Source organism: Streptomyces sp. NPDC019224, assembly GCF_040632605.1.
Taxonomy (GTDB): domain Bacteria; phylum Actinomycetota; class Actinomycetes; order Streptomycetales; family Streptomycetaceae; genus Streptomyces.
The window spans coordinates 1-56953 of the sequence record NZ_JBEYCF010000007.1 but is presented as its reverse complement, the minus strand read 5'-3'; the positions used below and the strand labels follow the sequence as shown (position 1 = coordinate 56953).

Annotated in this window: 54 protein-coding genes and 1 pseudogene (1 of these 55 cut by a window edge); 33 read left to right on the top strand and 22 right to left on the bottom strand. The window is 71.4% G+C overall.

Translation table 11 applies throughout. The features are described from left to right. Positions 1-2192, top strand: partial view of an alpha-xylosidase gene (yicI, locus tag ABZ564_RS06725; RefSeq protein ID WP_360850553.1) — the 3' portion only. Its footprint begins 88 nt before the window's first position; 2192 of the gene's 2280 nt are visible here — the last part of the coding sequence; the start codon falls outside the window, past its left edge; its stop codon occupies positions 2190-2192. A 70-nt stretch (positions 2193-2262) separates the two neighbouring features. Here the strand turns inward: yicI and ABZ564_RS06720 are convergent, their stop codons facing one another. Beyond that, entirely contained in the window at positions 2263-2796 is a 534-nt protein-coding gene (locus ABZ564_RS06720; RefSeq protein ID WP_360850550.1) for a DUF4232 domain-containing protein, read from the bottom strand. A 240-nt stretch (positions 2797-3036) separates the two neighbouring features. On the opposite strand from ABZ564_RS06720, the gene ABZ564_RS06715 reads away from it, so the two are divergent. Together ABZ564_RS06715 and ABZ564_RS06710 are read left to right on the top strand one after the other, a co-directional pair. Then, the gene (locus tag ABZ564_RS06715; protein WP_360850547.1) at positions 3037-3615 is read left to right on the top strand and encodes a TetR/AcrR family transcriptional regulator; all 579 of its coding nucleotides are present in this window, start codon (positions 3037-3039) and stop codon (positions 3613-3615) included. 35 nt (positions 3616-3650) lie between these two features. Next, positions 3651-3932: pseudogene (locus tag ABZ564_RS06710) on the top strand (lipase); the annotation flags it as partial. A gap of 92 nt (positions 3933-4024) precedes the next feature. On the opposite strand, the gene ABZ564_RS06705 reads toward ABZ564_RS06710, so the two are convergent. From ABZ564_RS06705 to xylB, 3 genes are all read right to left on the bottom strand, one after another. Next, entirely contained in the window at positions 4025-4864 is an 840-nt protein-coding gene (locus tag ABZ564_RS06705; RefSeq protein WP_360850545.1) for a hypothetical protein, read from the bottom strand. Then, the gene (locus ABZ564_RS06700) at positions 4864-6135 is read right to left on the bottom strand and encodes a VWA domain-containing protein (RefSeq protein ID WP_360850543.1); all 1272 of its coding nucleotides are present in this window, start codon (positions 6133-6135) and stop codon (positions 4864-4866) included. Before ABZ564_RS06700 ends, ABZ564_RS06705 begins: the two co-directional genes overlap by 1 nt. A 93-nt stretch (positions 6136-6228) precedes the next feature. After that, on the bottom strand, positions 6229-7719 hold the full coding sequence (xylB, locus tag ABZ564_RS06695; RefSeq protein WP_360850541.1) for a xylulokinase: 1491 nt from the start codon (positions 7717-7719) through the stop codon (positions 6229-6231). 263 nt (positions 7720-7982) lie between these two features. Between xylB and xylA the strand changes: the two genes are divergently transcribed. Continuing rightward, positions 7983-9152, top strand: a complete 1170-nt coding sequence (xylA, locus tag ABZ564_RS06690) for a xylose isomerase (protein ID WP_360850539.1) — start codon at positions 7983-7985, stop codon at positions 9150-9152. Between the two features lie 70 nt (positions 9153-9222). Here the strand turns inward: xylA and ABZ564_RS06685 are convergent, their stop codons facing one another. The 4 genes from ABZ564_RS06685 to ABZ564_RS06670 form a co-directional block, all read right to left on the bottom strand. Then, positions 9223-10464, bottom strand: coding sequence for an ROK family protein (locus ABZ564_RS06685; protein ID WP_360850536.1), 1242 nt, complete (start codon positions 10462-10464; stop codon positions 9223-9225). 89 nt (positions 10465-10553) lie between these two features. Next, the gene (locus ABZ564_RS06680; protein ID WP_360850533.1) at positions 10554-11204 is read right to left on the bottom strand and encodes a DUF305 domain-containing protein; all 651 of its coding nucleotides are present in this window, start codon (positions 11202-11204) and stop codon (positions 10554-10556) included. Then, positions 11201-11851, bottom strand: a complete 651-nt coding sequence (locus ABZ564_RS06675) for a DUF3105 domain-containing protein (RefSeq protein WP_360850530.1) — start codon at positions 11849-11851, stop codon at positions 11201-11203. Before ABZ564_RS06675 ends, ABZ564_RS06680 begins: the two co-directional genes overlap by 4 nt. Before the next feature lie 94 nt (positions 11852-11945). After that, positions 11946-12365 (bottom strand): hypothetical protein, encoded by a 420-nt coding sequence (locus ABZ564_RS06670; protein WP_360850527.1) that lies wholly within the window; start codon positions 12363-12365, stop codon positions 11946-11948. Between the two features lie 116 nt (positions 12366-12481). On the opposite strand from ABZ564_RS06670, the gene ABZ564_RS06665 reads away from it, so the two are divergent. Then, on the top strand, positions 12482-13342 hold the full coding sequence (locus tag ABZ564_RS06665; protein WP_360850524.1) for a phospholipid scramblase-related protein: 861 nt from the start codon (positions 12482-12484) through the stop codon (positions 13340-13342). A 67-nt stretch (positions 13343-13409) separates the two neighbouring features. Here the strand turns inward: ABZ564_RS06665 and ABZ564_RS06660 are convergent, their stop codons facing one another. Beyond that, positions 13410-14747 carry a solute carrier family 23 protein gene (locus ABZ564_RS06660; protein WP_360850521.1) on the bottom strand — a complete coding sequence of 446 codons (1338 nt, stop codon included), beginning with the start codon at positions 14745-14747 and terminating at the stop codon, positions 13410-13412. 8 nt (positions 14748-14755) lie between these two features. Continuing rightward, a complete protein-coding gene (locus ABZ564_RS06655; protein ID WP_360850518.1) occupies positions 14756-15880 on the bottom strand; it encodes an aryl-sulfate sulfotransferase in 1125 nt (374 codons plus the stop codon). 117 nt (positions 15881-15997) lie between these two features. On the opposite strand from ABZ564_RS06655, the gene ABZ564_RS06650 reads away from it, so the two are divergent. From ABZ564_RS06650 to ABZ564_RS06610, 9 genes are all read left to right on the top strand, one after another. After that, on the top strand, positions 15998-16573 hold the full coding sequence (locus ABZ564_RS06650; protein ID WP_360850515.1) for a helix-turn-helix domain-containing protein: 576 nt from the start codon (positions 15998-16000) through the stop codon (positions 16571-16573). Positions 16574-16717: 144 nt separating this feature from the next. Continuing rightward, positions 16718-18394 carry an FUSC family protein gene (locus ABZ564_RS06645; RefSeq protein WP_360850512.1) on the top strand — a complete coding sequence of 559 codons (1677 nt, stop codon included), beginning with the start codon at positions 16718-16720 and terminating at the stop codon, positions 18392-18394. Beyond that, positions 18391-18897 carry a MarR family transcriptional regulator gene (locus tag ABZ564_RS06640; RefSeq protein WP_360850509.1) on the top strand — a complete coding sequence of 169 codons (507 nt, stop codon included), beginning with the start codon at positions 18391-18393 and terminating at the stop codon, positions 18895-18897. Before ABZ564_RS06645 ends, ABZ564_RS06640 begins: the two co-directional genes overlap by 4 nt. Positions 18898-19240: 343 nt before the next feature. Next, positions 19241-20857 (top strand): ATP-binding protein, encoded by a 1617-nt coding sequence (locus ABZ564_RS06635; protein WP_360850506.1) that lies wholly within the window; start codon positions 19241-19243, stop codon positions 20855-20857. Next, on the top strand, positions 20854-21261 hold the full coding sequence (locus ABZ564_RS06630; protein ID WP_360850503.1) for a roadblock/LC7 domain-containing protein: 408 nt from the start codon (positions 20854-20856) through the stop codon (positions 21259-21261). Before ABZ564_RS06635 ends, ABZ564_RS06630 begins: the two co-directional genes overlap by 4 nt. After that, positions 21258-21629, top strand: a complete 372-nt coding sequence (locus ABZ564_RS06625) for a DUF742 domain-containing protein (RefSeq protein ID WP_018100233.1) — start codon at positions 21258-21260, stop codon at positions 21627-21629. Before ABZ564_RS06630 ends, ABZ564_RS06625 begins: the two co-directional genes overlap by 4 nt. After that, positions 21610-22224, top strand: a complete 615-nt coding sequence (locus ABZ564_RS06620; protein ID WP_360850498.1) for an ATP/GTP-binding protein — start codon at positions 21610-21612, stop codon at positions 22222-22224. Before ABZ564_RS06625 ends, ABZ564_RS06620 begins: the two co-directional genes overlap by 20 nt. 89 nt (positions 22225-22313) lie before the next feature. Beyond that, the gene (locus tag ABZ564_RS06615) at positions 22314-23888 is read left to right on the top strand and encodes a cytochrome P450 (protein ID WP_360850495.1); all 1575 of its coding nucleotides are present in this window, start codon (positions 22314-22316) and stop codon (positions 23886-23888) included. An 86-nt stretch (positions 23889-23974) separates the two neighbouring features. Continuing rightward, the gene (locus ABZ564_RS06610; RefSeq protein ID WP_360850492.1) at positions 23975-25315 is read left to right on the top strand and encodes a 6-phospho-beta-glucosidase; all 1341 of its coding nucleotides are present in this window, start codon (positions 23975-23977) and stop codon (positions 25313-25315) included. A 3-nt stretch (positions 25316-25318) separates the two neighbouring features. Here the strand turns inward: ABZ564_RS06610 and ABZ564_RS06605 are convergent, their stop codons facing one another. The 4 genes from ABZ564_RS06605 to ABZ564_RS06590 form a co-directional block, all read right to left on the bottom strand. Continuing rightward, positions 25319-25711, bottom strand: a complete 393-nt coding sequence (locus tag ABZ564_RS06605) for a hypothetical protein (RefSeq protein ID WP_360850489.1) — start codon at positions 25709-25711, stop codon at positions 25319-25321. A 102-nt stretch (positions 25712-25813) separates the two neighbouring features. Then, complete coding sequence (locus ABZ564_RS06600; protein WP_360850486.1) at positions 25814-29185, bottom strand: DUF4132 domain-containing protein; 3372 nt, start codon at positions 29183-29185, stop codon at positions 25814-25816. Positions 29186-29320: 135 nt separating this feature from the next. Further along, entirely contained in the window at positions 29321-29761 is a 441-nt protein-coding gene (locus ABZ564_RS06595) for a hypothetical protein (RefSeq protein ID WP_360850483.1), read from the bottom strand. Continuing rightward, positions 29755-30213 (bottom strand): ATP-binding protein, encoded by a 459-nt coding sequence (locus ABZ564_RS06590; RefSeq protein WP_360850480.1) that lies wholly within the window; start codon positions 30211-30213, stop codon positions 29755-29757. Before ABZ564_RS06590 ends, ABZ564_RS06595 begins: the two co-directional genes overlap by 7 nt. Positions 30214-30418: 205 nt before the next feature. Between ABZ564_RS06590 and ABZ564_RS06585 the strand changes: the two genes are divergently transcribed. Genes ABZ564_RS06585 through ABZ564_RS06575 form a run of 3 tightly spaced genes read left to right on the top strand, consistent with a single transcriptional unit; the run spans position 30419 to position 32016 of the window. Further along, positions 30419-31279, top strand: coding sequence for a helix-turn-helix transcriptional regulator (locus tag ABZ564_RS06585; RefSeq protein ID WP_360850477.1), 861 nt, complete (start codon positions 30419-30421; stop codon positions 31277-31279). Continuing rightward, entirely contained in the window at positions 31279-31515 is a 237-nt protein-coding gene (locus ABZ564_RS06580) for a DUF397 domain-containing protein (protein ID WP_018552530.1), read from the top strand. The genes ABZ564_RS06585 and ABZ564_RS06580 overlap by 1 nt, the downstream gene beginning before the upstream one ends. Positions 31516-31560: 45 nt before the next feature. Next, positions 31561-32016 (top strand): YchJ family metal-binding protein, encoded by a 456-nt coding sequence (locus ABZ564_RS06575; RefSeq protein WP_360850472.1) that lies wholly within the window; start codon positions 31561-31563, stop codon positions 32014-32016. Positions 32017-32036: 20 nt separating this feature from the next. Here the strand turns inward: ABZ564_RS06575 and ABZ564_RS06570 are convergent, their stop codons facing one another. From ABZ564_RS06570 to ABZ564_RS06540, 7 genes are all read right to left on the bottom strand, one after another. Then, complete coding sequence (locus ABZ564_RS06570; protein WP_360850469.1) at positions 32037-34109, bottom strand: MDR family MFS transporter; 2073 nt, start codon at positions 34107-34109, stop codon at positions 32037-32039. A gap of 55 nt (positions 34110-34164) precedes the next feature. After that, a complete protein-coding gene (locus ABZ564_RS06565; protein WP_360850466.1) occupies positions 34165-34992 on the bottom strand; it encodes a hypothetical protein in 828 nt (275 codons plus the stop codon). Between the two features lie 245 nt (positions 34993-35237). Then, positions 35238-35759: a hypothetical protein gene (locus tag ABZ564_RS06560; RefSeq protein WP_360850463.1), complete on the bottom strand. Its 522-nt coding sequence runs from the start codon at positions 35757-35759 to the stop codon at positions 35238-35240. 154 nt (positions 35760-35913) lie between these two features. Next, entirely contained in the window at positions 35914-37128 is a 1215-nt protein-coding gene (locus ABZ564_RS06555) for an acyl-CoA dehydrogenase family protein (protein WP_360850460.1), read from the bottom strand. A gap of 4 nt (positions 37129-37132) precedes the next feature. Further along, positions 37133-37606: an SCP2 sterol-binding domain-containing protein gene (locus ABZ564_RS06550; protein ID WP_360850457.1), complete on the bottom strand. Its 474-nt coding sequence runs from the start codon at positions 37604-37606 to the stop codon at positions 37133-37135. A 93-nt stretch (positions 37607-37699) separates the two neighbouring features. Further along, positions 37700-37963 (bottom strand): hypothetical protein, encoded by a 264-nt coding sequence (locus ABZ564_RS06545; protein ID WP_360850454.1) that lies wholly within the window; start codon positions 37961-37963, stop codon positions 37700-37702. Positions 37964-38177: 214 nt separating this feature from the next. Beyond that, the gene (locus tag ABZ564_RS06540; protein WP_360850451.1) at positions 38178-39392 is read right to left on the bottom strand and encodes a helix-turn-helix domain-containing protein; all 1215 of its coding nucleotides are present in this window, start codon (positions 39390-39392) and stop codon (positions 38178-38180) included. A gap of 754 nt (positions 39393-40146) precedes the next feature. Here ABZ564_RS06540 and ABZ564_RS06535 point away from each other — a divergent pair. From ABZ564_RS06535 to ABZ564_RS06525, 3 genes are all read left to right on the top strand, one after another. After that, a complete protein-coding gene (locus tag ABZ564_RS06535) occupies positions 40147-40764 on the top strand; it encodes a hypothetical protein (RefSeq protein WP_360850448.1) in 618 nt (205 codons plus the stop codon). Between the two features lie 137 nt (positions 40765-40901). Next, complete coding sequence (locus ABZ564_RS06530; RefSeq protein WP_360850445.1) at positions 40902-41318, top strand: hypothetical protein; 417 nt, start codon at positions 40902-40904, stop codon at positions 41316-41318. Between the two features lie 110 nt (positions 41319-41428). Continuing rightward, positions 41429-42940, top strand: coding sequence for a DUF6801 domain-containing protein (locus tag ABZ564_RS06525; RefSeq protein WP_360850442.1), 1512 nt, complete (start codon positions 41429-41431; stop codon positions 42938-42940). 72 nt (positions 42941-43012) lie between these two features. Here ABZ564_RS06525 and ABZ564_RS06520 read toward each other — a convergent pair whose 3' ends face one another. Then, the gene (locus ABZ564_RS06520; RefSeq protein WP_360850440.1) at positions 43013-43948 is read right to left on the bottom strand and encodes a hypothetical protein; all 936 of its coding nucleotides are present in this window, start codon (positions 43946-43948) and stop codon (positions 43013-43015) included. Positions 43949-44718: 770 nt separating this feature from the next. On the opposite strand from ABZ564_RS06520, the gene ABZ564_RS06515 reads away from it, so the two are divergent. From ABZ564_RS06515 to ABZ564_RS06455, 13 genes are all read left to right on the top strand, one after another. Further along, positions 44719-45714: an ATP-binding cassette domain-containing protein gene (locus tag ABZ564_RS06515; RefSeq protein WP_360850437.1), complete on the top strand. Its 996-nt coding sequence runs from the start codon at positions 44719-44721 to the stop codon at positions 45712-45714. After that, the gene (locus tag ABZ564_RS06510) at positions 45711-46571 is read left to right on the top strand and encodes an ABC transporter permease (protein ID WP_360850434.1); all 861 of its coding nucleotides are present in this window, start codon (positions 45711-45713) and stop codon (positions 46569-46571) included. The genes ABZ564_RS06515 and ABZ564_RS06510 overlap by 4 nt, the downstream gene beginning before the upstream one ends. A 3-nt stretch (positions 46572-46574) precedes the next feature. Beyond that, the gene (locus tag ABZ564_RS06505; protein WP_360850431.1) at positions 46575-47378 is read left to right on the top strand and encodes an ABC transporter permease; all 804 of its coding nucleotides are present in this window, start codon (positions 46575-46577) and stop codon (positions 47376-47378) included. Then, positions 47378-48682 (top strand): MCE family protein, encoded by a 1305-nt coding sequence (locus ABZ564_RS06500; protein ID WP_360850428.1) that lies wholly within the window; start codon positions 47378-47380, stop codon positions 48680-48682. Before ABZ564_RS06505 ends, ABZ564_RS06500 begins: the two co-directional genes overlap by 1 nt. Next, positions 48679-49710 (top strand): MCE family protein, encoded by a 1032-nt coding sequence (locus ABZ564_RS06495; RefSeq protein ID WP_360850425.1) that lies wholly within the window; start codon positions 48679-48681, stop codon positions 49708-49710. Before ABZ564_RS06500 ends, ABZ564_RS06495 begins: the two co-directional genes overlap by 4 nt. Beyond that, complete coding sequence (locus tag ABZ564_RS06490) at positions 49707-50723, top strand: MCE family protein (protein WP_360850421.1); 1017 nt, start codon at positions 49707-49709, stop codon at positions 50721-50723. Before ABZ564_RS06495 ends, ABZ564_RS06490 begins: the two co-directional genes overlap by 4 nt. A gap of 1 nt (position 50724) precedes the next feature. Further along, on the top strand, positions 50725-51861 hold the full coding sequence (locus ABZ564_RS06485) for an MCE family protein (protein ID WP_360850418.1): 1137 nt from the start codon (positions 50725-50727) through the stop codon (positions 51859-51861). Then, on the top strand, positions 51858-53033 hold the full coding sequence (locus ABZ564_RS06480) for an MCE family protein (protein ID WP_360850415.1): 1176 nt from the start codon (positions 51858-51860) through the stop codon (positions 53031-53033). The genes ABZ564_RS06485 and ABZ564_RS06480 overlap by 4 nt, the downstream gene beginning before the upstream one ends. Continuing rightward, on the top strand, positions 53030-54292 hold the full coding sequence (locus tag ABZ564_RS06475) for an MlaD family protein (protein WP_360850411.1): 1263 nt from the start codon (positions 53030-53032) through the stop codon (positions 54290-54292). The genes ABZ564_RS06480 and ABZ564_RS06475 overlap by 4 nt, the downstream gene beginning before the upstream one ends. Further along, positions 54289-54810: a hypothetical protein gene (locus tag ABZ564_RS06470; protein ID WP_360850408.1), complete on the top strand. Its 522-nt coding sequence runs from the start codon at positions 54289-54291 to the stop codon at positions 54808-54810. The genes ABZ564_RS06475 and ABZ564_RS06470 overlap by 4 nt, the downstream gene beginning before the upstream one ends. Beyond that, positions 54807-55415, top strand: coding sequence for a hypothetical protein (locus ABZ564_RS06465; RefSeq protein WP_360850405.1), 609 nt, complete (start codon positions 54807-54809; stop codon positions 55413-55415). The genes ABZ564_RS06470 and ABZ564_RS06465 overlap by 4 nt, the downstream gene beginning before the upstream one ends. A gap of 110 nt (positions 55416-55525) precedes the next feature. Continuing rightward, the gene (locus tag ABZ564_RS06460; RefSeq protein WP_360850861.1) at positions 55526-56023 is read left to right on the top strand and encodes a nuclear transport factor 2 family protein; all 498 of its coding nucleotides are present in this window, start codon (positions 55526-55528) and stop codon (positions 56021-56023) included. Between the two features lie 31 nt (positions 56024-56054). After that, the gene (locus tag ABZ564_RS06455; protein ID WP_360850402.1) at positions 56055-56819 is read left to right on the top strand and encodes a hypothetical protein; all 765 of its coding nucleotides are present in this window, start codon (positions 56055-56057) and stop codon (positions 56817-56819) included. The last annotated feature ends 134 nt before the right edge of the window (positions 56820-56953 follow it).

The following is a 56953-nucleotide window of genomic DNA, read 5'->3' as shown; positions in this document are numbered from 1 at the left end:
ACCAGTTCACCGCGTACGCCGCCGTGAAACGGGTGGCCGCGCGCGGCGACACCCTCAACACCCCGCTCATCACCGTCGACTGCTTCTCCCCCGCCGAGGGGATCATCGGTGTCCGCACCACGCACCACGCCGGAAAGGCCCACCGGGGCCCGGACTTCGCCTTCCCCGGGCTCGACCCGGCTGCCTCCGGGGCCCGTACCCGCCAGGACGGCGCCGTCACCGAACTCACCAGCGGACCGCTCACACTGCGGATGGACGGCGAAGGCCCCTGGGGCATCACCTTCCTCGACGCCGACGGGCGCCGCCTGACCGCGGTCGACGCCAAGGGCACCGCCTTCGCCACCACGCCCGACGGCGACCACCACATGGTCGCCCAACTCGCCCTCGACATAGGCGAGAACGTCTACGGGCTCGGCGAGCGTTTCACCCCGTACGTCAAGAACGGCCAGAGCGTGGACATCTGGCAGGCGGACGGCGGCACCAGCAGCGAACTGGCCTACAAGAACATCCCGTTCTACCTCTCCTCGCGCGGCTACGGCGTCTTCGTCAACCACCCCGGCAAGGTCTCCTTCGAGGTCGGCTCGGAGTCGGTGGGGCAGGTGCAGTTCAGCGTCGAGGACCAGTCGCTGGAGTACTTCGTCGTCGCCGGACCGACGCCGAAGGAGGTGCTGGCCCGCTACACCGCGCTCACCGGCCGCCCCGCGCTCCCGCCGGCCTGGTCGTTCGGCCTCTGGCTGACGACGTCCTTCTGCACCTCGTACGACGAGGCGACCGTCACCTCGTTCGTCGACGGCATGGCAGAACGCGAGATCCCGCTCTCCGTCTTCCACTTCGACTGCTTCTGGATGCGCGAGTACCAGTGGTCGGACTTCCTCTGGGACCCGGACGTCTTCCCCGACCCGGAGGGCATGCTCGCCCGGCTCAAGGAACGCGGGCTGCGGATCAGCATGTGGATCAACCCGTACATCGCCCAGAAGTCGGCGCTGTTCGCGGAGGGCGCCGAACTGGGCCATCTGGTCCGCCGCCCCAACGGTGACGTCTGGCAGTGGGACCTGTGGCAGCCCGGCATGGCCCTGGTCGACTTCACCAGCCCCGCCGCGCGCGAGTGGTACACCGCGAAGCTGCGCGTCCTGCTCGACCAGGGCGTCGACTGCTTCAAGACCGACTTCGGGGAGCGCATCCCCACCGACGTGGTCTGGCACGACGGCTCGGACCCGGAGCGGATGCACAACTACTACGCGCAGATCTACAACAAGACGGTCTTCGAGCTCCTGGAGAAGGAGCGCGGCCACGGCGAGGCCGTCCTCTTCGCCCGGTCCGCCACGGCCGGCGGGCAGCAGTTCCCCGTCCACTGGGGCGGCGACTGCTTCGCCTCGTTCACGGCGATGGCCGAGTCCCTGCGCGGCGGCCTGTCCCTGAGCCTGTCCGGCTTCGGCTTCTGGAGCCACGACATCGGGGGCTTCGAGGGCACCCCGGACCCGGCCGTCTTCAAGCGCTGGCTCGCCTTCGGCCTGCTCTCCTCGCACAGCCGGCTGCACGGCAACGTGTCGTACCGGGTGCCGTGGGAGTTCGGCGAGGAGGCGGTGGACGTCGCCCGCAAGTTCACCCTGCTCAAGCACCGGCTGATGCCGTACCTCTACGGTGCCGCCGCCACCGCCCACCGCACGGGCGTCCCGATGATGCGGCCCATGCTGCTCGAATTCCCCGGCGACCCGACCACCCGCATGCTGGACCGGCAGTACATGCTCGGCCCCGACCTGCTGGTCGCCCCGGTCTTCACCGAGGACGGGCAGGTCGAGTACTACGTCCCCGAGGGCACCTGGACCCACCTGCTCACCGGCGAGACGGTCACCGGACCCGTCTGGCGCCACGAGACCCACGGCTTCGACAGCCTGCCGGTCCTCGTCCGCCCCGGCGCGGTCCTGCCCTGGGGCGGTGACGACCAGCGCCCCGACGGCGACTGGCTGGACGGACTCACGCTGCGCGTCTTCGGGGGCGGCGCGGAGGGGTCCGGCACGACGGTGACGGTGCCGGACCACGCGGGCGCCACCGCCGCCACCTTCCGGGTGACGTGCGAGGGCGACACCCTCACGGTCACCTCCGAACGCACCGAGCGCCCGTACCGCGTGGTCGACGAGGCCACGGGGGCGACGGGGGAGGGCACGGGCACGGTGACGGTGCGGGGCGCCTGACCGGTTGAGCGGGGGCGGGACGGCAGGAGGGGGGCCGTCCCGCCTCCGCGCGTGTCCGCGGCGGCGAGGTCTACCGTGTGCCCGCCGCCAGGGCCCGGGCGGCGGCGCCCGGCGAGGTGTGCCAGAGCGTCGTCACCGGCTCCCACACCCGGATGCCGTCCGCCATGCCGACGGCCGGCGCCCCGAACGTCACCCCGTAGTGCGCCGGGTCCGCCGCCACGGAGAGGCTGCGCACGACATGGCCCTCGGTCGTCCCCGGCGCCGCCGTGCGCACCGCCGCGTACCCGCGCTCGCCCGGCGACAGCACGTACGGCCCGCTCGTCGCCGGCGGTACGGGCTGTGCCGAGCCGTCCAGGCCCCGGAACGTCACCGTCGGGACGCGGTCCACGGCGCAGGCGCGGCCGCCCTCGTTGACCACGGAGATCCGGGCGGTGTTCTGCCGCCCGCCGGGTCCGGCCGAGATGCGGAGGTTCTTCTCCTGGCAGGGGGCGGTCGCGCGGGCCTGCGCGGCCGGGGGAGCGGTTGTGGCCCAGACGGGGGGTGCGGACAGGGCCGCGGCGGCGGCAGCGGTGACGGCGGCGGTGAGAGCGGTGCGCAGACGCATGAGGTTTCTCTCCTGGGTCGACGGGCCCCGACCGGGACGGCGGGCCTGAGTCGTCGCGGGCCGTGAGGCCGACGGGATCAGTCTGGAACAGTCTGACCGGTGTACCGGACTCAGGGCGATAAATCAGACATATCGATCCGGCAACGTGCCGTCGGGCGGACGCATTCCTTGAGGAACTCCGGATTTGCCTAAGGCTCTTAGGCAAGCGCATGATGGCCGTCACCGGACGAGGAGGCGACCATGGTGCGCGCGGGCCTGACCGCGGAACGCCTGACCAGGGCGGGCGCCGAGCTGGCCGACGAGGTCGGCTTCGAGCAGGTGACCGTCTCGGCGCTGGCCCGGCGGTTCGACGTCAAGGTCGCGAGCCTCTACTCGCACCTGAAGAACTCCCAGGACCTGCGGACCAGGATCGCCCTGCTCGCCCTGGAGGAAATGGCCGACCGGGGCGCCGCCGCGCTCGCGGGGCGGGCCGGCAAGGACGCGCTGAGCGCCTTCGCCGACGTCTACCGGGACTACGCCCGCGAGCACCCCGGCCGTTACGCGGCGGCCCAGATGAAGCTGGACCCGGAAGCGGCGGCGGCCAGTGCCGGCGGCAGGCACGCGCGGATGACCCGGGCCATCCTGCGCGGCTACGACCTGACCGAGCCGGACCAGACGCACGCGGTGCGGCTGCTGGGCAGCGTCTTCCACGGGTTCGTCAGCCTGGAGGCCCAGGGCGGGTTCAGCCACAGCGCGCCCGACTCGCAGGAGTCCTGGACCCGGTCCCTGGACGCGCTCGACACCCTTCTGCGCAACTGGCCCGCGCCCGGGCACCCGTAAATCGCCCAGCCGCACCCGCGATCCCAGGGGGAGCCATGAGCGCCGACACCCCCGCACCCCTCTCCTTCATCACCCCCGTCACCACCGGCCTGCTGCGCGGCGCGCTCGACGTGGAGCGCACCGACGCCGGGCTGCTCGCGCACCGGTTGCCCGCCGCGGCCCGCGCCCAGGCGCCGGACGGACAGCTCGCCCTGGCCGAGGCCCAGCCCTCCGGCGTACGCCTGGCCTTCCGGACCCGGGCCACCGTCGTCGAGCTGGAGGCGCGCCGCACCCGCACCGCCTACCAGGGCGGCCCGCCCAGGCCCGACGGGGCGTTCGTTTTCCAGGGGAGGCGGGGAGCGCCCCCCGGCCCGTGACGCCGCCGGACCGGCCCCTCACCCGCGGGGCCGGTCCGGCGGCCGACCTGTCGTCAGGCGCCCGGCGGCACGTGGGACGGGCGGCCCCGGCCCCGGGTGACGGAGTAGCCGAAGACGCCCGCCAGCGCGGCGAGCACGCCGCCGCCCGCCGTCCACAGCCAGCGGCTGGTCCACCAGCCCGAGGACCAGCCGTCCTCCGGCTCACCGGCGAGCGCGACCGGCTCGGCGGAGGCGTCCGTGGCGTCCGCGTCGGCCGATGCCAGGTCGGCCGAGGAGGTCCCGGGGACCAGCGGCTCGGAAAGGCCGCCGTCGACGTCGGCGGAACCGCCCCGGTCCTTGGAGTCGACCTCGACCTCGGTGTGCACCGGCAGACCGAGGTCGGCCTGCGCCAGGTCCGTGACCGTGAGGCGGACGTAGTAGCTGCCGGGCAGCGGGTCGTTGGCCCAGGGCTCGGCCATGGCCCGGACGGTACGCAGCACACAGGTCAGCTCGACCGTCGCGGCGTCGGTCGCGGCCGTGCCCGTCTGCTTGCCGTACATGCAGGCCTGGCGGCGGCGCAGCCCGTCGTACACGTCGACCTGCCAGGTCTGCGCCCCGTGCCGGGTGGCGCTCTCGGGCAGGGTGACCTTCGCGGTCACCGTGGCGCGCTGCCCGGCGTCGGCCGGGAAGACCCAGTACAGGTAGTCGCCGGTGGAGGCCCCGGCGGTGGCGGTCTCGCCCTGCTGGATCGCCGTGGCGGTACGGAAGGCGGTGCCCGCCTCCGTGGGGCCGGAGCCGTCACCGGAGGGGCTCGGGCTCGCCGACGCGTCGTCGGCCGCGGCGGCCGAGGCCCCGGCCAGCAGGGTCAGGCCGGTCAGCAGCGCACCCGCGAGCACGCGTCTCGTACGGGACATCAGGGGGTCCTCCAGACAGCGACGCGCCAGCGCGAGATCCAGCCGAAGAGCAGACCCACGATCAGACCGGTCAGGGTGAGCAGGCCCAGCAGCCACCAGCCGTGGCCGAGACCGAACGCCGCGACGTCCGCCGCCTCGTCGGGCGCGTCCACCACGTCGATGGTCAGTTCGAGCGGCATGCCGGGGGTGGTCTTCACCGAGGCCGGGGCCGAGAACGAGTTGCTGACCTGGAGGCAGACGGTCTCCGCGGCCGGCTTGCTGTCGTTGTCGTCCTGCCCGGGCTTCGGGTAGCGCAGCCCGGACGAGATCGCGTCGGTGCGTCCGGTCCCGGACTCGGAGCCCCGGACGATCTCGCGGCCGTGCGTGGTCACCGCGCGCAGCAGCATCCCGTAGTCGTTGTTGACGGCGCGGTCGGCGAACACGCTGACGGAGGCGCGCAGTTCCTGGCCGGGGAACACGTCGACCCTGTACCAGCGGTGCTCGGCGAACTTCTCGCGGTCGGTGTAGAGGCCCGGCTCGAGCACCGGTGCGTCCGCGCAGCTGCCGGCGCCCTTCGTGGCGACCGGGGTGACGACGGGCTCCGCCGCCCGGTCCACCAACTGCTTCACGCGGCCCGAGAGTTCTTCGGTGTGCTGGACGGCGGTGTAGGTGCCGCCGGTGGCCTCGGCGATGCAGGTCAGCTGCTGGCGGATCTTGGCGTTCGGCACCAGGCCCAGCGTGTCGATGACCAGGTGGATGCCGCGCGCCGCGATGTCACGGGCGACCTCGCACGGGTCGAGCGGGCCGCAGGTGTCCTCGCCGTCGCTGATGAGCACGATCCGGCGGGTGGAGTCGCCGCCCTCCAGGTCGTCGGCGGCGCCGAGCAGGGCGGGGCCGATCGGGGTCCAGCCGGTGGGGGCGAGCGTGGCGACGGCGGTCTTCGCCTCGGTGCGGTCCAGCGGGCCGACCGGGTACAGCTGCCTGGTGTCCTTGCAGCCCACCTTGCGGTCGTCGCCCGGGTAGTCGGCGCCGAGGGTGCGGATGCCGAGCTGCACCTGCTCCGGCACCGCGTCCAGGACCTCGTTGAACGCCTGCTTCGCCGCGCTCATCCGGGACCGGCCGTCGATGTCACGGGTCCGCATGGAACCGCTGACGTCGAGGACCAGCTCGACCTTGGGGGAGGCTTTCGTGGGGGGTTCATCGGCCGATGCGGGAAGCACCGAGCCGAGCCCGGCGGTCAGGGTGGCGAGCAGGACGCCCACCCCGACCGTCAGCCTTCTTCTTATGATCATCGCCGGATAGTAGTGAACATCAGTTCGCTATCCAAAACGGCTGGTCGCCGTCGTACGCGGGACGCCCTGCGCACGACGGCTCCTGGCGTCCGGTCAGCCGGTGCGGTCCCCGCCGAGCAGCGGCCCCGCCGCCCGGTCCAGGACGGAAGCGATCCGGTTCCACGCCGTCAGATCCCGTTCCACGGCCTCCAGGAGCAGGTCCGCGCCGGTGTCCCAGCCGGCCGCCACGGCGACCGGGTCCGCCCCCGTGGCCGCCGAAGTGGCGAGCGCCGCCGCGCCCAGCGCCACCAACTCCCCGGCGCCCGGCACGATCACCGGCCGCCCGGAGAGCCGTCGTACGGTCTCCACCCACACGCGGCCCTGGGCCCCGCCGCCGATCAGCCGCAGCGGCCGGCCCGCCACCTCGGGGTCGGCCGGATCGAGCCCGCAGGCCCGCAACAGCTCGTCCAGCGCCCGCAGCACGGTGAACACCGCCCCCTCGTAGGCGGCGCCGAGCAGTTGCCGCGAGGTGGTGTCGTGCCGCAGTCCGGTGAGGAGACCGGCGGCGATGGGCAGGTCCGGGGTGCGCTCGCCGTCCAGGTAGGGCAGCAGGACCGCCTCGCCGCCGGGCGCCGCGTCATCGCGGTCCAGGCCGAGCAGGGCGGCCACCTTGTCCACGGCGAGCGTGCAGTTGAGGGTGCAGGCCAGCGGCAGGTACGTGCCGTCCGCCGCCGCGAACCCGGAGAGCGCGGCCGAGGCCGGCCTGGTCCGCGAGGCCGCGAAGACCGTGCCCGAGGTGCCCAGGCTCAGCACCGGGTGGTCCAGGAGCCCCGCGCCGCCCAGGCCGAGCCCGACGGCGGCGCTCATGTTGTCCCCGGTGCCCGCCGCGACGGCGATCCCGGCGGGCAGCCCGAGCGCCTCGGCGGCCGCCTCCGTCAGCGAACCGACCCGGGCCGCGCCGCTCGCCGCCACCTCGGGCAGCAGCGCCGGGTCGAGACCGATGAGCGCGAGCAGTTCGGGGTCGTAGGCGCCGGTCGCGGTGGAGTACCAGCAGGTGCCCGACGCGTCGCCCGGGTCGGTGACGGCCCGGCCGGCCAGCCGCTCGGTCAGGAAGTCGTGCGGGAGGCGCACCGCGGCCGCCGCCTCGGCGGTCTCCGGCTCGTTCTCCCGCAGCCACTGCCACTTGGACGCGGTCATCGCGGCCACCGGGACCGAACCGGTGCGCGCGGTCCAGGCGTCCGGGCCGCCGAGCGCGGCGGTCAGGGCCGCGGCCTGCGGGGCGGACCGGGTGTCGTTCCACAGCAGGGCGGGGCGCAGCGGACGGCCCCCGGCGTCCAGGACGACCAGCCCGTGCTGCTGGCCGGCGACCGCGATCCCCGCGACGTCCGCCGCCGCGACCCCGGACTCCTTCAGCCCGGCGGCGACCGCGTCGCGCAGGGCCTGCCACCAGATCTCGGGGTCGCTCTCGCGCGCGCCGCCCTCGCCGGTGACCACGTGCGGGGCGCGGCCGACCGCGAGCAGCCGGCCGGTGGCGGTGTCGACGAACGCCGCCTTGGTGGACTGGGTGGAACTGTCCACACCGATGACGACGGTATGCGGCGGCATGGCTGACCTCATTCGCTGCTCGTGGGCCCCGGCTGCGGGAAGTCGCACCGCCGGGTATTTGATCGTACGCAAAACAAATTACGCGATCGGACGCGTCCGGAACAGGGGTCGTTCCTCCTCCCCGGCGGCACCGTGCTGAGGACTTCGTAACGGGGGCTTTACGTCACGCGGGCGACCCGTGCATGATTAGTCATGACAGTGAACAAATTGAGGTTCGGCCGCCCGACCGGCTGCGGAACCACGGCCCCGAAGGCGGCACCACCATGACGGAACGCTTCGCACCGACCCCCGAGGACAAGTTCACCTTCGGTCTGTGGACCGTGGGCTGGCAGGGCCGCGACCCCTTCGGTGACGCCACGCGCACCGCGATCGACCCGGTCGACTCCGTCCAGCGGCTCGCCGAGCTGGGCGCGTACGGCGTGACCTTCCACGACGACGACCTGATCCCCTTCGGTTCGACGGACACCGAGCGCGAGGGCATCGTCAAGCGCTTCCGCCAGGCGCTCGACGCGGCCGGACTCGTCGTCCCCATGGCCACGACGAACCTCTTCACGCACCCCGTCTTCAAGGACGGCGCCTTCACCGCCAACGACCGCGACGTCCGCCGCTACGCCCTGCGCAAGACCCTGCGCAACATCGACCTGGCCGTCGAGCTCGGCGCCACCACCTACGTCGCCTGGGGCGGCCGGGAGGGCTCCGAGTCCGGCGCCGCCAAGGACATCCGCGTCGCGCTCGACCGCATGAAGGAGGCCTTCGACCTCCTGGGCGACTACGTCACCGAGCAGGGCTACGACCTGAAGTTCGCCATCGAGCCCAAGCCGAACGAGCCGCGCGGCGACATCCTCCTCCCCACCATCGGCCACGCCCTCGCCTTCATCGAGCGCCTGGAGCGCCCCGAGATGGTGGGCGTCAACCCGGAGGTCGGGCACGAGCAGATGGCCGGGCTGAACTTCCCGCACGGCATCGCCCAGGCCCTGTGGGCGGGCAAGCTCTTCCACATCGACCTCAACGGCCAGTCCGGCATCAAGTACGACCAGGACCTCCGCTTCGGCGCCGGCGACCTGCGCCAGGCGTTCTGGCTCGTCGACCTCCTGGAGAACTCCGACTACGCCGGCCCGCGCCACTTCGACTTCAAGCCGCCGCGCACCGAGGACTACGACGGCGTCTGGGCCTCCGCCGCCGGCTGCATGCGCAACTACCTGATCCTCAAGGAGCGCGCCGCCGCCTTCCGCGCCGACCCGGCCGTCCAGGAGGCCCTGCGCGCCTCCCGCCTGGACGAGCTCGCCCAGCGCACCGCCGAGGACGGCGTGGCCGGCCTGCTTGCCGACCGCTCCGCCTTCGAGGACTTCGACGTGGACGCGGCGGCCGTACGCGGCATGGCGTTCGAGGCCCTGGACCAGCTGGCGATGGACCACCTGCTCGGCGTCCGCTGACACCACCGGACAGGTAGACAAGGGGGCGGACGCGGTGCGTCCGCCCCCTTCTCCGTGTGCCGCGTACGCCTCAGGCCATCGCCGGGCGCGCGTACGCCGCCGGGTCGGCCAGCACGTCCGTCATCACCAGCGCCGCCGCGCCCCGCGCCGCGTCACCCGCGACCGACGACGCACGCAGCCGGCCCCCGCCGGGCGACCAGAGCCCGGACACGACCCGGCCCGTCAGCTCCTCGTCGGCGGGCGGCGACAGCCACGGCATCAGGTTCCGGTAGATCCCGCCGAGCACCACCGCGTCCGGGTCCAGCAGGTTGACCGAACCCGACAGCACCCGCCCCAGCATCCGGCCGGCCTCCGCGACCGCGCCGACCGCCCGCTCGTCGCCGGCCCGCACCCGCTTCTCCAGCTCCGCGACCCCGAGCCCGCCGCCCCCGTCGACCCCGGCCGCCCGCAGCAGCGCCGCCTGTCCGGCGTACTGCTCCAGACAGCCGCGCGAACCGCAGCGGCACTGCGGGCCCCGCGCGTCCACCACCACGTGCCCGATCTCGCCGGCGAAGCCGTGCGCCCCGCGCAGCAGCTCGCCGTCGATGACCACCGCGCCGCCCACGCCGATCTCGCCGGTCAGATAGAGGAAGCTGCGGATGCGCTCCAGGCCGCCGAACCACAGCTCGGCCAGCGCGGCCAGATTCGCCTCGTTCTCCGAGCGGACCGGCAGCGCCCGGTGGTCCGGGTGCTCGGCGGCCAGCGCGGCGGCGAACAACTCCTCGGCCGGGACCCGGTTCCAGCCCAGGTTCGGCGCCTGGCGCACCGCGCCGCCCGAGACCAGGCCCGGCAGCGCCAAAGCCACGCCGACCGGGTACAGCTCCTGCTCCTGCGCCGAGTCCAGGGTGCGGGCGGCGATCCGGGCCGCGCGCGCGAGCACCTCGTCGGGCGGGGTGCCCCGGTTGTCCAGGTGCTCGGTGAGCCGGACCCGGCCGGTGCCCGCCAGGTCGACCACGCACACCGAGACGTAGTCGATGTTGACCTCGACCCCGAGCCCGGCCGGTCCCGTGCGGGCCGTCTTCAGCGCGGTCCCGGGGCGGCCGGCCTGACCGCTGAACGTCTTGCCGGACTCGGTGAGGAAGCCGCTCTCCAGCAGCTGCTCGACGAGCGAGGACACGGCGGCCCGGGTCAGCCCCACGCGCGCGGCGACGCCGGCCCGGGTCGCCTCCCCCTCCCCTTCGTCGCGGACGGCCCGCAGCACGAGGCTCAGATTGCTGCGCCGGACGGTGTCCTTGTCGGCCTTGGGCCCCAGCGGTGTGAGGTTGCTCTTCATATCGGTCCTGAGCCTATGCGATTCCGCACGTCAGTACGGTCCCGATCCGGGCAAACCGGGCCCCGCCCCGCGGCGGGGCCCGGTCCGTCTCAGGACGCGGACGCTCCGCGCTCCTTGAGCATGTCCGCCATGAGCGCGATCTCCGAATTCTGGGCGAGTGCCATGCCCGACGCCAGGTTCCTGATCTCCTCGGTCCCCGCCGCCGCAGCCGCCGCCCGCGCCATCTCGGCGCCGGCCCTGTGGTGCGCGGTCATCAGCCTCAGGAAGAGGATCTCGGCTTTCTTGTCCTTGGCCGCCCGCAGGGCGTCCAGCTCGGCGTCGGTCGCCATGCCGGGCATCAGCGCGCCGTCACCGCGCGGGGTGAAGGAGTGCCCCATCCACGCCATGGGCGGTCCGGGGGAGCTCTTCGCCCGGCCCCACATCTCCAGCCACCCCAGCAGCATGCCGCGCTGGTTGGCCTGGGTGTTGATGATGTCGAACGCGAGCCGGCGCACCGCCTCGTCCGAGGTGCGGTCCCGGACGATGAACGACATCTCGACCGCCTGCTGGTGGTGGACCGCCATGTCCCGCGCGAACCCCACGTCGGCCGAGGTCTTGGCCGGGGCGGACGCGGACGCCGACGCGGCGGGCGCCGACGTCGACGGGCGTACGAACGTCAGCGCGATCAGGGCGAGCGCCAGCAGCAGCACCGCCCCGCCGGCCAGCACCAGGGGCCGTGACGTGCGCGGGACGGACGTCACTTGGCGATCCCGCCGGTGCAGGCGGCGCCCGGCTCCGGGGTCTGCGGGCCCTGCACGTACTTCGTGAAGAACTGCGCGACGCGGGCGTCGGTGGCGCTCTTCACGGTGAGCTGCTTCCCCCAGGCGCTGAGCATCAGCGGCGCCGCCTGGTCCTCGACCGGGCTCATCAGCGAGTACGGGGTGGACGAGACCCGCTCGTTCAGCTTCTTTATGTCCGCGGGCTTCGCCTCGCTGGTGTACGTGACCCACACCGCGCCGTGCTCCAGCGAGTGGACGGCGTTCTCCTTCGGTACGGCCTCGGTGTAGACGTCGCCGTCGCAGTTCATCCACACCGCGTTGTGGTCGCCGCCGACCGGCGGGTTCATCGGGTAGGCGACGGTCTTCTCCACGTGGTTCTGCGTGAGCTTGTCCCAGCTCTTCTCGCCGTTCACGGGCGACGTCTTCGCGGTGGCCTCGGCCTTGTCCTGCTCATCGGCGGCGTTCATCAGATAACCGCCCCCGGCGACGAGACCGGCGACCACCAGGACGCCGAGGGTGAGGGTGATGACGCGGGAGCGGCGCTCGCGGGCCCGCTCCTGACGGCGGGCCTCCTCCAGCTTGGCGCGGCGGGCGGCGGCAGGGGTGTGCTGCTTGTTGGCGGAAGCCATGACGGGTCCTTCGGTTCATCGGATCGGCAGGACGGACTGCGGCGCAAGGGGGAGCCGTCGTCCCGGGGACGGGCACGGCGCATCCCCGGCCGTCCTAGGTCCGCTGAACCTGAAGGCGAAGGGGGTCGGCCTCGTCGGCCGCGTCGTTGGAGGGGCCCCGGATCGAGGCACCGCCGGTGAGGGGCCGGGCCGGCAGGAGTGCCACGGCGGCCGAGGGGACGGCGGCCGGGGCCGGCTGGCCGGGCAGTACGACGGGCGCCGAGTGTTCCGACGTGCCGTGACAGGAGTCGCCCACCCCCCGGTCGCGGGGGGCGTCGGCCACCACGACCCGGACCACGGTGAGGTCGGTCAGCGTCGCGAGGGCCGGGGCGGGGGCGAACTCGGGCGAGGAGTGGGGCCGTACGGACTGCGGTGAGCAGCACGCGACCAGGGCGACCAGGACGAACACCCAGGCGAGCACGACCGGCACACCGGTGCCGCGCACCCGTTCCGCGCCCTCGCTCAGCCTGTTCATCCCGCACATCGTACGTGGTGCGTTGAAGATTCAAGCAGTGCGGGAGGAGAGCCGGTGGACCTGTGGATTCATGGACGAGCGGTTCCGTTCCGGCCATGGCGAGATAGTGTGCCCGGGTGACAACGCACTCGAACGTATCTGCGGGCTGGTATCCGGATCCGCACGGCGTCCCCCAGTTGCTGCGCTACTGGGACGGCTCCCAGTGGACCGAGCACACCAACCCCGCCGGTGGCGGCCAGGAGCAGGCTGCCGCACAGTCGCAGCCGCAGGCCCCCGCGCAGCCGCAGCCGCAGACTCCCGGGCAGGCCCCGGTGCCGCAGCAGCAGGCGGTTCCCCAGCAGGGCGCGCAGCACCCGCAGGGCGGTGTCCCCGGCGGTGGTTCGCTCTTCAACCAGCAGGTCCTGGTCGTGAACCAGAAGGCCAAGCTGATCGAGCTGACGAACGAGTACAGCGTCTTCGACCAGCACGGCAACACCCTCGGGTCGGTCGTCCAGGTCGGCCAGGGCGCCCTGCGCAAGGTGCTGCGGTTCCTGACCAGCATCGACCAGTACCTGACCCACCGGCTGGAGATCCGCGACGCCTACGGCCAGCCGCAGCTGCTGCTGACCCGCCCGGCGAAGTTCATCAAGTCCAAGGTCATCGTGCAGCGCCCCGACGGGCAGCCGGTCGGCGAGATCGTTCAGCAGAACGCCATCGGCAAGATCAACTTCGCCATCATGGTGAACGGGCAGCAGATCGGCGCGATCAAGGCCGAGAACTGGCGCGCCTGGAACTTCGCGATCGTCGACCACAACGGCGCCGAGGTCGCCCGGATCACCAAGACCTGGGAAGGGCTCGCGAAGACCCTGTTCACGACGGCGGACAACTACGTCCTCCAGATCCACTACCAGCTGCCCGAGCCGCTGCTGAGCCTGGTGGTGGCGACGGCCCTGACCGTGGACACCGCCCTGAAGCAGGACGCCCGCGGCCTGGGCTGAGCCCGCACCCCCTGCACGACGAGGACGCCCGCACCCCGGGAAAGGGTGCGGGCGTCCTCGCGTGTGCTCACCGGGGTGTGCGGTCCGGTGGTCCGTCGTCGGCGGGGCCCAGCCGGGAGAACACCGCGGCGAGGATCACCGCGGCCAGGGCCCCGGCGGCCACCCCGCTGCCGAACACCGTCCGGGCCCACACCGGCAGGCCCGCGTACATGTCGGGGGCGAAGACCGGCAGCAGACCGACGCAGAGCGCCAGCGCCACCACGATGCCGTTCGTGCCGTGGCTGAGGTTCTCGCGGCTGAGCATGCCGAACCCCATCGTCGCGATCACCGCGTAGATGATCAGCCCCGCGGCGCCGACCACCGGCTCCGGGATGGCGGCGAGCAGCCGGGTGAGCGGCGTGATCAGCCCGCACACGATCAGCAGCACGCCGGCGCCCGCCGTGACGAACCGGCTGCGTACCCGGGTGAGCTGGACGATCCCGATGTTCTCGGCGCTGGTCACCATCAGCGACGTACCGAAGACACCGGCGCCCAGCGAGGTCACGGCGTCGGCGCGGGAGATCCGCGGCACATCGCGCGCCGCGTCCGGGGTCCGGCCCACCGCCTCACTGTTGAGCACGGTCTGCCCGGTCGCCTCGGCCAGCGAGGCGAGCGCGAACACCAGCAGCGGCACGGCCGCCAGCAGATCGAAGTGCGGGGTGCCGTACGGGAACGGGTCGGGCAGCGCGAACGCGCTGCCGTGCGCCACGTGGAACGCCGTACCGCTGAGCGCGGCGACCAGCGTGCCGCCCGCCAGGCCGAAGAGCACCGACATCTGACGCCATACACCCCGCATGAGGAGGAAGAACAGCGCGGTGATGCCGAGCGTGGCGAAGCCGAGACCCGGTCCGGAGGCGATCATCGGCGCGGTGATCTTGATCATGTTGATCCCGATCAGGACCACCGTGGTGCCCATGACCAGCGGCGGGAAGTACCTCACCAGGCGCCCGTAGAGCGGCAGCACGGCGATCAGGAAGACCGCCGCGATGAGGACCGAACCGGAGGCGGTGGCGGGACCGTGCTCCTTGGCGACCTGGAGGAAGATCGCCACCGCCGCCCCGCCCGGCAGCATCAGGAACGGCAGCCGGGCGCCGATCCGCAGGGCCTTCACCCCCAGGGACTGCAGGAGCGCGCCGATGCCGCAGAGCAGCAGCGTCGCACTGAGCAGCGACGCCGTCTGGGAGGCGGTGAGCGACAGCGTGGTGCCGATCAGGATGACGGAGGAGACGGGGGCGGCGACCCCCGCGAGCAGATGCTGGAAGGCGAGCGGCACCAGCCGGGGGAGCGGCAGCCGTTCGTCGACCGGCGCGACGGAGGGGGCCGGCGCCGCGGGGGCGCCGACGGTGTCGGGGGCGGGGGAGGCCACGGTCCGGCTCAGCCCTTCGGGACGTCGAGCCAGGGAAGCTCCTGGGCCGAGTAGCGGTAGGAGCGGAACACGGCGTTGGGCTCGGAGGGGAACAGCTTGCGCACTTCTTCTTCCTGGTAGCCGCCGAAGAACGGCACCACGTACTCCCAGCAGAGGTAGCCGTCCGCGGTCACCTCGAAGAGGCGTCCCGCCGGGGAGTCCGTCACGAGGGTGTTGCCGTTGGGCAGGCGCTGGGCGCTGCCCATGAACGGGGCGAAGAACGACTCGCGTGCCGGGTCGTGGTACTCCCAGGCAATGGTGCCAGTCGCCCGCTCGATCTCGATGACCCGGCTGAACGGCACGTCCCAGTGCGGCCGGAAGACGCCGTTGTCGAAGACGAGGAAGTTGCCGTTCTCCAGCTCGGTCGGGCAGTGCTGCTGCGAGACGATGCCGGGCTCGCTGCGCCAGATGATCTCACCGGTCTCGCGGCTGATGACGACGACGGCGGAGACGGAGCGGAAGCTCGCCAGGATGTTGCCGTCACTGGTCGGCAGCACGCTGTTGATCAGCGGGTAGTGCTCGCGCGCGTAGTCGGGGTGCAGCGGGAACGCCTCGCGGTCCAGGTGCTCGGAGACCTTCCACTCCCACACCGTGTTCCCGTCCGCGTCCACCTCGACGATGGTGTCCGCCCAGACCGTCCCCCCGGCCTCCGAGCCGGGCACGCCGCCCCGGACCGCCGCGGCGGCGTCGCCGGTCAGCGGCTCCAGCGCGGTGTAGAGGATCCGGCCGTCGCCGTAGTGGTGGGCGTCGTGGTGCTGGTAGCGGTCGCGGTGCTCGCGCACGACCGTGCCGTCCGGGGTGATCTCCTGCATGATCCCGCCGCGGTACTTGTGCCACATCGGGAAGAGCGCCGGCTCGTCCGGCAGGACGCCGCTGTAGGCCAGGTTGCCGTTGGGCAGGATCCGGGCGTGCCGCCCCGGCCGGTACGGGAGGTTCCACTGATGGACCACCTCGCCGCGGAGGTCGATCAGGTACACCTCGCCGCCACCGGTCAGCGGGGCGAAGAGGGTGTATCCGCCGTAGCTGGCGTCTTCGTCCAGGGCTATGAGCCCGGTACCGCGGCGCCGTCGCTGGTTCTGGTCGACGAGAGGCATGGATCGGTCCTCCTGGTTAACTTTTTTAGGTGGCGGTTAAAAGGTTAACCGGCCCGGTAGGCTGCTCAGTGCCCCGCCGGCTGTGGTGTGCGGCACGTGGGACACGGAGTGGATGAGATGAGCGAAGCGGACACCCCGCTGGTCGGGCCGGGAATCCGCCGGCGGCGACGGGCGCTCGAACTGACCCTCGCGGAGGTCGCGAGGCGGGCGGGGCTCTCCGTCCCCTTCCTCAGTCAGATCGAGAACGGCCGCTCCCGGCCGAGCATGGGATCGCTGCAGCGCATCGCCGACGCGCTCGACACGACGGCGGTGCAACTGCTGTCGGCGGCGGAGGCGCCCCGCCCCGTCGACGTGGTGCGCGGCACCTCCGCCTCCGTGCGGGAGGCCGGGGCGGACGGTGACGGCCGGATGCGGCCCCTGGTCCGCGGCCACCAGCGCCTGCACGCGCTGGAGTTCAGCGGCGACCACGACTGGGGCCGCGAGTTCCGGCACCGCAACGACGAGATCCTGTACGTCGCCGACGGCTCGGCGGAGGTCGAGGCGGACGGCGGCTTCTACCGCCTGGAGCGGGGCGACACGCTGTACTGCGCCGGTGGCCTCGCGCACCGCTGGCGCCCCATCGAACCGGGCACCCGGGTCCTCGTGGTCGGTATCGCGGACCACGTCCAGGTGATGGACGAACAGGGCGGCTGAGAGTGACCGGCCGGCGCGGGGCGGCGCACCCCTGATCGCCGGTCGCTCCCGGTTTCGCGTCGCCCCGTCGGCGCCCGTTGGACATCGGAGACGGTCCCCTGCGGCCAAATGTTTTACTGGTGTAATACCTGCTAAGGTATATGGGTGAGTGATACATCGATGAGGTCCGGTCAGTCCGCCGTCCGCAGGATCCCGCTGGTGGCCCCGCTGCGCCTGGCCCGACCCTCCGACATGTGGTTCAAGCCCGCCACCAGCGTGGTCGTGGCCACCGCGATACCCAACCTGGTGCTGTTCGCCCTGGGCCGGCTCGACCTGGTGATGTACACGATGGCCGGCTCGCTCTGCGCGCTGTACGGCCACAACCTCCCGTACGCCCGCCGCGCGGGCACCGTCGCCGGGGTCGTGCTCGGCATGACCGCCGGCCTCGGCGTCGCCCTCGTCGTCGCCTCGCTCACCGGATCGACCGCCGTGCTGATCGCCGTCGGCGCGCTCCTGGCCGCCGGGCAGAAACTGCTGTGCGACGCGACCCGGATCGGGCCGCCCGGACCGGTGATCTTCACCTTCGTCACCTCCGCCGCCCTGTTCGCCCCCCAGACGCTCGGCCAGGTCCCCGGCCACCTCGCCCTGACGCTCGGCGCGGGCGCGGTCTCCTGGCTCGTCGCCGTCGTCGCCCCCGCGCTGGTCCGCCGCGACGGGCCCGAGCGCCGCGCCACCGCCCGCGCCCTGAACGCCGCCGCCGCGCACGCCGCCGACCCCGGCCACGCCACCCGGCGCGCCGCCGTCACCGCCGTGCACGCCGCCTGGCAGACCCTCCTCGCCGCCGGCCGCCCCACCCCGGCGCGCCGCGCCCTGGAACGCCTGGCCGTCCACGCCGAGACCACGGCCCTGGCGAGCGCGCCCGACCCCGCCGACGCCGTCCGGCTGCGCGAGTGGGCCCGGCTCACCCGCGCCCGCGGCCCCGTCCCCACCCCGCGGCCCGCCCCCGGCACCACCGCCGAACTCTTCGGCCTCGACGCCGAACGCGCCGCCCGCGGCGGCTCGCTCCGTACGCTGCTGCGCGGCCTGGCCCCCGGCTCCCCGCTGCTCCCGGTCGCCGCCCGCACGCTCGTCGGCTGCGCCCTGGCCGGTTACGTCTGCTCCGCGGTGGGCGTCGGCCGCCCGTACTGGGCGATCGTCACCGCCGCCTCGCTCTACCAGGCGAACGTCACGCTCTCCTGGAACCGGACGCTCCAGCGCACCCTCGGCAACCTCATCGGCGTCCTGGTCTTCGCCGCCGTCCTCCCGGCCGCCCGCGCCACCCCGCTCGCCCTCATCGGCTTCTGCCTCTTCTTCGGCTTCGCCGCCGAGGCGCTGATCACCCGCAACTACTGGCTCGGCTCCGTCGCCGTGACCCCGATGGCGCTGCTCGTCCTGGAGTACGCGGGCAGCCACCCGGCCGGGGAACTGATCGGCGACCGGCTCCTGGACACCGTGATCGGCGCCGCCGTCGGCTTCCTCGCCGCCGTGCTCGTCACCAACCGCCGCGCCACCGGCCGCGTCGAGCGCGCGCTGGCCGCCGCCGAACGGGCCCGCGCCCATGCCGTGCAGACCCTCGCCGCGCCCGATCCCACGCCGGCCGCCCTGGACACGGCCCGCCGCCGGCTCACCGGCTCCCTGGTCGAGCTGCGCGAGGCGGACGACGCCGCGGCCGGCGAGTGGTGGCAGCCCGCCCTGTCCCGGGAGGCGGTGCTCGCCGCCGAGCAGGCCGGACACCGTACGCTCGCGGCGACAGCGAAACGGCGGGGGCTGATCGTCCCCGCCCAGGAGAACGGAGCGGTGTGACCGACGACATCGTCGCCTCGGTGGTCCGGCAGTGGCAGGCCGTGAACCCGGAACTCGACACCGGGCCCATGGAGCTCATCGGCCGGATCAACCGCTGCTCCGCCCTGCTCCAGCAGGCCGAGGACGCCCCGCTGCGGGCGGCCGGCCTGACCCGCGCCGAGTTCGACCTGCTCGGAGCCGTACGCCGTACCGACCGTGAACTGACCCCCGGCGAACTGGCCAGGGAGACCTTCTCCTCCGGAGCCGCCGTCACCAAGCGCCTGCGGGCCCTCCAGGAGCGCGGCCTGATCTCCCGGCGTGGCGACGAGCGGGACCGCAGGGTCGCCTACGTGCGCCTCACCGACGAGGGCCGCACCCTGGTCGACGGGCTGCTGCCCCGGCAGCTGGCGTACGAGCGCGCGGTGCTCTCCGGACTCGACGCCGAGTCCCGCGACCGGCTGAGCGCACAGCTCAGCGAGCTGCTGGTGCAGCTGGAAGGGCGTATCGGCGGCACCCGCCACTGACGCCGCGCGGGAGCGCGGCACGGGCCTCCGGCTCCGGCATCACTCGTACGAGCCCTTTCGATCACATGTGCCCATGCAGAGTCCCGCAGGGCGATTCTTCCTCATTCCTCCGCTCCCTCACTCGCCGTACACGCATGAAGGCGGTGCGTGCGAAAACTCGTGAGTGTATTACCGCGGGAGCGCTCGCGCAGAGGGTTGGAGGAATGTGTGAAAGCGCTGATTCGATCTGACTAAGCTCACGCGCAGTGAAGCCGAGTTGAGATGAATTCGCGCGCTTGTTCCCTTCGTTCACACAAGCGCCGAATCTCCGGAATACCGCCCGAATCAACCGCCAGAGGTTCAGATGGCCCGTGTTGAATCACCGCCGGCCGGCCGGGAAGCCCCCGTCGTCCGCGCCTTGTTGCTACCCGTCGTCGTGATGGCGGGCGCAACCGCCGCCGCGGCGGCGCTGGTTGCCGAGCCCGCGCGGATACCAGTCGTCTGGTGCGGAGCATTCGCCACCGTCGTGGTCGCCGCGCTCGCCGTGGAGATCGCCCGCCGGGGCCGGACGATCCGCCGCCGAAGCACCGAGTACGAACAGCGCGTCACCGCCCTGGAACGGCGCATCGCCGAGCATGACGAAGAAACCGTGCGCATCGGCAAGGAGCTGCTGCCGGCCGCCATCCACCGTCTGCGCGTGGGCAATTCGCCCGACGAGGTACTGCGCGACGTGGTGGACGCCGACCCGGTCTACCGCCACCTGCCCGACGCCCAGCGCTCCCTCGTCTACACCGTCCTCGACATCATCGACAACGAGGAGGCGACCCGTGACTCCGCGCAGCGCGCCTTCGTCAACGTCGCCCGCCGCGTCCAGGCGATCGTCCACCGACAGGCCAGTGAGCTGCGGGAGATGGAGGAGCACCACGGGCGCAACCCCGACGTCTTCGACGACCTGCTCCGCATCGACCACGGCACCGCGCTGATCGGCCGGCTCGCCGACTCCATCGCCGTCCTCGGCGGCGCCCGGCCCAGCCGTCAGTGGCCCAAGCCCGTCCCGCTGTTCAGCGTGCTGCGCGGTGCCATGTCACGCATCCTGGAGTACCCGCGCGTCGATCTGCACTCGATCGCCAAGGTCGCCATCATCGGCACCGCGGTCGAACCGCTCATCCACGCCTGCGCCGAACTCCTCGACAACGCCACCCGCTACTCGCCGCCGCAGACCCGGGTGCACGTCACCGCGGTCGAGGTGCAGACGGGCATCGCCATCGAGATCGAGGACGGCGGCGTCAGCCTCAGCGAGGAGGCCCGCGCCCGCGCCGAGAACATGCTCGCCCGGGCCCAGGCCGGCTCCAGCATGAACGACCTCGGGGAGTCCCCCCGCCTCGGCATGGCCGTCGTCGGCCGCCTGGCGCGGATGTACGACCTCCAGGTCTCGCTGCGGCAGTCCGCGTACGGCGGCGTGCGCGCCGTGCTCATCGTGCCCCGCGCCATGATCACCACCGGCCCGGCGCCCGGCATCGCCCACGGCATCGGCGCCACCTCGCGGCCCACCAGCGACATCGACCTCGACAACATGAAGCACGTCGTGCCCGCCCGCGGCAAGCGCCGCAAGCCCAGTCCCGTGGCCGCCCGCCCCGCGACCGGCCCGGTGGCGTCCGACCCCCGCCCGGTCACCCCGGCCGTCGCCATGGAGGACGACGTGCCCGTCGTGACCGAGTGGACCGCCGGCGGGCTCCCGCAGCGCCGCAGCCGGGGCCGCGCACCGCTGGGCTCGCACAACCTCCCCCCACAGGCCGCCGACCCCACCGCCGGCCGCACCAACGGCCACGGCCACACCTACGGGCCCGGCCAGGACAACAGCAAGGAACCGCCCCCCGGCATCTGGCTGGAGGCGTTCACCAAGGCCGCCAACGGTGTGCCCCTGGAGCCCAGGGCGGACGAAGACACTGACGACGCGTGGGACAAGGGAGATCTGCAGTGATCCAGCAGCGGGGCAACATGGACTGGATGCTCAAGGAACTCGCCGACGACGTCCCGGACATCCACCAGATCGTCGTGCTCTCCGCCGACGGGCTGCGCATCGCCCGGCACGGCGGCGACCCCGACGTCGCCGACCGGCTCGCGGCGGCGTGCGCCGGCCTGCAGAGCCTGGCGGCGGCCGTCGCCTCCGAGATCCCGTACAGCGACGGCCGGATGAGGCTCGTCGTCATCGAGGTCACCGGCGGCTTCTTCTACCTGATGGCAGCGGGCGCCGGCGCCTATCTCGCGGTGCTCGCCGGTGAGACGGTGGACGCCGGACTCGTCGGGTCGCGGATGCGCGACATGGTCGTACGGATCGGCGGCCATCTCACGAGTCCGCCCCGCCACGACGGGCAGGCCGGATGAATTCTCCCCGACGAGAACGCCGCAAGGCCGATCCGGCACTGAGCGATCCGGAGCGGCTCTACGTCATCACCGGCGATCCCGACGGCAGCGAGCGGGCAGCGCTCGACCTGGTCACGATGATTGTCTCGAAGTCGGAACCGTCACCCACGGTCCAGCCCGAGCAGGCCGTGATCCTCCGGCTCTGCCAGGCACCGTTATCCGTCGCGGAACTCTCCGCCTACCTCAGCCTGCCGTTCAGCGTGGTGACCTCGCTCCTCACCGAACTCCTCGCCACCGGACTGATCGAATCGCGCGCGCCGATCGTCCGCGCGACCCTCCCGGACCGGTCCCTCCTCGAAGCGGTGATGCATGGACTTCAGAAACTCTGACACGATCACGGGCCCCCGCAGCGAGGACGTCCTGCCCACCACGGCCACCGCCGCGGTGAAGGTCGTGATCGTCGGAGGGTTCGGGGTCGGCAAGACGACCATGGTCGGCTCCGTCAGCGAGATCCGGCCGCTGACCACCGAAGAGACGATGACGCAGGCCGGCGTCGGCGTGGACGACAACTTCGGGGTGGAGAGCAAGACCGCCACCACCGTCGCCATGGACTTCGGCCGGATCAGCATCAGCGAGGAGCTGATCCTCTACCTCTTCGGCACCCCCGGCCAGGAACGCTTCTGGTTCCTCTGGAACGGCCTGTTCGAGGGCGCCCTCGGCGCCGTCGTCCTCGTCGACACCCGCCGGCTCGAAACCAGCTTCGACGTCATCGGGCGCCTGGAGGAGCGCGGGGTGCCGTTCGTCGTCGCCATCAACACCTTTCCCGAGGCCCCGAAGCACCCCGTCGAGGCGCTGCGCGGTGCCCTGGACCTCTCGGAGGAGGTCCCGATAATCGACTGCGACGCCCGGCTGCGCGGCTCCAGCCGCGATGTGCTGATGACCCTGATGCGCTATCTGCACAGCCTCGCCCTCCCGCTCGGCTGACCTCCCGCGCCCCCTCTCCGAATCCGTTCCGCGCGGCCCCACCGCGCCCCGACCGTCCGGCCCCTCGTGGCCCGACCCCTGGAGCGATCGTGACAAGCCCCTTCCCCTACGAGCACGGCCGGGCCACCGGACCGGTCCCACCCCCCGAATGCCCGGCCCACGGCATGGGCGTCGGCCCCGGCGGTCTGCGCCGGCTCTACGGCCCCGAGGCCGAACAGGACCCGCACGGCCTGTACGAGAAACTGCGCGCCGAACACGGCACGGTGGCCCCCGTCCTGCTGCACGGCGACGTACCCGCCTGGCTGGTCCTCGGCCACAGCGAGAACCTGCACATGACCCGTACGCCCTCGCAGTTCTCCCGGGACTCGCGCCGCTGGCGGGCCCTGCAGGACGGCAGCGTCGCGCCGGACCACCCGCTGGCCCCGATCTTCACCTGGCAGCCGATCTGCGTCTTCGCCGACGGCGCCACCCACGAGCGCCAGCGCGGCGCCGTCACCGACTCCATGGCCCGCATCGACACCCGCGGTGTGCGGCGCCACGTCAACCGGTACAGCAACCGGCTCGTCAACGGCTTCTGCCGCGAGGGCCGCACCGACCTCGTCGCCGAGTTCGCCGAACGGCTGCCCATGATGGTCATGTGCGCCATCCTCGGCATGCCGGAGGAGTACAACGACCGGATGGTCGAGGCCGCCCGCGACATGATCAAGGGCACCGCCACCGCCGTCCAGAGCAACGCCTACGTGGTGGGAGCGCTCACCCGCCTCGTCGAGCGCCGCCGCCGGGAACCCGCCGACGACTTCGCCACCTGGCTCGTCGAGCACCCCGCGAACATGAACGACCAGGAGGTGGCCGAGCACCTGCGGCTCATCCTCATCGCCTCCTACGAGGCGACCGCGAACCTGATCGCCAACGTGCTGCGCATGGTCCTCACCGACCCCCGCTTCCGCGCCCGGCTGAGCGGCGGCCACATGACCGTTCCCGAGGCGGTCGAGCAGACCCTCTGGGACGAGCCCCCGTTCACCGCCGTCTTCGGCCGCTGGGCCGTCGGCGACACCGAACTGGGCGGGAAGCACATCAAGGCCGGCGACGCCCTGATCGTCGGCATCGCACCGGCCAACACCGACCCGGTGGTCCGCCCCGACCTGACCGCCAACATGGAGGGCAACCGCTCGCACCTCGCGTTCAGCGGCGGCCCCCACGAGTGCCCGGGACAGGACATCGGCCGTGCCATCGCGGACGTCGGCGTCGACGCCCTGCTGATGCGGCTGCCCGACCTCGAACTCGCGGTGGACCAGAGCGAACTGCGCTGGGTCGGCAACTTCATGAGCCGTCACCTGGTCGAACTCCCCGCGGAATTCGCCCCCCGCTCCCCGCAGGACGACCGGGAGCCGCCAACCATGGGCAGCCCCAACACGGCCCGCCAGGACTGGGAGGTCCAGTCCGCCGTACGGCACACGGCCCCCACCCCGGTCCGCGCTCCCGTCGCGGGAGGTCCGGCCCACGCCCCGGCGGCCTCCGGCCCGGCCGGGGCGACCGCCACCGTCGACGGATCGGCGGACGCCCTGTCCGGTGCGGAGGGCGACGGCCGGGTGCCGCGCCAGCGCAGGCCCGGCGCGCCCGCCCGGCTCTGGCGCGTCGTGGCCCGCTGGTGGAGCGGCGACTGAGGGCCGCGGCGGTACCTGGGCGGCCCGGCGGGGAGGCGGCAGCGACGCGCCTCCCCACCGGGCCGCCCCACGTACCATGCGGAAGCGTGAAGCTGACAATTCTGGGCGGCGGCGGATTCCGGGTTCCTCTGGTGTACGGGGCGCTGCTCGCCGACCACGCCGAGGGCCGGGTAGCGGCCGTCACCCTCTACGACACGGACACCGACCGGCTCACCGCAGTCGCCCGGGTCCTCGCCGAGCAGGCCCGGGGCATCCCGGACGCGCCCGCGGTCCGCGCCACCACCGACCTCGACGAGGCCCTGCGCGGCGCGGACTTCGTCTTCTCCGCGATCCGCGTCGGCGGTCTCGCGGGCCGGGCGGCCGACGAACGCGTCGCGCTCGACGAGGGCGTCCTCGGGCAGGAGACGGTCGGCGCCGGCGGCATCGCGTACGGGCTGCGCACCGTGCCGGTCGCCGTCGACCTGGCGCGGCGCATCGCCCGGCTCGCTCCGGACGCCTGGGTCATCAACTTCACCAACCCGGCCGGTCTGGTCACCGAGGCGATGTCCCGGCACCTCGGGGACCGCGTCATCGGCATCTGCGACTCACCGGTCGGCCTCGGCCGCCGCATCGCCCGCGTCCTCGGCGCCGACCCGGGCCTGGCCCGCGTCGACTACGTCGGCCTCAACCACCTCGGCTGGGTGCGCGGGCTGTACGTCGGGGGCCGGGACGAACTCCCGCGGCTGCTCGCCGATCCCGCGCTGCTGGGCTCCTTCGAGGAGGGCCGGCTGTTCGGCGCCGACTGGCTGCGCTCGCTGGGCGCGATCCCCAACGAGTACCTGCACTACTACTACTTCAACCGCGAGGCCGTCCGCGCCTATCAGGAGGCCGCGCAGACCCGGGGTGCCTTCCTCCGCGAGCAGCAGGAGGGCTTCTACGGCCGGATGAAGGACCCGGCGACCCCTGCCCTGGCCACCTGGGACCGTACCCGCGCCGAGCGCGAGGCGACCTACATGTCGGAGAACCGGGAGGTCTCCGGGGCCGGTGAGCGCGAGGAGAGCGACCTGGACAGCGGAGGCTACGAGCAGGTCGCGATCGCCCTCATGCGGGCGATCGCACGCGACGAGCAGGCCACCCTGATCCTCAACGTACGCAACCGGTCCACCCTCTCCGTGCTGGACGCGGACGCCGTGATCGAGGTCCCCTGCCTGGTCGACGCCAACGGCGCCCGGCCCGTCGCCGTCGACCCGCTGCCGTACCACGCCGTCGGCCTGGTCAGCTCGGTGAAGGCCGTCGAGCGCGCGGTACTGGACGCGTCGGCGAGCGGGTCGCGTGCGGACGCCGTCCGGGCCTTCGCCCTGCACCCGCTGGTCGACTCGGTCTCCGTCGCCCGCCGCCTGCTCGACGGCTATGCGAAGGCGCACCCGGGGCTGGCGTACCTGACTTGATCTTCAACCTCGAGATCCGAACGGTTCGTCGTACTTGATCACTCGGAGTGGTAACTGCCGTACGTGCGGGCGGCCTTCGACGGCGAGGAGTTCGCTGCCGACGAGGAGGTGGAGCCGGGCGTCCAGCCGGGCGGCGGGCGCCGCGGTCGCGTCCGCCGGCGCGGACAGCACGGTACGCACCAGGGCCGCCGCACGCTTCAGCCCCGTCCGGCGCAGTGCGGTGGCCGCTTCCTCGATACGGGTCAGCGCCGCGCCGGACGGATGGCGCAGGCCGCAGTGGGCCGGCCCGGCCAGGGCCGCCAACGCCTCGTCCACCGCGGCCGTCAGCGGCCCCGGTGCCCGCTCCGCCACCGGGGCGGGGGCGCCGGCCCCGTCACCCGGCGCGCGATCGGACACGATCACCCCGCCCGGCGGGTGGGGTCCGGGCCGCGGGCGGGCGCCGCGCCGGGACCCCCGCACCGGCCGCACCCGGGCCGGTGCGGGACTCGTTTTGTACGGTCATGACGCGGCGCCCCCGGTGAGCGCGGTCAGGTCGGCGAGCAGCTCCGACGCGGTCACCGCGTCGAGCCCGTCGAACCGCAGGTCGTAGGTGCGGCTTCCCCAGTAGTCGGAGGGCCGGCTGTCGAGCCAGACGGTCTCCAGGACCTGCTCGGGGAACATGTCGACCATGCCGACCGCGATGCCCTCGTCGAGGGCGACCACCAGGTAGCGGTTGTCGTCCAGCCGCTTGGAGATCCAGCGCTCCACACCGTTGTCCTCCGGATTCCCGCGCTGCCAGCCGTACCGCTCCAGGCCGAGGACCCTGCCCGTGGGCACCTTGATCCCCTCGAAGCGCCGCAGGCGGTGGCCGGCCGCCTCCTCCTCGGTCAGCGTGAACACCGCGCGCCCGAGCTGGGGGAACGGCTGCAGGATCTCGTAGTCCGCGAACACCTCCGACCAGGCGGTCACCGCCTCTCCCAGACGCAGAGGATGGGCCAGCCGCACGGTCGCCTCGCCGGGCAGCCCGAAGGCATCGCCCTCGACGTCGGCGAACGTCCGGTCCTCCGCCACCCGGAACGCCGTGGTCGCCCCCTCCGTCTCGCTCAGCCACACCAGCCGGCGCACCAGGTGCCACATCAGCGGGTGGCCGACGAACAGTTCGGTGAACTCGTGCGCCGTCCAGGAACGGCCCGCCACCATGGCGGCCTCCAGCCGGCGCACCTGGTCGGAGGCGATCGTCCGGACCTCCTTCTTCAGCGCCGTGAACCGCTTGCGCTCGGCCGGCGCCAGCTCCGCGTCGTCCTTCGCCCCGGGCTTCGGCAGGTCCTTGCGGTGCTTGCCGTCGCTGTCGCGGACATAGGGCCGCAACTGCTCGTCGAAGCCCACGGTGAACGTCCGGCTGCCGTAGTCGACGACCGTGGAACCGTCCGCGTCCAGACCGAGGTCGGGTACCAGCCGGTCCGAGAGCTGTTCACCCGTCAGGCCGAGGCCCGCCGCCACCTCGGCGATCTTCTCGGCGGCCCGCACTTTCAGGGCCTTGAACTTCACCCGCTGGGAGATCCCGTGCAGATGGAGCAGTGCCGCGTCGCTGCCGATCGCCGCCAGCACGTCGAGCCCCTCCACGGCCCGGTGATGGGCGTTCTCGCCGGGCCAGGCCCGGATCACCGGCGTCAGCCGGCGCACCGTCACGTCGTCGCCGAGCACACCCAGGGCGCGCAGCGCCCACGCCTCCTTGGCGGGCAGGAGGGCCAGGCGCCACTGCTCGAAGAGCGCCCAGGCGAACTCGGCCGCCGAGGCCGGGTCCACCGTCCGCACCACGTCGGCGAGGCCCGGATACGGCTCGCCCGGCTTGGACAGGGCCAGCATGGTCACGACATGGCGGACCGACTCGTTGGGCAGCGCCCCGCCCGAGGCGACCCTGATCTGCGGCAGCAGCACGGGGTCCGCCCACTCCGGCAGCTCCGGCACGGCGGCGGGCAGCGCCCGCTCCAGCGGGTCGGCGACCAGCAGTCCGGCCACCGCCTCCGCCGCCTTCTCGCCGTACCCCTCGGCGGCCTCGCGCACCACCGTGTCGCCGTGCAGCGCGGCGATCTGGAGCAGCGTCTGCTCGGCGGCGCGCCGCGCGGCACCGGCCTTGCCGACGGCGTCGGGCACCAGCAGCGGCGCCGCCCGCACACCGTGCCGCTCGAACCAGGAACGGGCCACCGAAGCCGTGGACTTGAGCCGCACCGCCCAGTCGGCCATGTGGCGGGCGACCCGCGCGTCGACGAACGGCAGCAGCAGCGGGGCGAGCACGCCGGGCTGGCGCGGCACGACGCGCAGCAGCATGGGCAGGGCGGCGGGACCGAAGCGGGCGGCCACCGGCTTCAGCGTGTCCGCGCCGTCCCACACATCGGTCGGGTCCCAGTCGGCGAGCAGGGGAGCGACCCGCTCCTCGGGCCCGTGGACGTAGATCCAGGCCGGCCGCAGGTCCGGCGCGTCGAGCCCGTAGCGCAGCGAGGCGATCGTCCGCTCCCAGTCGTCCACCGCCTCCCGCCGGGTGTACCGGCTGCTGGTCGTCGCCCACTTCTCCCGCTCCCCGGCCTGCCACGCCACGACGGGCTCGCCGCCCGCCGTCAGGCCCGCGACGACGACAGGCCGCGTCCTGGTCCGCTTTCCGGTCCACGGCGGAGTCGTCAGTACGGCAGGAAGGGCGTCGGCGGGAGCGTCCGCGATCCGGTTCGCGGGGTTCAGCAGGGGTTCGACGATCTCCGCCGGACCGGCGTCCAGCGTCGGCAGCACCCGCTCCACGAGCGCGCGGTGCGTCGCGATGTGCGCGGGGAGCAGCCCGGACGACGCGGTCGCCGGGAGCCCCGCCCGGTCACGCGCGTCCACGGCGAGCAGCCGCAGCGCCCGGGCCGGGTAGCGGCGCATCGCTTCCAGGAGGGCCGGGCGGACCTGCTTGTCGTCCGCGTGGGCGAGCAGGGCACCGAAGGCCTCGTCCGTCGGGAACTCGACGAGCGCGTCGGCGAGCTGCTTCCTCGCGTCCCGGTAGAAATGCCCCTTCTCCAGCTCCATGGTGAGCATCGGGACGATCGCCGTCCCGATGCCCTCGGCGGCCGTGGCGATCACGGCCGGGGCCCGGTCGAAACCGAAGGTGTGCGTGAAGAGGGCCGCCTGCTCCGGCGAGTCGAGCGTGCAGAAGATCAGGGAGAGAAGGCCGGCATCGACCGTCCCCGTCGTCTCCGGGTCGGCACAGAGGTCCGCGACCCACTCGGACTCGCTCGGCGCCAGGTAGGCCGTGATGACCTTGCGGTGGGCGTCGGTGCGGCAGGCGGAGAGCGCCTCGACGGTGGCCCGGTACGTCTCGTCGTCCGCGACGGCGAGCAGGGCGCGCACCCGGTCGGCGGCCGCCCGGCTGTAGTGGGACGACTTCGTCCCCCGGGCCTCGGACCGTCCCTCCAGCCACGCGTCGTGGCGGCGCGTGCCGCTCTGCATCCAGTGGGGTTCGGTCATGAACAGCTCCAGCGCGGCACAGGCCGCGAAGGGCAGGCCGTGCCGCCGCACCCAGCTGTCGGCCCATGCGGTCCCGGGTGGTGCGTACATCCCCACGATCGTCGCCACCGCGGCCGCTCCGGCGGGCGAAGGCCGCCCCTCCAGATGCCGGCGGACCTCGCTGACGAGGGCCGCGTCACTGCGCGGCGCGTCCAGGAACTCCTGGATCCATGCCTGTTCCTCGGCCGTCCGCTCCGCGACAGCGACGACCAGCTTGCGGTCCGCCGGGCGGGGCGTGGACGCGATGCCCCCGCGCCGGGGGTGGACCAGGCGCCGCCAGCTGTCCGGGAAGACGAACGTGTCCTCGTCCGTCCCGGTCTCCTCGAACTGCGCCGCCCCGTCCTCGACAGACTCCACAGCACGCACAGGTCCGCCCCCCTCACACCTGTTGAACCCGTGTTCCGCGGGTTGTCCGATCAGTGGTTCCACAGTAGAACCGACCACTGACAACGCGGGGTGACCGGGGCGGGAGGGGCCGGGGCGGCCGTGCGGTCAGGGTGCGGAGACGGCCCGGGGTCCGTACGCCTGGGTCCACGACGGGGTCACGCCGGTCACCTGGCAGACCATCAGGAACAAGGGGATGGGAGGGGTGTACGGGGTGCGGCTGTCGGGCTGGTGGATCAGCCGGGGCCGCACGGCGGGCACGCACGTCCCGCGCGCGTACGCGACCTGCTCGGGCCAGTCCAGATCGAGGTCGGAGCCGGCCGGGACGATCCACCACCAGCGCTCGGCGTCCGCGAAGACGCAGCCGGTGCGCGGCAGATGGGACATCAGGCGGAAGCCGTGGCGCGCGGGCACCCCGACCGCGTCGCAGCCCAGGCTCGCCGAAAGGGTCGTGGGCAGCGGCAGCTGGACCCGGCCGGTGCCGGGGGTGCCGGCGGGCTCGCGGGAGCTGCGGTGTCCGAGGAAGTGGTTCATGGCGTTCTTCAGCATGAGTGCTCCGAGCCGTGCGGCAGTTCTGCCCAGACGATGCGGCCCGAACCGTCCCCGGCGTCACGTGATCCCCAGGCGCCGGCGAGGGAGTCGACGAGCAGCAGGCCGCGTCCGTGCTCGTCGTCGGCGCCTCTGCCCAGGCGTGGTCCGCCGGGTTGGTTTCCCTGGTCCTGCACCGATATGCGCAGCCTGCCGTCGAGGCACCGGAGTTCGCACAGGACCCGGGCGCTCGCGGTGTGCACCACCGCGTTGGTCACCAGCTCGGACACGATCAGGACGGCCGCCTCGCGGGCCTCGCCGCCGGTGTGCCACTCACCGAGCCGGGTCTTCGTCAGGCGCCGGGCGGCGGCCACCGATTCGGGGTGCGCGGGCAGCGCGAAGCAGTACCGGAGCGCTTCGGCCCCCGGGCTGAGATCCATGAGCCGGGGGATGAGCGCACTGCCAGGTGCCACGACCGAATCCTCACAGTGGGGGGTGCGTCACGCTTCGCGATCTTCGAGGAGGCCGCGGGCACGACAGGTCAACTGATTTCGCACACCAACTCTCCCCCTGTCACGAACACTTGGCAAGGGGCACTCTGAAAATTCCAGAGTGGCCGTGTTCTTGTCGGCGGGCTCATGGCACACTGCACGCATACAGCGCATGGGGAGGTCTGAAGTGAGCGAACCGCGGTCCGCCCCGACCGTGGGCCAGGTCGTTCTCGGCAAGCGTCTGCAGGACCTGCGGGAGCGTGCCGGCATGAACCGGGACCAGGCCGCCAAGGTGCTGCGTGTCGCCCCGGCGACGGTCCGCAGGATGGAGACCGCCGAGGTCGCTCTCAAGATCCCCTATGTGCAGGCGCTGTTGAAGGCCTACGGGATCTCGGACGAGGAGGCGGACTCCTTCGTCGAGCTCGCGGAGGAGGCCAACAAGCCGGGCTGGTGGCAGCGGTTCCACGACGTGCTGCCGGACTGGTTCAGCATGTACGTCAGCCTGGAGGGCGCCGCGAGCCTGCTGCGCATGTACGAGCCGCACTTCGTCCCCGGCCTGCTCCAGACCGAGGACTACGCGCGGACGGTGATGCGCACCGGCGCCCTCGGCCAGACCGGGCCGGAGGACATCGAGCGCCATGTGGCGCTGCGGATGGCACGGCAGTCCCTGCTGACCAGGCCGGACGCCCCACGCCTGTGGGTGGTGATGGACGAAACCGTTCTGCGCCGGCCGGTGGGCAGCGTCGAGCTCATGCGCGCCCAGGTGGACAAGCTCCTGGAAGCCACGACGATGCCCAACGTCACCCTGCAGATCGCGGAGTTCTCCACCGGTCACCACCCGGGGACGTACGGGCCGTTCGTACTCTTCCGGTTCGCCGTCCCCGAACTGCCCGACATGGTCTTCAGCGAATATCTGACCGGAGCCGTCTACTTCGACGCGCGCCCGGAGGTGGCCTCCTACCTCGAGGTCATGGACCGCATGGCGGCCCAGGCCGCGACTGCACAACGCACGACGGAACTCCTCCAGGACTTCCGCAAGGAGCTGTGATGACACCCATATACAACGGCATGCCGGCCGCTGACCTCGGCTCCGAAGGCTGGTACAAGCCCTGGAGCGGTGGCAACGGCGGCAACTGCGTCGAGGCCATGAAACTGGCCGACGGGAGAATCGCCATGCGCCAGTCCGCGGACCCCGACGGCCCCGCCCTCATCTACACCCCCCACGAGATCGCCGCCTTCATCCAGGGAGCCAAGGCCGGCCAGGCGGATTTCCTGCTGACCTGACCCCGCCCGTCGGGCGCGGGCGTTCCCGCACGTCACAATGGACGCATGTCCCGACGCACCTCCCGCTCCCGGCGCCCGTCCGCCGCGAGCCCCCGCACCACCCCCGCCCCCGAGATCAGCGCGGCTTCGCCGTGCCCCTGCGGGCTGCCCGCCGCCTACGCCGAGTGCTGCGGCCGACTGCACGCGGGGGCCCCGGCACCGACGTGCGAGGCGCTGATGCGCTCGCGGTACGCCGCCTTCGTCGTCCGGGACGCCGGGTACCTGCTGCGCACCTGGCACCCGGACCACCGCCCCGACGTCCTGGACTTCGACCCCGGGCAGCGCTGGCAGGGCCTGGAGGTCCTCGAAACCACGGAGGGCAGCGCCTTCCACACCACCGGCACCGTCACCTTCCGGGCCCGCTACACGGTGGGCGGGCACCCCGGCTCCCTCCACGAGAAGAGCCGCTTCGTCCGGCACGAGGGGGCCTGGGTCTACGAGACCGCCGTCTTCGCCGACTGAAAACGGCTCGAACAGGGTGCTCAGACCGGCGCGCCCGTCGGAGCCACCGGGGCCAGCTCCTGCGTCAGGTCCTCCGCCAGCAGCCGCTTGGCGATCACGTCGACCGCGGCGCGCAGCCGGGCGTCGTCCGGGCGCCCGCCGTCCTCGCCCAGCTGCTCGTTGAGCCAGCGGGCCCAGGCGTCCGTGATGGTCCTCGCCTCGCGGCTGCCGGCCTCGGTGTGGGTGAACAGGCGGCCGTCGCCGGTGAGGAAGCCCTCCTCGATCATCCGGTCGAAGACCGGCACCAGGACCTCCGGCGGAATCCGGTGCCGGGCGGCGATCAGCCGGAGCCCCGCGTGGCCGACCATCCGGGTGAACAGCTCGACCTGCATCACCGCCCAGGCACCCGCCATGTCGAGCCGGGTGTCCGACTCGGCGACGATCCGCCGTGCCGTGTCCGGGTCCACCCGTCGCAGGATCCTGGCCACCGAGAACTCGAGCAGCCGGGCCGAGTCCCCGGTGTTCGGCGAGGCGAAGCCCTCCCCCATGTCCGTCGAGCCCGCCCGTACGGTGTCGCGCAGCTTCACCTGCTTCAGGAACAGCGCGACGACGAACCCGAGCAGCGCGACGGGCACCGTCCACAGGAACACCGTGTGCAGGGTGTCGGCGTAGGCCTGGGCCAGCGGCGCCGACTGGGCGGCGGGCAGCGCGTGCAGTCCCTCCGGGCTCTGGGCCGCCTTCGTCAGGACGGCGGGGTCGCCGCCCGCCTGTACGGCCTCGGTGATCCCGTCCTTGAGGTGCGGGCCGAGGGCGTTGGCGTAGATGGTCCCGAAGACGGCGGTGCCGAAGGAGCTGCCGAGCGTACGGAAGAAGGTGACGCCCGAGGTCGCCGTGCCCAGGTCCGCGTAGTCGACGGTGTTCTGCACGGCGATCGTCAGGACCTGCATGGAGAGCCCGATGCCGATGCCGAGCACCAGCATGTACAGCGACTCCAGCCAGACCCCGCTGTCCGGGCCCATCCGGGAGAGCAGGAACAGACCGGCGGCCATGACCAGCGACCCGATGATGGGGAAGATCCGGTAGCGGCCCGTCTTGCTGACCACGTTGCCGCTGAAGATGGACGCGGCGAGCAGGCCAACGACCATCGGCAGCGTCCGCACGCCCGACAGGGTCGCCGAGTCGCCGTCCACGTACTGCAGATACGTCGGCAGGAAGATCATCGCGCCGAGCATCGCGAAGCCCACGATGAAGCTGAGGATCGAGCAGACCGTGAAGACCGGGTTGCCGAACAGCCGCATCGGCAGCATCGGCTCCTTCGCCCGGAACTCGACCAGGCAGAACAGCGCGAGCGCCACGAGCCCGAGGACGAACAGGCCGATGATGACGCCGGAGCCCCAGGCGTACTCGTTGCCGCCCCAGCTCGTGGCCAGGATCAGGGAGCTGGCGCCGACCGTGACCATCGCGATGCCCAGGTAGTCGATGACCGGCCGCCCGGCCGCCTTCACGGACGGGATCGTACGCGCCGCCGCGATGACCACCACGATCGCGATCGGCACATTGACGTAGAACGCCCAGCGCCACGTCAGATGGTCGGTGAACAGACCGCCGAGCAGCGGCCCGATCACGGTCGACACACCGAAGACGGCACCGATCGCGCCCTGGTACTTGCCCCGGTCGCGCAGCGGGATGACGTCGGCGATCAGCGCCATCGAGGTGACCATCAGACCGCCGGCGCCGATGCCCTGGAGGCCGCGCCACACGATCAGCAGCGTCATGTTCGTCGCGAGCCCGCAGAGGAACGAACCGGTGATGAAGATGACCGCGGACAGCTGGAAGATGATCTTCCGCCCGAACATGTCGCCGAACTTACCGACGAGGACCGTCGCCACGGTCTCCGCGAGGAGATAGGCGGTGACCACCCACGACATGTGCGCGGCGCCCCCCAGGTCCGAGACGATCGTGGGCAGCGCGGTGCCCACGATCGTCTGGTCCAGGGCGGCCAGCAGGATGCCCAGCACGATCGTGGCGAAGACGATGTTGCGGCGGCGGGGATCGAGCACGGGCGGCGCGGCGGCACTCTGCTCGGCGGGGGCGGTCTCGCTGGCAGTGGTCACCTTTGCACCCTCACATCCCGTCGTGTCACCCGCATGCGGGGAACGCCCGGACGTGTCAGGCGAGCAGATCCCGCAGTGACTTCGCCATGCGGGCGGCGAATGCCTCCCGTACGGGGGCTGCTACCCGGTCCAGCGAGAGATACGGGTTGAGATCCTCCAGTTCTACGAGGAGCAGGCCGCCGTCCGCCGTGCGGCAGGCGTCCACGCGCTGGATGCCGTGGTCCAGGGCGTTCCACTCCACGAACGACCGGGCGAACGCCAGGTCCGCCGCGCTCGCCCCGTACGGCTCCAGCACCCACCGCCGCTCCGGGTCCGGCGCGTACAGCGCGTACTGGAAGTCGTGGTCGACGAAGTAGAAGGACACCTCGTAGCGGAAGTCGATCCGGGGTTGGACGAGCAGGGTGCCGTCCGCCCCGGGTGCCGGCTCCGGTGTCGTCGTGAAGCGCAGACCCACGGAGTCCGCGCCCAGCTTCGGCTTCACGACATAGCCCTCGGCCGGCGGCAGGAGGCCGAGGTCCGCCGCCCGGTCCACGGTGGGTATGACCGGGTAGCCGGCCCGGCTCAGGTCCACGAGGTACTGCTTGCCCGCCATGTCCCCCCGCCCGGTCAACGGGTTGTACACCCGGGTCCCCAGCTCCAGGGCCCGCGCCCGGAACGCGTCGTACGCCTCCTGGTAGTGCAGGACCGGGCCGCTGTTGCGTACGACGACGGCGTCGAAGCGGTCGAGCAGCGCGGCGGCGTCGCGCGGATGGCAGAGCGCGAGGTCGAAGTCCTCGCGCAGCCGCGACGTCAGGTGGATGTCCTCGTCGCAGTAGCGCCGGCCGCGCGCCTGGTAGGCGAGGTCGGTGACGAAGAGGACGGACGGGCGCGGGACAGCGGGCATGGTTCCCCCAGGGGTGTCGGGTCGGGCGGTGGGGCGACGGCCTGGGCGGTGTCGCCCGTCAGCGGCATTCTCCCGCCCGCCTTCGCCGCCGTCCCCTGACGGGCCTGCCGGACCGTGCGCGAAGGCCGCCCGTCGCCTCCAGGAGCGGCGGCGGGCGCCCGGCGACGACCTGCTCCCGTCGCTCCGCGCCGCCGGCGGGGCGGAGCGACGAGGACATCAAGGCCTTCCGCGGCCGGGGGGAGCGGTCATTCGATACGGGCGCAGACATCGTCCACGGACCCGTGGATCATGTGCAGCGTGCGGTAGCCGTCGGCGGCGATGTCCAGCGTGTAAATGCCGTCGAGCAGGTATTCTCCGCGCGCCAGGTTGCCCTGGTGCTCGCCGACACCGAGCAGGACGGGGCCGGCCACGTGCCAGCGCTGCGAGCCGTCGGCTCGGTAGTCGACGATCGTGCTGCCACCGGCGTCGGCGTCGTAGTACGCCCCCGTGAGGGTGTTGGTGATCCGGATGACCAGCGCGCCCTTGTAGGCGACCTCCGACGGCGTCCCGTCGGGGCGGGTGGCCAGTACCTTGCGGACGACCTCGTCCACGACCGGTTCGCTGTGTATCGGGGCGTCGCAGCGGGCACCGGCCGGAACGTCGAAGGCCGCGGTGGGAGCGGGCTCCCAGCCGGCGGGGGAACCGGCGGGCGCGGCGGCCGAGGCGGGCGTCGCGCTCAGGAGCGAGGCGGCGAGCGCCAGGGCGGAGAGGACGGTGGTCCGGTGCATGCGGTCTCCCGGTGATGGTGGGGGCACCTGGATGCGGCTTCGCGGCCGGTGTGCCCCCGCGCACCGGCCGTCTCTCACCGGACGAGCATGCCTCCTGGGGGCGGGTGTTGTCCCAGTAACGCGTGGGACAGGGTCGTACGGCTGCCGCGCCGGTTCAGCGGATGTGCCGCCCCGAGATCGCCCGTGCGATGACCAGGCGCTGGATCTCGCTGGTCCCCTCGAAGATCGTGTAGATCTTGGCGTCCCGGTACATCCGCTCCACCGGGTGCTCCCGGCTGTATCCCGCGCCGCCCAGGATCTGGACGGCCTTCTCCGTGGCGGCCACCGCGAGTTCGCCCGCGCGGAGTTTGGACATGGAGCCCTGTCCGGCGTCGAAGGCGCGGTCGTTGCGGGCCATCCACGCGGCCTGCCAGATCAGCAGCCGTACGGCCTCGATCTCGGTACGGAGGTCGGCCAGGGCGAACGCGATCGACTGGTTCTCGATGATCGGCCGCCCGAACGCCTCGCGCGTTCCGGCGTACTCCAGCGCGTACTCGTACGCCGCGCGCGCGATGCCCAGCGCCTGGGCGCCGACCGTGGGGCGGCTGACCTCGAAGGTGGCCATCGCGGCCTGGCCCTTGGCGGTGCCGCCCTCGCGGGCGCGGGCGAGGCGGGCGTCCAGTTTCTCCTTGCCGCCGAGCAGGCAGTGCCCCGCCACCCGGACGTCGTCGAGGAAGACGTCCGCCGTGTGCGAGGCGCGCAGGCCGAGTTTCTTGATGGTGCGGCTCGCCGCCAGCCCCTTCGTACCCGGCGGGACGATGAACGCGGCCTGCCCGCGCGCGCCGAGCGCGGGGTCGACCGAGGCGACGACCACATGCACCTCGGCGATGCCCCCGTTGGTGATCCACGCCTTCTGGCCGGAGATCACCCACTCGTCCTTCGCCTCGTCGTAGCGGGCCTTCGTGGTCATCGCGGAGACGTCGGAGCCCGCCTGCGGTTCGGACACGCAGAACGCCGCGACCTTCGGATCGTCCTCGTCGCCGTAGCACTGGGGCACCCACTCGGCGAGCTGGTCCGGGGTGCCGGAGGCGAAGATCCCGGCGACGGCGAGGGAGGTGCCGAACAGGGCCATGCCGATGCCGGCGTCGCCCCAGAACAGCTCCTCGTTGGCTATCTGGAGCGAGAGCCCCGACGGGTCGCCGTACATGTCGGCCAGCGACTCGAACCCGTAGAGACCGATCCGGGCGGCCTCCTGGATGACCGGCCAGGGCGTCTCCTCGCGGGCGTCCCACTCGGCCGCCGCCGGGCGCACCACCTGGGCCGCGAAGCCGTGCACCCAGTCGCGCAGGTCCCGCTGGTCCTCGGTGAGCGCGAGGTTGAAGTAGCTCATCGGCTCACGCCTTCGGGATGTCGAAGTAGCGGGTGAGGCCCGAGGCCAGGCCGACGTCACCGGCCACCTTCAGCTTGCGCATCATGAACATCGTGATCGGGTTGCCGTTGCCGGAGACCAGCTTCAGGAACTCGGCGTCCGCCATGATCAGCGTCGTACGCGGCTCGGCGTCCGAGCGGCCCTCGCCGACGGTGCAGGTGCCGTCCGCGATCGAGGTCTCGTAGACCACCTCCGTGTCGCCGGTGATCTTCCAGCGGATCAGCGCCGTGAGCGTCCCGGCCGCCTCGGGGCGGAACTGCTGCTTCATCCGGCCGAAGACCTCGCCGAGCACCCGGGCGCGCAGCTCCCCGTGCATGACCTCGCCGAGCTGCCTGGCGGACAGGCCCTTCACGATCCGCGCGAACTCCTCGGGGGAGACGGCCGCGAAGTCGAGGGCGGCCAGTTCTTCGGTGACATTGCCGCTGCTGTTGTCGGCCACGCCAGTTCCTTACTCTGAAGTAAACTTACTTTTGAGTAAGGTAAGGGTGCGGCGGTCTCTTCGCAAGGTGCGGGGGCGGGTCGTTCTGCGAGGTCACCAGGCGGAACCGGGGCGCACCACCAGCCGGGGGTGGTGGGCGGCGAGCACCTTGTTGGCGCGGGCCAGCTCCGACAGGGCCTGCTCGCGGTCGGCCTGGTCCTCGATGCCAAGCCGGGGCCCTCGGAACCTGCGGACCTCGCGCGCGGCGCACTCGGCGTCGAACTCGGCCTGGAGGATGTGCGCGGGGGTGCAGGCGCCGATGAGCGCGGCGATGCGGTCCGGGATCGGGACGGGGACGAGCAGGTGTGAGGCGGTCATGGGGGCTTCCCTCTCGATGGTGGCCAGGAGTCGGGCGTCGGGCCGCCGGGTGGGCGGACCGGCTCCACTCCATATAACGAGACGCGGTTCCTGGTTTCTCGTTGAGTACGTCTCCGTGTGGCAACCGTTTGGGAATGACCGACTATTTCCCTTTACCAGCAAGTAGGTTGACGTCGCGTGAAGTGCTCGTCGGGCTGAGGAAGCGTCGCGCTGTTCAGATGGGGGTGTCGTTGCTGCGGGCGCGCAGCCGCATGGCGCGGAGCACGGTCTCCGTCGAGAACCGCGCCTCCGGATCGACCAGTTGATCGCCGAAGATCGATTCCAGATTGCGCATCCGGTAGCGGACGGTCTGGGGGTGCACGTCGAGCAGCTCGCCCATCTGGGCCGCCGTGCCCCGGGTGTCGAGCCAGATCCGCAGCGTTTCGATGAGCCGTTCGCGCCGGTTGGCGCTGATGTGGGCCATCGGGGCGAGTTCGCGGCGCGCGAGCTGGTCGAGGAGGACCGGATCGGAGAGCAGCCACAGGGTGATGAGGTGGTCCTCGCAGAGGATGGCCGGCGCCTCGTCGATGACACCCGCGTCCACGAGTTCCAGCACCCGTCGGGCCCAGCGGATCGAGTCCGACGCCAGGGACGAGGGGACGGTCAGGCCGATGGCGGCACGGACGCCCGGCAGAGCGTGTTCCAGCATGCGTCTTCGCATGTCGTCGAAGGGCCCCGGGATCAGTAAGTGCGGCTGCGGGTCGGTGAAGTCGACCAGTACGTCGCGGTCGATCGCCAGCCGGTCCAGATCGGGGGAGGGGCGCACGGCGACGAGCGTCACCTCGTCCGGCAGCGTCCAGCCGGTCTGCTCGCACAGCTCGGCGATGGCCACGCGCGGCACGGGACGCCCGGCGAGGATCAGGTGGAGCAGCCTGCGCCGCAGCGTGTCCGTGTGGTCGTCGGAGGCCGACCTCACCTCCAAGTACCCCTCGCGCGACAGGGCTTCCAGCTCGTCCACGTAACTGAACAGGGCGTCCGCGAACGTCAGCATCATGGTGGGGGAGAGGTTGTAGCGCCTGCCGATCTTCTTGGCCCGGCGGAGAGCCACGCGGGCGCCCAGCCGGTACGCCCCCTGCAACTGTTCCAGGCTGCGCCCCTCGTACGCCTCGAACCGGCCGAACCTGCGGCACATCTCGTCGCGCAGCGCGGAGGGGGCGGCCGGCTCGGCCACCTGGTCCACGAACACGGAGATGCTCTGCTCGACGCCGACCCGGATGCCCTGGCCGTAGGGGCCGTCGAGGAGTCGCGCGTACTCGGGGTAGGCGCGCGTGACCTCAAGGCCGATCTCCTTGATGAGGCTGGGGAGTTCGGGCCGCACAATGGTGGCGAACTCCTGCGGCAGCGGTCCGAGCGGCTCTCCCAGCTCCGAGGGTTGCGCAACTCCCGGCATACCTCGACCCCTTCTTGCTCTTCGGCGCCCGATGGGGGTGGGCGGACGGGAGAGCGCTCCCATCCGTCGTCAGGTGCGTACCGTCATCGGCTGTCGAAGATAGTCCACGTATGTGGCCCTGAACACAGGCAGGACAAGACGAAATGCAGGGGGCACGTATCGGCCGGTTCCGGCCACCTGCCCGGTCGGCCTCCGCGCCCGGGACCGGCTCGCGGGTCACTCGTGCGGTGTTGATCCGGGCCCGGATTCGGGTGATGCGGCGGTGGCTCCGACGCGTGCTCCCGGCTCCCCGGGCAATGTGGCTCCCGCTATTCGCGGTGAATTCCACTGGGCCGGCGGCGGGAAGTCGAGGAGGGTGGGCCCGCGGGGCGGTGGTGGCCGAGGACGTCGTACGGCAGGGCTGTGACGTGGGGCGTTGAGGGAGAGACGGGGGCCGTTCCGTCACGGGGTGAGCGGAACGGCCAGGTCGGCTCCAGGGGGGAACTGCTCACTTCTCGATAAAGAATCGGCGGGCCGTACTCGCCCCGCAAGCAATTCCTGAGAGGGAACGATGATGGTGGAGATTCTTTGTTCCCGTGTGTTGCGGAGCGACATTACTCGCCCGTAGCGTCATCGCCGAACGCAAGAGGTCGAGCAGTCCGTCAGGCCGGACTGTCGCATTCCTGTCTCGTGACCCCCGCTCCGGGAGCGCCGCTCACCCGGCCGGAAGTGGCCCCCGGTGTAGGTCACACACCCTCGAAGGGAACCGGATTCCGTGAACACCCTTGCACGTAGAGCCGCCATCATCGTCACCGCCGGCGCCGCCGCCCTCGGGATGGCGGTCACCTCGGCTTCCGCCGGCACCACGTCCTCATGGTCGGCGACCCCGTCCGGGGCGTACACCGCCCACGCGGACGGCCCCACGCTGAACGTCCCGTTCGCGAACCTGGAGTGTGACTCCTCCGACGTGAGTACGGGCACCGTCAACGCGAGCAGCGCCACCGGGGCCAACATGGCCACCATCGGAGCCATCGGCTTCACCGACTGCACGGTCGGCGGTCTCGACTTCGACGTCACGATGACCGCGACGCCGTGGACGATCAACGTCACCGGTGTGGACCCCGCGAACTCCAACCGGGTCAAGGGCAACGTGACCGGCATCTCGGCCCACATCGAGGGCTTCAGCTGCTCGGCCGACTTCACCGGCAAGGTGTACGGCTACTTCGACAACAGCACCGGTGACCTGGTCATCGACGGGTCGGGCACCGACCTCGTCGCGTCGAATGCCGACTGCCTCGGCCTGATCAACGACGACGACGTGGCGTCCTTCAACGCCTCGTACCACGTCAAGGTCACCTCGACCGGCACGTCGCCGGTGATCACCACACCGTAAGGCCGCTGGAGTACACGGGGACGGGCCGGCGCAGGACTTCCTTGCGCCCGGCCCGGCCTCCTCGTTTTGGGCGTCGTGCGTGCGGCCCCGGTTCATAAGGGTGTGAGTGCGTGAAACGTAGTGTGTGCAGATCCGCTGTGGCAGCGGCCGCCGTCGTCGCGCTGGGCTCGATGATCTCGCCCACTTCGGCAGGCGCCGCGACCTCGTGGACGGTGACGCCGGCGGGGGCGTACGCCGCCCACGCCGCCTACCCTTTTCTGTTGACGCCGTACGCCGATTATCAGTGCGACTCCTCCGACGTGACTGATGGACACTTCAGCAGCACGGACGGCGCGACCGGAACTGAAATCGGGACCATCGATGCCATAGGTTTCGAAAATTGCTCGATCGGCGGAATCGTCTCCACCCTGGAAATGACTGCGACGCCGTGGAAGATCAATGTGGTCGGGCACAACGCATCGAACGCAGACTGGGCCGATGTCGTTTCTCTCGACGCCTCGTACCACTTGGTCTCGACGCCGGCCGGCACATCACCGGTGATCAGCACGCCGTAGGACTGAAACACAGGCGCGGGCCTGCTGCCGGGATTCCCCGGGTCGACCCGGCCGTCTTGATTTCGGCGCCCGGGTTGGGCGCCGTCACATCCGGTGGAGGACAGGCCCATATGCACACCCAGATACCTGTGACCCGCTCGGGGCGTTCCGTGAAGGTCGCCTCCGTCGCCGGACTGGCCCTGCTCGCCGGGCTGTTGTCCGGCGGAGGCTCGGCGGCAGACGAGAGTCCCGGGCCTCTCGGCCTGACGACCAGCTGTGGCACCGAGGGCGGCGCCGGGGCGGCCGTGCCGGCCACTGTGGCCCTGTCGGTGGACGTCCCGGACTCGGGTGAGGTCGACCGGCCCGTACAGCCGGGGCCCGTGTCGTTCGCCCTTACGCTCTCGCGCGCCGATCTCGCCGGACTGTTGCCGGAGGGGGCCGAGACCGTCGTGAGCCGAGCCGCGCTCAAGGTGAAGGTCGCCCAGGACGGAGAGTCGGCCGAGGCTTCATGGGAGCTCAACGCGCCGAGCACACTCCTCCCGGCTGACGGGGACGTGACGCTCGTCCACTCCGGTGAGGTCCCCTACGTGACCTTCGGGTCCGCGGGCGAGGTCGACTTCTCGGTGGGAGAGTTCACCGTCGAGCTGCGGTCGGCCACGGCGGCGCCCGAACAGAGCGCACCGGCTCTGACCACGGTGACGTGCCGATTGAAGGAGGGCGAGAGCGGACATCTCGCGACCACGCACGTGACCGAAGCCGGCGGCAACGAGCCGACCGGGACACCCGGGGCGCCCACTGCTCCGGCGGGCGGTACCGCCGGAGCGGAAGGCAAGGACATCACGGTGGAACCGCCGGTCGCTGAGGAAGAAGACCCTGACTTCTGTCCCGTCGGTCCGCCGACGGGGGAATTGGACCCGAGCGAGGCACCGCCGCCGCCGCCGGGTGATCCCGTCAGGGTCATTGAACTCCCTGGTGTATACATGTGTGCTTACGCGCTGGGGCTGGCCAACGTGCAGAAGTTGAACGGGGCCATGATTATCAACGATCCAGCTGACCCGGCGCTCATCAGTGTCATGTCGACGAAGCGCTCGACTGTCCGAACGGTGAGGGAAAAGGGTGGCGTCTACACCCGCTTTGACTCGCTCGCAAACCTGGACCTCCCGGATGCCGAATCAACCTTCCTGACCTTCGGGTTTCAGCCGGTGACGGCGAAAGTATCGTTCGAGAACGGGCCAATCACCATCTCCATAGGAAACATCGGTTCCGGCACTGAAAAGCTCACGTTCTCCACGGTCTACTTCCAGCAGTCGCTGCGCCTCCACGACGTGAAGGTGAACGGCACGCCGCTGGACGTGGGAGGCAACTGCAGGACCACGAAGCCGTTCAAGGTGGTCCTGAATGGGGGCGATGCGTACAAGAACGTGGCTATCGGGGGTGTCCTGGAGGGTGAGGTCGACATCCCGCCCTTCACCGGCTGCGGTACGGGAGGCGAGGACCTGAACCCGCTCTTCACCGCCTCCCTCTCGGGGCCCGGGAACCGGATCTTCATGAATCAGGCTTCGACCTGCAATCCCGCCAGCCCCACCAGGTCCTACTGCCCGCCCCCGCTGCCGGAATTGCCCGGAACGAAGCCGTCCACGTAATCCGCCCGGCACACGATGGGGCCGCCTCCTCAAGGAGGCGGCCCCATCGGGCTTTTCACGGCGCGGAAGCGGCTACCGCACCGCCGAGTGCCAGTACTGCGCCAGCAGCTTGCCCGCGTTGGGCGCCTGGTCGCGCGGCTTGTTCATCGTCGCCACGTACGTCTGCGCGCCGTTCAGCGTGACGTTGTTGTTGCCGGAGGCCGACGGCAGGCCCGTCTTCAGGTTGACGGCCCAGTTCAGCGAGCCGAGCAGACCGCAGCCGTTGGTGCCGGGGACCGCGAACGTCGTGTCGGTCTGGGTGGCGCCCAGGAGGTTGAGCCGGTTCATCTGGCCGGCCGTGTCCGGAGTGCCGTCGCCGGCGAACTTCTCGCTGGAGACGGCAGGCTGGGTGAGGTTCTGCGGCTTGAGCAGGATCGGGTTCGAGGAGGAGCCGATGTAGCACTTGTCGCCGAGGAGCGGGTTCTCCAGGTGGATCCGCACCGGGAGGGTGAGGATCGGCTTGCCGGTGGTCGTACCCGCCACGAGCTGGAAGCCGGTCGGGGTGTTGACCGACTCGATGGTCGCCGTCACCCGGTTCAGGTTGACGTCGGTGAGCGTGCTGCAGATGCCGGTGACGACGGGCACGTCGTTCGGGCACATCAGCCCGAGCAGGCCGCCCGGCACCTTCGCGGAGTCGGCGATGAGCGCGCCGCCCGCCGGGGAGACCACGGTGGACGTGCCGCCCGCGTGGGTGACCACGCCGACCTGGAGGTCGCTCGCGCCGACCGGCACCTCGGTGTTCCCGAGCTTGATCGAGCCGCTCGCCGAGTGGGACGACACACAGATCGCGGTGTCCGTCGCCCCGTCGGCCGCCAGCATGGCCGGGTCGTCGACCGGGCAGCGGCTGAACGGCGCCCAGCTTCCGTTCAGCGTCGTCGTGGCGGCCGTGGCCGAGCCCGTCGACGCGACGGCGGCGAGCGCGGTGAAGGAGGCCAGCAGCCCCACACGTACCCGGTTCGAGGTTCTCATGTCTTCCCCTTGTTTCCGATGTGCGCAGCGAATTGAGCGCGGAATGCGGAATGCGGGTGCCGGGACGGCGTCGGACGGGGCCGGCACGAAATCCCATTCACCGAGCCGTGAGGTTACTGGCGGGAAACACCGGGACACAATGGCGCCGTATGAGATTCTATGGACGGGGCGTGTATCTCCGTCAGGGATGAGTACGGGATCCGGCCTTCTTGTCACTTCCTGCGCAGACCCTCGCGGTCCCCGCGGTGACTCCGCCCGGCCGGATATGCGGAATCTGGCCTGCCGCTTGTGCATTCGAGCCGGTCCCGAGCGCTTCTCGATGCGTTGTGCGGCGTACGGGCCCCGGCGGCCGGCCCCGGAACTTGTCACCCGGAGACAGTTTTTCCGGCCGCCCTGCTCAATCGATGAGAAGGAATCAACCCCTTCGCGCCCTCGCGCGAAAACTTGATGACCTGGTATTGCGGCCCAGGTTACCCACCCGTAGCGTCACCTCCGTCAGCAACTCCTCCGGCGCGTCCGGAGATCGCTCACCCGTCGGCAGGGGGCCCGGACGCACATCCGGCCCCCTGGGCCGCGGGGTTCCGGCCTGCACCGACGGACGACAGTGCGCAGTACTTCACAAGATCGGAACCGGAATTTGTCATCCGATGACAAACGGGCCGGATCTTTGCGAATGGGCTGTTCAAGGGCTTGTCCTGGCGGTGTCGGTGAACTTAACGTGCGCCCCTCGGCGCACTTCTGTCACTTCGTGAGCGCATGCAGGAGGTGGGATGGGAATCGAAGTAGTGGTCGAAGGGCTCACCAAGTCTTTCGGCAAGCAGAACATCTGGCAGGATGTGTCGCTCACGCTTCCCGCCGGCGAGGTCAGTGTCATGCTCGGCCCGTCCGGGACGGGAAAGACGGTGTTCCTCAAATCCATCATCGGCCTCCTCAAACCCGAACGCGGGCGCGTTCTCGTCAACGGCGTCGACATGGTCAACGGCTCCGAGCGGGACATCATGGAGACGCGCAAACTCTTCGGCCTCATGTTCCAGGACGGCGCCCTTTTCGGGTCGATGTCACTTTTCGACAACATCGCGTTCCCGCTCCGGGAGCACACCCGTAAGAAAGAATCCGAGATCCGCCGCATCGTCATGGAGCGCATCGACGTCGTCGGCCTCCTCGGCGCCGAGAACAAGCTCCCCGGCGAGATTTCCGGCGGCATGCGCAAGCGCGCCGGCCTCGCCCGCGCCCTCGTCCTGGACCCCCAGATCATCCTCTGCGACGAACCGGACTCCGGCCTCGACCCGGTCCGCACCGCGTACATCTCCCAGCTCCTCGTCGACCTCAACGCGCAGATCGACGCGACGATGCTCATCGTCACCCACAACCTCGACATCGCGTCCACCGTGCCGGACAACATGGGGATGCTGTTCTGCCGCAACCTCGTCACCTTCGGGCCGCGCGAAGTGCTGCTCACCAGCGACCTGCCCGTCGTCAACCAGTTCCTCGCCGGACGCTGCGAGGGGCCCATCGGCATGTCCGAGGAGAAGGACGCCGCCACCCTCGCCGCCGAGGAACGACACGGCTACAGCCAGGGCATCAGCTCGGCCAACGCCCCGCGCACCGTCGTCCCCCAGCTGGAGCCCTCACCGGGCCTGCCGGTGCGCCAGGGCGCCCTGCGCCGCCGGGAACGCGTCATGTCGATGCTCGGCGAACTGCCGGAGGCGGCCCGTACCGCCATCCTCAACAGCTACAGCCCGGCCGTGGGCGGTGGACGCCGGTGACCGCCCCCATGCCCGTACGGTCCCCCGGCGAACCGGAGCCGATGGACCGCGCCCCGGACCCCGCGAAGGCGCCCGCGGCCCCGCGCCCCAGCAAGCTCGCCGCCCCGCTCCGCGAGACCGGGCGGCTGTTCGCGCTCGCCGGGACCGTGGCCCGGGAGACCTTCCGCCGGCCGTTCCAGGTGCGGGAGTTCATCGAGCAGTTCTGGTTCGTCGCCAGCGTCACCATCCTGCCCGCCGCCCTCGTCTCCATCCCGTTCGGCGCGGTCATCGCCCTCCAGGTCGGCTCGCTCACCCAGCAGCTCGGCGCCCAGTCCTTCACCGGCGGCGCCAGCGTCCTCGCCGTCATCCAGCAGGCCAGCCCGATCATCGTGGCCCTGCTGGTCTCCGGGGCCGCCGGCTCCGCGATCTGTGCCGACCTCGGTTCCCGCAAGATCCGCGAGGAGCTGGACGCCATGGAGGTCATGGGCGTCTCGCCCGTGCAGCGCCTCGTCGTCCCGCGCGTACTGGCCACGATGCTCGTCGCCGTCCTGCTCAACGGCCTCGTCTCGGTCGTCGGCACCCTCGGCGGCTACTTCTTCAACGTGATCCTGCAGCACGGCACCCCGGGCGCGTACCTCTCCAGCTTCTCCGCCCTCGCCCAGCTGCCCGACCTCTACGTCAGTGAGATCAAGGCGCTGATCTTCGGCTTCATCGCCGGGATCGTCGCCGCCTACCGCGGCCTCAACCCGCGCGGCGGCCCGAAGGGGGTGGGCGACGCGGTCAACCAGTCCGTCGTCATCACCTTCATGCTGCTGTTCTTCGTGAACATGGTCCTCACGGCGATCTACCTGCAGATCGTCCCCGCGAAGGGGAGCTGACCCATGTCCATGCTCGGCTGGCTCGACAGATCCGGTGACCAACTCACCTTCTACGTACGGGCACTGATCTGGATTCCGCGCACCCTGCGCCGCTACCTCAAGGAGGTCCAGCGCCTCCTGGCCGAGGTCGCCTTCGGCAGCGGCGGCCTCGGGGTCGTCGGCGGCACCATCGGCGTCATGATCGCGATGACCCTGGCCACCGGCACGGTCGTCGGACTCCAGGGCTACGCGGCCCTCAACCAGATCGGCACCGCCGCCTTCACCGGCTTCATCTCCGCGTACTTCAACACCCGCGAGATCGCCCCGCTCGTCGCCGGCCTCGCCCTCTCCGCGACCGTCGGCGCCGGTTTCACCGCGCAGCTCGGCGCCATGCGCATCAACGAGGAGGTCGACGGCCTCGAATCCATGGGCGTGCGCTCCATGCCCTACCTCGTCACCACGCGCATCATCGCCGGCGTCGTCGCGATCATCCCGCTGTACGCGATCGGGTTGCTCTCCTCGTACGTCGCCTCCCGCTACGTCACCGTCCTGTTCAACGGCCAGTCGGCGGGCACGTACGACCACTACTTCAACCTCTTCCTGTCCCCGACGGACGTACTCCTGTCGGTGCTCAAGGTGCTGATCTTCAGCGTGATGGTGATCCTCGCCCACTGCTACTACGGCTTCCACGCCACCGGCGGCCCCGCCGGGGTCGGTGTGGCCGTCGGCCGGTCCGTGCGGAACGCGATCGTGCTGATCAGCGTCACCGACTTCTTCCTCTCGCTCGCCATCTGGGGGGCCACGACGACGGTGAAGGTGGCCGGCTGATGACATCCCGCGCCCTCCGGACCACCACCCGCAGAACCGCCGGCGTCGCCCTCTTCCTGGTGCCCGCCGTCCTCATCTGGGTCTCGGTCTCGGTGTACGAGAAGGACTTCACCGACGACGCGACCGTCACCGTACGCACGTCGAGCGTCGGCAACGAGATGCACGAGAACGCCGACGTGAAGCTGCGCGGCGTCGTCGTCGGCCAGGTCCGGAACATCTCGGCCGACGGTGACGGGGCCCGGCTCACCCTCGCGATCGAGCCGGACGAGCTGGACCGCATCCCCGCCGACGTCACCGCCCAGATGCTGCCCACCACCCTCTTCGGGGAACGGTTCGTCGCCCTCGTACCGCCCCCCGTGCCCTCCACCAGGACGCTCGGCGCCGGGGACGTCATCCCGCAGGACCGCTCCAGCAACGCCATCGAGCTGGAACAGGTCCTCGACAACGTCCTGCCGCTGCTCACCGCCGTGAAGCCGGAGAAGCTGTCCGCCACCCTCAACGCGGTCTCCACCGCACTCCAGGGCCGAGGCGAGAAGCTGGGCGACACCCTCGTGAAGCTCGACGCCCACCTGAAGAGGTTCAACCCGCAACTCCCCACGCTCAACGAGGACATCAAGGAACTCGTCAAGGTGAGCCGGCTCTACGCGGACGCCGCCCCCGACGTCCTGGACGCGCTCACCGACTTCACCACCACGAGCGGCACCCTCGCCGAACAGCAGGCGGACCTCGCGAACGTGTACGGCTCCACCACCGCGTCCGCCCGCGACGTCACCGCCTTCCTCCAGCGGAACAAGGACAACCTCATCCGGCTCGCCGCGAGCGGCAGGCCCACCCTGGAGACCCTGGCGACGTACTCCTCGGAGTTCCCCTGCACCCTGCGCACCGTCGCCACCTTCATCCCGGCCATGGACAAGGCGCTCGGCAAGGGCACCGACCGGCCCGGGCTGCACGTCACCCTCAAGACCGTGCCGTCCAAGGGAAAGTACGTCGCCGGCGAGGACACCCCCGTCTACAACGCCACCGGCGGACCGCACTGCTACTCCATCCCGTACGTCGGCCAGACCGTGCCGACCGCCGACGCCCGCGCCGCCGCCGGCACCGCCCGGACGGACCCGGAGACGGCCACCCCGGTGGAGGTCCCGGCGGCGAACCCGTCGCTGGGCATGCCCAACTCCCCGCAGGAGAGCCGGCTCGTCAACGAACTGGTCGCTCCCTCACTGAAAGTCCGGCCGCAGGCCCTGCCCGAGTGGAGCAGCGTGCTCATCGGCCCGGCCTTCCGCGGTGTGGAGGTGAAGCTCAAGTGAAGCGCCGTTCCCTCGCGGGCCCGCTCGCGAAATTGATTGTCTTCATCGTGGTGACGAGCCTGGCCACCACGGTCCTGGCCCTGTCCATCGCCAACACCGGTGTGGGCGAGACCCGTTCGTACAAGGCCCGGTTCACCGACGCCACCGGCCTCATCGTCGGGGACAGCGTCCGCGTCGCCGGAGTCAAGGTCGGCCAGGTCGAGTCGATCAAGGTCGCCGACCGCCGGGTCGCCGAGGTCGCCTTCAGCGTCCGCAAGAGCAAGAGGCTCCCGGCCTCCGTGACCGCGTCGATCAAATACCTCAACATGGTCGGCCAGCGCTACATCGACCTCGATCAGGGGGCGGGGCCCGTCGGGGAGAGCTTCGCCCCGGGCGCCACGATCCCGCTGTCCCGCACCACCCCGGCGCTCGACCTCACCCAGCTCTTCAACGGCTTCCAGCCCCTCTTCGAAGGGCTCTCGCCGCCCGACGTCAACGAGCTGGCCGGCTCCCTCGTCCAGGTGCTCCAGGGCGAGGGCGGCACCGTCGACTCCATCCTCCAGCACGTCGGCTCGCTGACCGGCACGGTCGCCGCCAAGGACCAGGTGATCGGCGAGGTGATCAAGAACCTCAACACGGTCCTGAAGACCGTCAACGACCGGGAAGCCGGCTTCGACGACCTCGTGGACACCCTCCAGGCCCTGGTCACCGGCTTCGCGGGCGACCGCAAACCCCTCGGCGAGGCCGTCACCGCGATGGGCGCCCTCACCACGGTCACCGCGGACCTCTTCGAGGACGGGCGCAAACCCCTCAAGGACGACATCAAGCAGCTCGGCCGGCTCTCCGGAAACCTGGCCGACAACACGCCGAAGATCGAGAACTTCCTGCAGAAGACCCCGGCCAAGATGGAGGCCATCGGCCGTCTCACCTCGTACGGCTCCTGGCTCAACCTCTACCTCTGCGAGGCCAGGGTCAGCGGCGTGACGACCAGCGACGGCAGCACCCCGCCGACCGGCATCGAGATCACCCAGCCGAGGTGCCTGTCATGATCAAGCCGATACGCCACCGCAACCCCGTCGCCGTCGGCATCGTGGGACTGCTCCTGCTCGCCCTCATCGGATTCGGCGCCTACCGGGCCGACTCGCTCCCCTTCATCGGCGGCGGCACCACCTACAGCGCCGACTTCACCGAGTCCGCCGGACTCGGCGAGGGCGACGAGGTCCGCATCGCCGGCGTGAAGGTCGGCAAGGTCACCGGCGTCTCCCTGGACGGCGCCAAGGTCAAGGTCACCTTCAGGGTCAAGGACGCCTGGATCGGCAACGCCAGCACCGTCGGCATCGCCATCAAGACGCTCCTCGGCGAGAAGTACCTCGCCGTCGACCCGCTCGGCGACGCCCCGCAGAACCCGGACGAGCGCATCACCGCCTCCCGCACCACCTCCCCGTACGACGTCACCCAGGCGTTCAACGGACTGGGCGAGACCATCGGTGAGATCGACACCGAGCAGCTGGCCAAGAGCTTCGAGACGATCTCCGCCACCTTCAAGGACTCCCCGCCCGACGTGAAGAGCGCAGCCAAGGGGCTCTCCGCGCTGTCGAGGACCGTCTCCGAACGCGACGCCCAGCTGGCCACCCTGCTCAAGGGCAGCAAACAGCTCACCAAGACCCTCGCCAACAAGAAGAGCGGCTTCGAAACCCTCCTGGAGGACGGCAACCTGCTCCTCGGCGAGATCCAGACCCGCCGCGACTCCATCCACCTGCTGCTCACCGGCACCCGCGACCTGGGCACCCAGCTCACCGGTCTCGTCTCCGACAACAACAAGCAGCTGAAGCCCACCCTCAAGGCGCTCGGCCGGGTCACCGCGGTGCTGAAGAAGAACCGCAAGAGCCTCGACCAGGTGCTGGCGCTCGCCGGCTCCTACAACCGGCTCGTCGGCAACACCCTCGGCAACGGCCGCTGGTTCGACAACTACGTGTGCGGGGTCGTCCCGAAGAACTACCTGCCCGCCAACACACCCCCGGCGACCGGCTGCATGCCTCCGAAGCAGGAAGGCGGGCACTGAGATGAGACTCACCCGCGTCATCGGCATCGGCGCCGGCCTCGCCGTCGTGGCCGTCGCCGCCACCTCCGGAGTGATGGCCCTGGAGGAGGAGGAAGGCACCACCGTCACCGCCTACTTCGACCGGGTCACCGGCGTCTACGCCGGGTCGGACCTGCGCATACTCGGCGTACGCGTCGGCCGCGTCGAATCCGTCGAACCGCGCGGCAAGGACGTCGAGGTCGTCCTGCACATCGACAAGGGCATCCAGGTTCCGAAGGACGCGCACGCCGTCGTCGTCGCGCCCAGCCTGGTCGCCGACCGGTACGTCCAGCTCGCCCCCGCCTACACCGGGGGAGCGGCCATGAAGGACGGCGCCCGGCTGCCCGCCGCCCACAACGCCGTCCCCGTGGAGGTCGACCAGCTCTACGCGTCCATCACCGAACTGTCCACCGCGCTCGGCCCCGACGGGGCCAACGCCCAAGGGGCCTTCGCCGGGCTCCTGGACACCGGCGCCAAGAACCTCAAGGGCAACGGCAAGGACATCGGCGACTCCATCGAGCAGTTCGGCAAGGCGACCAAGACCCTGGACAAGTCGAGCGGCAACCTCTTCGACACGCTGTCCTACCTCCAGACCTTCACCACCATGCTGAAGGACAACGACGGCGACGTCCGCGCCGCCGAGGAGCAGCTGAACACCGTCACCGGCTTCCTCGCCGACGACAAGAAGAACCTCGGCGCCGCCCTCAAGGAACTCGGCACCGCCCTCGGCCACGTGAAGACCTTCATCAAGGACAACCGGGGCGAGCTCAAGAAGAACGTGGACGCCCTCGTGCCGATCACCCAGGCCCTCGTCGACCAGCGCGCCTCCCTGGCCGAGTCGATGGACGTCCTGCCGCTCTCGGCGGGCAACGTCCTGAACGCGTACGACCCCGAGCACCGCACCCTCAACGGCCGGACCAACCTCAACGAGCTCAGCATGGGCGGCCCGCTCCTCGAATCCACCCTCGCCCTCCAGGGGCTCTCCCCGGTGGACGCCGAACGGCAGAGGGCGCTGCCCACGCTGCCGCTCCCGGCCGTGGGCACGGTCTACGGCACCCCGAAGGACGCCGAGGACGCCGAGGACGCCCAGGCCAAGGACACGAAGGGGGCCGGCCGATGAACCGGAGACCGCGCAGACCCGCGGCCCTCGGCGCCACGGGCGGACCGGCGCTCGTCGCGCTCGGCCTGTGCTGCACCCTCCTCGTCACCGGATGCGGAGCCCCGCACTTCTCCGGCATCGAGGACCTGCCGCTGCCCGGCGGGGCGGACCTCGGCGACCACCCGTACGAGATCACCGCGGACTTCGGGGACGTGCTCAGCCTCTCCCCGCAGTCCTCGGTCAAGGTCAACGACGTCGCCGTCGGCCGGGTCACCAAGATCTCCCTCGCCCCCGACGGCTGGCGGGCCCGGGTCACCATGAAGGTCAACGGGAAGATCGGCCTCCCGGCCAACGCCTACGCCCACCTGGAGCAGTCCAGCCTCCTCGGCGAGAAGTACATCCAGCTCTCGCCGCCCGCCAAGGGCAAGGAGCAGGGCACCCTCGCCGACGGCGACCGCATCCCGCTCACCCGCACCAACCGCAACCCCGAGGTCGAAGAGGTCTTCGGCGCCCTGTCCATGCTCCTCAACGGCGGCGGCGTCCAGCAGCTCAAGACCATCACCACCGAACTGAACAAGGCCCTCAGCGGGCAGCAACCCCAGGTCACATCCATGCTCCGCCGGGTCGACAAGCTCGTCACCAACCTGGACGACCACCGCGGCGACATCACCGCCGCCCTCGACGGCGTCAACCGGCTCTCCAGCACCCTCGCCGGCCGCAAGCAGCAGGTCGGCACCGTCCTCACCGAGCTCAGTCCCGGCATGAAGGTCCTGGAGAAGCAGCGCGGCTCGCTCATGACGATGCTGCGTTCCCTGGACACCCTCTCCGACGTCGCCGTCACCACCATCAACCGGAGCAAGGCCGACACCATCGCCGACCTCAAGGCCATCGCCCCCACCCTGCGCGCCCTCGCCGACTCCGGCAACGACCTGCCCGACTCCCTCCAGGTGCTCCTCACCTACCCGTTCACCGACGAGGTGCTGCGCGGCGTGAAGGGCGACTACCTCAACGTGTACCTGGACCTGACGGCCGAACCCGGCACCCAGATCATTCCCGCCTACGACCCGGACACGGAGACCGGGACGCCCGCGCAGGCGAAGGCGGTCGCCGGTGCCGGGCTGCCGCTGCCCCTGCCCGCGACCTCGGCGCCCACGACGAGCCGGCCCACGGCCCCGAAGGGGAGCAACCGATGATCACCCTCGCCATCCGGCTCAAGAACATCGCCTTCCTCATCATCTCCGTGCTGGTGCTCGGCTACCTCGGCGTGCGCTACGCCGACCTCGGCCATTACGTCGGCATGCGCGACTACTACACCGTCACGATGCAACTCCCGCGCACGGGAGGCCTCTTCACCCACTCCAACGTCACCTACCGGGGCGTCTCGGTGGGCCGGGTCGGACCCATCGAGCTCACCGACGACGGAGTGGAGGCCGAGCTGCGGATCGACAAGTCCGCCCCCCGCATCCCCGACGACCTCAAGGCGGTCGTGGCCAACCTGTCCGCGGTCGGCGAGCAGTACGTCGACCTCAGGCCGACCCGCACCGAGGGCCCCTACCTCGCGAACGGCTCGGTCATCGACGAGGCCGAGACCACCGTTCCGGCGCCCGTGACCAACGTCCTCACCAGCGTCAACGACCTCACCTCCTCGGTCGACCTGGAGTCCCTGCGCACCGTCGTCGACGAGTTCGGCACCGCGTTCAGCGGGCGCGGCGACGACCTCCAGGTCCTCCTGGACACCGGCAGCGAGTTCGTGGACGCCGCCGACGACGCCCTGCCCGTCACCACCAAACTGATGGAGGACGGCAAGACCGTCCTGCGCACTCAGGTCGAACAGGGCGAAGCGCTCAAGGGGTTCGCCTCCGGCGCCAAGGAGCTCGCCGCCCAGCTCAAGGGCTCCGACACCGACCTGCGCAAGCTCATCGCCGCCGCCCCCGACGCGACGAACCAGATCAGCGGGCTGCTGCGGGACGTCGAACCCGGCTTCGGAGTCGTCGTCGCCAACCTCCTCACCACGTCCGACGTCGCCCTCACCCGCCAGCGCGGCCTGGAGGAACTGCTCGTGAAGCTCCCCGCCGTCGTGGCGGCCGGGTCCAGCGCGGTCGACGAGGACGGCGCCCGGTTCGGCATGTCGATCACCTTCTTCGAGCCGCTGCCGTGCACCGCCGGCTACGAGGGCACGACCTACCGCAACGGCCTCGATCTCTCACCGGCCCCCGCCCTCAACACCAAGGCCCGCTGCGCCGCCTCGCCCGGCAGCGGCATCGACGTCCGGGGCAGCGCCAACGCCCCGACGGGCGGCCCGCTCCCCGAACCGGCGCGGGCCGGCGCGCTGCACCTCGGGGACGCCACGGACGAGCGACTGCCCGGAGTGCTCGGCGCCGCGTCCGACGGGGCACCGGCGGTCCGGGACATGGCCGGACTGCTGGGCCTGGGACAGGAGGACGGCGAGTGAACCCCCGTACCCGAACCCTCGGCGGCTGGGCCGTCCTCCTGGTCGCGGCGCTCGTCTGCGCCCTCGGCGGCTGGTCGTACGCCCAGGCGCGCGGTGACGACGACCTGGCCTACGCCAAGAGCCGGGACGCCGCCCTCGCGGACGGCCGGCAGGCCCTGGCCAGGCTCAACACCCTGGACGGCAAGGACGCGACGAGCGTGGACGCCGGCCTCGCCGGCTGGCTGGAGTCCACCACCGGACCGCTGTACGACCAGCTGAAGCGGACCCGCAAGAAGGACGCCGCCGACCTCGCGAAGTCCGGCGCCACCGCGCGCGGCAAGGTCACCGACGCCGCGCTCACCGAACTGGACGACCGGACCGGCACCGCGCTGATGATCGCGACCGTCGACGTCGAGGTCACCCCGCGCACCGGCACGGCCGGCACCGAACGCAAACGCTTCGAGGCCACGCTCGCCCGGACCGGGAGCGGCTGGAAGATCAAGGCGCTCACGGCGCTCGGCATAGGGAGCGGTGCGTGAACACGGACGTCGAGGACAACGAGGACACCGCGGGGGCGGCCGACGAACTCGCCGTCGAACCGCCGGAGGAGAACGGCCGAGCCGACGACAACGGCACCCGCCCCGAACGCCGTTGGCCACGCGTGCTCGCCGGAGTCCTCGTCGTCGCGCTGCTCGCCGCCGGGGCCGTGATGTACGCGGCGGGCCGGCAGCTGCGGGACACCCCCGCCACCTCCAACCGGGCGCTGACCGACAGCGCGGCGACCGCCCAGGTGGCCGGCGAGGTCACCAACGCCCTCGGCAAGGTCTTCTCGTACAGTCCCGAAGGCACCGCCGCCACCAAGGAGTCCGCTCGGAAACTGCTCGCGGGCAAGGCGCTCCAGCAGTACGCGGCGCTCTTCGGCCAGGTCGAGAAGCAGTCCGCCGACCAGAAGCTGACCCTCACCACCCATGTCGTGCGCGCCGGGGTGACCCGGCTGACGCCCGACAGCGCCCACCTGCTCGTCTTCCTCGACCAGGTCTACGAGCGCGAGGGCAAGGCCGCGAGCAGGGCGGCGGCGCAGCTCTCCGTCACGGCCCGACTGCGCGAGGGGCACTGGACGATCGTGGAGATCACCTCCCGGTAGCCCGACGAGAAGGCACCACCGCACCACCGAGCAGGAACAGCACAGCACGGCAGGACCGCCGGCAGGGAGAGGCAGCGATGGCACGGGTAGCGATGACGAGGAATCCGCTGGTGGCGGCGGCGATGGTGCTGACGGTCGCGGCGGCCGGTGCCGCGGGCTGGGGCGGGGTGTCCCGGTACCGGGCGGCGCACGACGGCTCGGCCGCGTACGCCCATACCCGCGACGAGGTGCTGGCGGCGGGGGAGCAGGCCGTGCAGAACATGAACACGCTCGACCACACACAGCTCGGCAAGGGGCTCGACAGCTGGGAGGACTCCACCACCGGGGACCTGCACAGGCAACTCGTCGAAGGACGGGACGGGTTCGTGAAGCAGATCCAGGAGGCGAGGACCGTCAGCACCGCCAAGGTGCTGGCCGGCGCGGTCACCGAGCTCGACGACCGGGCCGGGAAGGCCGGGGTCATGGTGGCGCTGCGGGTGACCGTGACCGCGCCGAAGGGCAAGCCCGCGGTGAAGGAGAGCCGGATGCTCGGTCAGCTCACCCGCACCCCCGACGGGTGGAAGCTCAGCGCCCTCGGCCAGGCGCCCGTCGGCAACACCGCCGGCTGACCCCCGCCCCCGTACCGAGAGGACCCCGGACATGTCGACGACCCGTCACCTGGTCAACCGCCGGCGCCGCCTGGCCACCGTCGCCGCGGCCGAGCGCGCCACGACGGCCGTCCCGCCCCGGCCCCGCACCGGGCGCGGCCCTGGCCCGGACAAGCCCGCCGAGGCCGCGGAGGACGAGGCGAAGGACCCTGCGGAGGACACGGCGGAGGACGACGCCGTTCCCGCCAACGAGGAGGAGGCCGAGCCGGAAAAGAAGAAGACCCCCGCCCGGCGCCTGTCCCGGCCACGCCTGAGCCTGCCCGCCGTCCTGTGCGTCCTCACCGTGCTCCTCGGCGCCTTCGCCGCCTGGGCGTTCACCTCGGCGGCGAGCCTGCGCGACGACCCCGGCCGGCAGAACACCGCGCTCACCGACATCAGCCGCACCAGTGAGGTGAAGGGCCGGATCACCGAGGCCGTCGGCGCGGTCTTCTCGTACGACTACGCCTCGCCCGCCAAGGCCGACGCGGCGGTGGCGAAGTATTTGACCGGCAAGGCGGTCCAGCAGCACGAGGAGATGCTCGCCGAGGTCCGGACGCAGGCGCCGAAGCAGAAGCTCGTACTCACCACCACCGTCACTGAAAGCGGCGTGGAGATGCTCGACGGCGACCGGGCCCGGCTGCTGATCTACGCCGACCAGCGCAACACCCGCACCGGCAAGTCCGAGGAGACCACCTACGCCGCGGCCATGTTCAGCGTGGACGCCGTCCACAAGGGCGGCACCTGGCGGATCTCCGGGATCGACACGTTCACCCGGTGACCCGGGCGACCCCACGGAGGAAGGTACGCATGAGGTTCAACGGCACCATGCGCCGAGGACTCGGGCCTGTCCGGCGGGTGTTGGCGGGGCGCCGCATTTAAGCCCGCGCGGCCCCCCGGGGGCCCCCGGGCCGC

Coding starts and splice junctions, on each gene's coding strand:
- ABZ564_RS06720 (WP_360850550.1), bottom strand. CDS start 2,796: ATGCGTCTGCGCACCGCTCTCACCGCCGCCGTCACCGCTGCCGCCGCC.
- ABZ564_RS06515 (WP_360850437.1), top strand. CDS start 44,719: ATGGGAATCGAAGTAGTGGTCGAAGGGCTCACCAAGTCTTTCGGCAAG.
- ABZ564_RS06490 (WP_360850421.1), top strand. CDS start 49,707: ATGATCAAGCCGATACGCCACCGCAACCCCGTCGCCGTCGGCATCGTG.
- xylA (WP_360850539.1), top strand. CDS start 7,983: ATGACGGAACGCTTCGCACCGACCCCCGAGGACAAGTTCACCTTCGGT.
- ABZ564_RS06650 (WP_360850515.1), top strand. CDS start 15,998: ATGAGCGAAGCGGACACCCCGCTGGTCGGGCCGGGAATCCGCCGGCGG.
- ABZ564_RS06670 (WP_360850527.1), bottom strand. CDS start 12,365: ATGAACAGGCTGAGCGAGGGCGCGGAACGGGTGCGCGGCACCGGTGTG.
- ABZ564_RS06655 (WP_360850518.1), bottom strand. CDS start 15,880: ATGCCTCTCGTCGACCAGAACCAGCGACGGCGCCGCGGTACCGGGCTC.
- ABZ564_RS06560 (WP_360850463.1), bottom strand. CDS start 35,759: ATGCACCGGACCACCGTCCTCTCCGCCCTGGCGCTCGCCGCCTCGCTC.
- ABZ564_RS06595 (WP_360850483.1), bottom strand. CDS start 29,761: ATGCTGAAGAACGCCATGAACCACTTCCTCGGACACCGCAGCTCCCGC.
- ABZ564_RS06540 (WP_360850451.1), bottom strand. CDS start 39,392: ATGCCGGGAGTTGCGCAACCCTCGGAGCTGGGAGAGCCGCTCGGACCG.
- ABZ564_RS06525 (WP_360850442.1), top strand. CDS start 41,429: ATGCACACCCAGATACCTGTGACCCGCTCGGGGCGTTCCGTGAAGGTC.
- ABZ564_RS06635 (WP_360850506.1), top strand. CDS start 19,241: ATGGCCCGTGTTGAATCACCGCCGGCCGGCCGGGAAGCCCCCGTCGTC.
- ABZ564_RS06715 (WP_360850547.1), top strand. CDS start 3,037: ATGGTGCGCGCGGGCCTGACCGCGGAACGCCTGACCAGGGCGGGCGCC.
- ABZ564_RS06555 (WP_360850460.1), bottom strand. CDS start 37,128: ATGAGCTACTTCAACCTCGCGCTCACCGAGGACCAGCGGGACCTGCGC.
- ABZ564_RS06700 (WP_360850543.1), bottom strand. CDS start 6,135: ATGATCATAAGAAGAAGGCTGACGGTCGGGGTGGGCGTCCTGCTCGCC.
- ABZ564_RS06625 (WP_018100233.1), top strand. CDS start 21,258: ATGAATTCTCCCCGACGAGAACGCCGCAAGGCCGATCCGGCACTGAGC.
- ABZ564_RS06475 (WP_360850411.1), top strand. CDS start 53,030: ATGATCACCCTCGCCATCCGGCTCAAGAACATCGCCTTCCTCATCATC.
- ABZ564_RS06620 (WP_360850498.1), top strand. CDS start 21,610: ATGGACTTCAGAAACTCTGACACGATCACGGGCCCCCGCAGCGAGGAC.
- ABZ564_RS06520 (WP_360850440.1), bottom strand. CDS start 43,948: ATGAGAACCTCGAACCGGGTACGTGTGGGGCTGCTGGCCTCCTTCACC.
- ABZ564_RS06575 (WP_360850472.1), top strand. CDS start 31,561: ATGTCCCGACGCACCTCCCGCTCCCGGCGCCCGTCCGCCGCGAGCCCC.
- ABZ564_RS06565 (WP_360850466.1), bottom strand. CDS start 34,992: ATGCCCGCTGTCCCGCGCCCGTCCGTCCTCTTCGTCACCGACCTCGCC.
- ABZ564_RS06500 (WP_360850428.1), top strand. CDS start 47,378: ATGACATCCCGCGCCCTCCGGACCACCACCCGCAGAACCGCCGGCGTC.
- ABZ564_RS06705 (WP_360850545.1), bottom strand. CDS start 4,864: ATGTCCCGTACGAGACGCGTGCTCGCGGGTGCGCTGCTGACCGGCCTG.
- ABZ564_RS06455 (WP_360850402.1), top strand. CDS start 56,055: ATGTCGACGACCCGTCACCTGGTCAACCGCCGGCGCCGCCTGGCCACC.
- xylB (WP_360850541.1), bottom strand. CDS start 7,719: ATGCCGCCGCATACCGTCGTCATCGGTGTGGACAGTTCCACCCAGTCC.
- ABZ564_RS06675 (WP_360850530.1), bottom strand. CDS start 11,851: ATGGCTTCCGCCAACAAGCAGCACACCCCTGCCGCCGCCCGCCGCGCC.
- ABZ564_RS06545 (WP_360850454.1), bottom strand. CDS start 37,963: ATGACCGCCTCACACCTGCTCGTCCCCGTCCCGATCCCGGACCGCATC.
- ABZ564_RS06685 (WP_360850536.1), bottom strand. CDS start 10,464: ATGAAGAGCAACCTCACACCGCTGGGGCCCAAGGCCGACAAGGACACC.
- ABZ564_RS06580 (WP_018552530.1), top strand. CDS start 31,279: ATGACACCCATATACAACGGCATGCCGGCCGCTGACCTCGGCTCCGAA.
- ABZ564_RS06505 (WP_360850431.1), top strand. CDS start 46,575: ATGTCCATGCTCGGCTGGCTCGACAGATCCGGTGACCAACTCACCTTC.
- ABZ564_RS06485 (WP_360850418.1), top strand. CDS start 50,725: ATGAGACTCACCCGCGTCATCGGCATCGGCGCCGGCCTCGCCGTCGTG.
- ABZ564_RS06480 (WP_360850415.1), top strand. CDS start 51,858: ATGAACCGGAGACCGCGCAGACCCGCGGCCCTCGGCGCCACGGGCGGA.